90 protein-coding genes and 4 tRNA genes (1 of these 94 running past the window's edge) are annotated in these 49139 nt (G+C 61.2%); 47 read left to right on the forward strand and 47 right to left on the reverse strand.

Going from position 1 to position 49139, the window contains the following annotated elements:
- Positions 1 to 61 precede the first annotated feature (61 nt).
- The 5 genes from QX126_RS16370 to QX126_RS16390 form a co-directional block, all read right to left on the reverse strand.
- The gene (locus QX126_RS16370; RefSeq protein ID WP_315768505.1) at positions 62 to 355 is read right to left on the reverse strand and encodes a hypothetical protein; all 294 of its coding nucleotides are present in this window, start codon (positions 353 to 355) and stop codon (positions 62 to 64) included.
- The gene (locus tag QX126_RS16375; protein ID WP_315768503.1) at positions 352 to 726 is read right to left on the reverse strand and encodes a hypothetical protein; all 375 of its coding nucleotides are present in this window, start codon (positions 724 to 726) and stop codon (positions 352 to 354) included. The genes QX126_RS16370 and QX126_RS16375 overlap by 4 nt, the downstream gene beginning before the upstream one ends.
- 74 nt (positions 727 to 800) lie before the next feature.
- Positions 801 to 1556: a hypothetical protein gene (locus QX126_RS16380; RefSeq protein WP_315782257.1), complete on the reverse strand. Its 756-nt coding sequence runs from the start codon at positions 1554 to 1556 to the stop codon at positions 801 to 803.
- Between the two features lie 87 nt (positions 1557 to 1643).
- The gene (locus QX126_RS16385) at positions 1644 to 2036 is read right to left on the reverse strand and encodes a hypothetical protein (protein WP_315782259.1); all 393 of its coding nucleotides are present in this window, start codon (positions 2034 to 2036) and stop codon (positions 1644 to 1646) included.
- Positions 2029 to 2364: a hypothetical protein gene (locus QX126_RS16390; protein ID WP_315740056.1), complete on the reverse strand. Its 336-nt coding sequence runs from the start codon at positions 2362 to 2364 to the stop codon at positions 2029 to 2031. The genes QX126_RS16385 and QX126_RS16390 overlap by 8 nt, the downstream gene beginning before the upstream one ends.
- Positions 2365 to 2367: 3 nt before the next feature.
- On the opposite strand from QX126_RS16390, the gene QX126_RS16395 reads away from it, so the two are divergent.
- Positions 2368 to 3027, forward strand: coding sequence for a hypothetical protein (locus QX126_RS16395; RefSeq protein ID WP_315782261.1), 660 nt, complete (start codon positions 2368 to 2370; stop codon positions 3025 to 3027).
- Here the strand turns inward: QX126_RS16395 and QX126_RS16400 are convergent.
- The 31 genes from QX126_RS16400 to QX126_RS16550 all read right to left on the reverse strand — a co-directional run bounded on the left by QX126_RS16400 (position 3011) and on the right by QX126_RS16550 (position 16501).
- Positions 3011 to 3442, reverse strand: coding sequence for a hypothetical protein (locus QX126_RS16400; protein WP_315782263.1), 432 nt, complete (start codon positions 3440 to 3442; stop codon positions 3011 to 3013). The genes QX126_RS16395 and QX126_RS16400 overlap by 17 nt on opposite strands.
- Entirely contained in the window at positions 3442 to 3657 is a 216-nt protein-coding gene (locus tag QX126_RS16405) for a hypothetical protein (RefSeq protein ID WP_315782265.1), read from the reverse strand. The genes QX126_RS16400 and QX126_RS16405 overlap by 1 nt, the downstream gene beginning before the upstream one ends.
- Complete coding sequence (locus QX126_RS16410; RefSeq protein ID WP_315782267.1) at positions 3642 to 4997, reverse strand: RtcB family protein; 1356 nt, start codon at positions 4995 to 4997, stop codon at positions 3642 to 3644. Before QX126_RS16410 ends, QX126_RS16405 begins: the two co-directional genes overlap by 16 nt.
- A 12-nt stretch (positions 4998 to 5009) precedes the next feature.
- The gene (locus QX126_RS16415) at positions 5010 to 5552 is read right to left on the reverse strand and encodes an HD domain-containing protein (RefSeq protein WP_315782268.1); all 543 of its coding nucleotides are present in this window, start codon (positions 5550 to 5552) and stop codon (positions 5010 to 5012) included.
- On the reverse strand, positions 5552 to 5749 hold the full coding sequence (locus QX126_RS16420; protein WP_315740063.1) for a hypothetical protein: 198 nt from the start codon (positions 5747 to 5749) through the stop codon (positions 5552 to 5554). Before QX126_RS16420 ends, QX126_RS16415 begins: the two co-directional genes overlap by 1 nt.
- Before the next feature lie 106 nt (positions 5750 to 5855).
- Complete coding sequence (locus tag QX126_RS16425) at positions 5856 to 6170, reverse strand: hypothetical protein (protein WP_315782271.1); 315 nt, start codon at positions 6168 to 6170, stop codon at positions 5856 to 5858.
- A gap of 244 nt (positions 6171 to 6414) precedes the next feature.
- Positions 6415 to 6489, reverse strand: a tRNA-Glu gene (locus tag QX126_RS16430).
- Positions 6490 to 6718: 229 nt separating this feature from the next.
- A complete protein-coding gene (locus QX126_RS16435) occupies positions 6719 to 7327 on the reverse strand; it encodes a hypothetical protein (protein WP_315782273.1) in 609 nt (202 codons plus the stop codon).
- Between the two features lie 212 nt (positions 7328 to 7539).
- Positions 7540 to 7791 (reverse strand): hypothetical protein, encoded by a 252-nt coding sequence (locus QX126_RS16440; protein WP_315782274.1) that lies wholly within the window; start codon positions 7789 to 7791, stop codon positions 7540 to 7542.
- Positions 7778 to 8107: a hypothetical protein gene (locus tag QX126_RS16445; RefSeq protein ID WP_315782276.1), complete on the reverse strand. Its 330-nt coding sequence runs from the start codon at positions 8105 to 8107 to the stop codon at positions 7778 to 7780. The genes QX126_RS16440 and QX126_RS16445 overlap by 14 nt, the downstream gene beginning before the upstream one ends.
- A complete protein-coding gene (locus tag QX126_RS16450) occupies positions 8104 to 8388 on the reverse strand; it encodes a hypothetical protein (protein ID WP_315782278.1) in 285 nt (94 codons plus the stop codon). Before QX126_RS16450 ends, QX126_RS16445 begins: the two co-directional genes overlap by 4 nt.
- Positions 8388 to 8990, reverse strand: coding sequence for a DUF7007 domain-containing protein (locus QX126_RS16455; RefSeq protein ID WP_315782281.1), 603 nt, complete (start codon positions 8988 to 8990; stop codon positions 8388 to 8390). Before QX126_RS16455 ends, QX126_RS16450 begins: the two co-directional genes overlap by 1 nt.
- Positions 8987 to 9202 carry a hypothetical protein gene (locus QX126_RS16460; RefSeq protein ID WP_315782283.1) on the reverse strand — a complete coding sequence of 72 codons (216 nt, stop codon included), beginning with the start codon at positions 9200 to 9202 and terminating at the stop codon, positions 8987 to 8989. The genes QX126_RS16455 and QX126_RS16460 overlap by 4 nt, the downstream gene beginning before the upstream one ends.
- Positions 9195 to 9458: a hypothetical protein gene (locus tag QX126_RS16465; protein ID WP_315782285.1), complete on the reverse strand. Its 264-nt coding sequence runs from the start codon at positions 9456 to 9458 to the stop codon at positions 9195 to 9197. Before QX126_RS16465 ends, QX126_RS16460 begins: the two co-directional genes overlap by 8 nt.
- On the reverse strand, positions 9455 to 9634 hold the full coding sequence (locus QX126_RS16470; RefSeq protein WP_315782286.1) for a hypothetical protein: 180 nt from the start codon (positions 9632 to 9634) through the stop codon (positions 9455 to 9457). Before QX126_RS16470 ends, QX126_RS16465 begins: the two co-directional genes overlap by 4 nt.
- Positions 9635 to 9638: 4 nt before the next feature.
- On the reverse strand, positions 9639 to 9965 hold the full coding sequence (locus QX126_RS16475; RefSeq protein WP_315782287.1) for a hypothetical protein: 327 nt from the start codon (positions 9963 to 9965) through the stop codon (positions 9639 to 9641).
- A 1-nt stretch (position 9966) separates the two neighbouring features.
- Complete coding sequence (locus tag QX126_RS16480) at positions 9967 to 10116, reverse strand: hypothetical protein (protein ID WP_315782288.1); 150 nt, start codon at positions 10114 to 10116, stop codon at positions 9967 to 9969.
- Complete coding sequence (locus QX126_RS16485) at positions 10116 to 10313, reverse strand: hypothetical protein (protein ID WP_315782289.1); 198 nt, start codon at positions 10311 to 10313, stop codon at positions 10116 to 10118. Before QX126_RS16485 ends, QX126_RS16480 begins: the two co-directional genes overlap by 1 nt.
- A gap of 641 nt (positions 10314 to 10954) precedes the next feature.
- A complete protein-coding gene (locus tag QX126_RS16490; RefSeq protein ID WP_315782290.1) occupies positions 10955 to 11140 on the reverse strand; it encodes a hypothetical protein in 186 nt (61 codons plus the stop codon).
- 28 nt (positions 11141 to 11168) lie between these two features.
- Positions 11169 to 11675 (reverse strand): hypothetical protein, encoded by a 507-nt coding sequence (locus QX126_RS16495; protein WP_315782291.1) that lies wholly within the window; start codon positions 11673 to 11675, stop codon positions 11169 to 11171.
- 177 nt (positions 11676 to 11852) lie between these two features.
- The gene (locus QX126_RS16500) at positions 11853 to 12047 is read right to left on the reverse strand and encodes a hypothetical protein (protein ID WP_315782292.1); all 195 of its coding nucleotides are present in this window, start codon (positions 12045 to 12047) and stop codon (positions 11853 to 11855) included.
- Positions 12048 to 12066: 19 nt separating this feature from the next.
- On the reverse strand, positions 12067 to 12279 hold the full coding sequence (locus QX126_RS16505) for a hypothetical protein (RefSeq protein WP_315782293.1): 213 nt from the start codon (positions 12277 to 12279) through the stop codon (positions 12067 to 12069).
- Positions 12276 to 12611 (reverse strand): hypothetical protein, encoded by a 336-nt coding sequence (locus QX126_RS16510; protein ID WP_315782294.1) that lies wholly within the window; start codon positions 12609 to 12611, stop codon positions 12276 to 12278. The genes QX126_RS16505 and QX126_RS16510 overlap by 4 nt, the downstream gene beginning before the upstream one ends.
- Positions 12608 to 12784 carry a hypothetical protein gene (locus QX126_RS16515; protein WP_315782296.1) on the reverse strand — a complete coding sequence of 59 codons (177 nt, stop codon included), beginning with the start codon at positions 12782 to 12784 and terminating at the stop codon, positions 12608 to 12610. The genes QX126_RS16510 and QX126_RS16515 overlap by 4 nt, the downstream gene beginning before the upstream one ends.
- Before the next feature lie 102 nt (positions 12785 to 12886).
- Complete coding sequence (locus tag QX126_RS33565) at positions 12887 to 13126, reverse strand: ribosomal protein L7/L12 (RefSeq protein WP_409999104.1); 240 nt, start codon at positions 13124 to 13126, stop codon at positions 12887 to 12889.
- A 362-nt stretch (positions 13127 to 13488) separates the two neighbouring features.
- Positions 13489 to 13659 (reverse strand): hypothetical protein, encoded by a 171-nt coding sequence (locus QX126_RS16525; RefSeq protein ID WP_315782298.1) that lies wholly within the window; start codon positions 13657 to 13659, stop codon positions 13489 to 13491.
- 517 nt (positions 13660 to 14176) lie between these two features.
- Positions 14177 to 14461, reverse strand: a complete 285-nt coding sequence (locus QX126_RS16530) for a hypothetical protein (protein WP_315782300.1) — start codon at positions 14459 to 14461, stop codon at positions 14177 to 14179.
- A 114-nt stretch (positions 14462 to 14575) separates the two neighbouring features.
- Positions 14576 to 14839: a hypothetical protein gene (locus QX126_RS16535; protein ID WP_315768452.1), complete on the reverse strand. Its 264-nt coding sequence runs from the start codon at positions 14837 to 14839 to the stop codon at positions 14576 to 14578.
- A 15-nt stretch (positions 14840 to 14854) separates the two neighbouring features.
- Positions 14855 to 15052 (reverse strand): hypothetical protein, encoded by a 198-nt coding sequence (locus QX126_RS16540; protein ID WP_315782302.1) that lies wholly within the window; start codon positions 15050 to 15052, stop codon positions 14855 to 14857.
- Entirely contained in the window at positions 15049 to 15525 is a 477-nt protein-coding gene (locus tag QX126_RS16545; RefSeq protein ID WP_315782304.1) for a hypothetical protein, read from the reverse strand. The genes QX126_RS16540 and QX126_RS16545 overlap by 4 nt, the downstream gene beginning before the upstream one ends.
- Positions 15526 to 15721: 196 nt before the next feature.
- Positions 15722 to 16501 carry a hypothetical protein gene (locus QX126_RS16550; RefSeq protein WP_315782306.1) on the reverse strand — a complete coding sequence of 260 codons (780 nt, stop codon included), beginning with the start codon at positions 16499 to 16501 and terminating at the stop codon, positions 15722 to 15724.
- A 795-nt stretch (positions 16502 to 17296) separates the two neighbouring features.
- On the opposite strand from QX126_RS16550, the gene QX126_RS16555 reads away from it, so the two are divergent.
- Positions 17297 to 17920 carry a hypothetical protein gene (locus QX126_RS16555; protein ID WP_315782307.1) on the forward strand — a complete coding sequence of 208 codons (624 nt, stop codon included), beginning with the start codon at positions 17297 to 17299 and terminating at the stop codon, positions 17918 to 17920.
- 388 nt (positions 17921 to 18308) lie between these two features.
- On the forward strand, positions 18309 to 18620 hold the full coding sequence (locus tag QX126_RS16560) for a hypothetical protein (protein WP_315782309.1): 312 nt from the start codon (positions 18309 to 18311) through the stop codon (positions 18618 to 18620).
- 114 nt (positions 18621 to 18734) lie between these two features.
- Here the strand turns inward: QX126_RS16560 and QX126_RS16565 are convergent, their stop codons facing one another.
- Positions 18735 to 18887, reverse strand: a complete 153-nt coding sequence (locus QX126_RS16565; protein ID WP_315782311.1) for a hypothetical protein — start codon at positions 18885 to 18887, stop codon at positions 18735 to 18737.
- A 706-nt stretch (positions 18888 to 19593) separates the two neighbouring features.
- Here QX126_RS16565 and QX126_RS16570 point away from each other — a divergent pair.
- Complete coding sequence (locus QX126_RS16570; RefSeq protein ID WP_315782313.1) at positions 19594 to 19728, forward strand: hypothetical protein; 135 nt, start codon at positions 19594 to 19596, stop codon at positions 19726 to 19728.
- Positions 19729 to 19936: 208 nt separating this feature from the next.
- Entirely contained in the window at positions 19937 to 20149 is a 213-nt protein-coding gene (locus tag QX126_RS16575) for a hypothetical protein (RefSeq protein ID WP_315782315.1), read from the forward strand.
- A gap of 65 nt (positions 20150 to 20214) precedes the next feature.
- On the opposite strand, the gene QX126_RS16580 is transcribed toward QX126_RS16575, so the two are convergent.
- Entirely contained in the window at positions 20215 to 20355 is a 141-nt protein-coding gene (locus QX126_RS16580) for a hypothetical protein (RefSeq protein ID WP_315782316.1), read from the reverse strand.
- A gap of 283 nt (positions 20356 to 20638) precedes the next feature.
- Between QX126_RS16580 and QX126_RS16585 the strand changes: the two genes are divergently transcribed.
- A complete protein-coding gene (locus tag QX126_RS16585; RefSeq protein ID WP_315782318.1) occupies positions 20639 to 20902 on the forward strand; it encodes a hypothetical protein in 264 nt (87 codons plus the stop codon).
- A 210-nt stretch (positions 20903 to 21112) separates the two neighbouring features.
- Here QX126_RS16585 and QX126_RS16590 read toward each other — a convergent pair whose 3' ends face one another.
- The 9 genes from QX126_RS16590 to QX126_RS16630 form a co-directional block, all read right to left on the reverse strand.
- Positions 21113 to 21283, reverse strand: a complete 171-nt coding sequence (locus QX126_RS16590; protein WP_315782320.1) for a hypothetical protein — start codon at positions 21281 to 21283, stop codon at positions 21113 to 21115.
- 26 nt (positions 21284 to 21309) lie between these two features.
- The gene (locus QX126_RS16595; RefSeq protein ID WP_315782322.1) at positions 21310 to 21435 is read right to left on the reverse strand and encodes a hypothetical protein; all 126 of its coding nucleotides are present in this window, start codon (positions 21433 to 21435) and stop codon (positions 21310 to 21312) included.
- Between the two features lie 6 nt (positions 21436 to 21441).
- The gene (locus tag QX126_RS16600; RefSeq protein WP_315782324.1) at positions 21442 to 21831 is read right to left on the reverse strand and encodes a hypothetical protein; all 390 of its coding nucleotides are present in this window, start codon (positions 21829 to 21831) and stop codon (positions 21442 to 21444) included.
- 19 nt (positions 21832 to 21850) lie between these two features.
- Complete coding sequence (locus QX126_RS16605) at positions 21851 to 22012, reverse strand: hypothetical protein (protein ID WP_315782325.1); 162 nt, start codon at positions 22010 to 22012, stop codon at positions 21851 to 21853.
- Between the two features lie 115 nt (positions 22013 to 22127).
- On the reverse strand, positions 22128 to 22361 hold the full coding sequence (locus QX126_RS16610) for a hypothetical protein (RefSeq protein ID WP_315782327.1): 234 nt from the start codon (positions 22359 to 22361) through the stop codon (positions 22128 to 22130).
- A gap of 50 nt (positions 22362 to 22411) precedes the next feature.
- On the reverse strand, positions 22412 to 22555 hold the full coding sequence (locus QX126_RS16615; RefSeq protein ID WP_315782329.1) for a hypothetical protein: 144 nt from the start codon (positions 22553 to 22555) through the stop codon (positions 22412 to 22414).
- Between the two features lie 459 nt (positions 22556 to 23014).
- Positions 23015 to 23227 carry a hypothetical protein gene (locus QX126_RS16620; protein ID WP_315782331.1) on the reverse strand — a complete coding sequence of 71 codons (213 nt, stop codon included), beginning with the start codon at positions 23225 to 23227 and terminating at the stop codon, positions 23015 to 23017.
- 752 nt (positions 23228 to 23979) lie between these two features.
- Positions 23980 to 24249 carry a hypothetical protein gene (locus tag QX126_RS16625; protein ID WP_315782333.1) on the reverse strand — a complete coding sequence of 90 codons (270 nt, stop codon included), beginning with the start codon at positions 24247 to 24249 and terminating at the stop codon, positions 23980 to 23982.
- A complete protein-coding gene (locus tag QX126_RS16630) occupies positions 24246 to 24686 on the reverse strand; it encodes a hypothetical protein (RefSeq protein WP_315782335.1) in 441 nt (146 codons plus the stop codon). Before QX126_RS16630 ends, QX126_RS16625 begins: the two co-directional genes overlap by 4 nt.
- 587 nt (positions 24687 to 25273) lie before the next feature.
- On the opposite strand from QX126_RS16630, the gene QX126_RS16635 reads away from it, so the two are divergent.
- The 41 genes from QX126_RS16635 to QX126_RS16835 all read left to right on the forward strand — a co-directional run.
- On the forward strand, positions 25274 to 25447 hold the full coding sequence (locus QX126_RS16635; protein WP_315768421.1) for a hypothetical protein: 174 nt from the start codon (positions 25274 to 25276) through the stop codon (positions 25445 to 25447).
- A gap of 72 nt (positions 25448 to 25519) precedes the next feature.
- Entirely contained in the window at positions 25520 to 25816 is a 297-nt protein-coding gene (locus QX126_RS16640) for a hypothetical protein (protein WP_315782337.1), read from the forward strand.
- A gap of 91 nt (positions 25817 to 25907) precedes the next feature.
- Entirely contained in the window at positions 25908 to 26222 is a 315-nt protein-coding gene (locus QX126_RS16645) for a hypothetical protein (protein WP_315782338.1), read from the forward strand.
- Entirely contained in the window at positions 26219 to 26650 is a 432-nt protein-coding gene (locus QX126_RS16650) for a hypothetical protein (RefSeq protein WP_315782340.1), read from the forward strand. Before QX126_RS16645 ends, QX126_RS16650 begins: the two co-directional genes overlap by 4 nt.
- Entirely contained in the window at positions 26637 to 26891 is a 255-nt protein-coding gene (locus QX126_RS16655; protein WP_315782341.1) for a hypothetical protein, read from the forward strand. The genes QX126_RS16650 and QX126_RS16655 overlap by 14 nt, the downstream gene beginning before the upstream one ends.
- Positions 26882 to 26945: transfer RNA gene (locus QX126_RS16660), tRNA-OTHER, on the forward strand. The genes QX126_RS16655 and QX126_RS16660 overlap by 10 nt, the downstream gene beginning before the upstream one ends.
- 30 nt (positions 26946 to 26975) lie before the next feature.
- A complete protein-coding gene (locus tag QX126_RS16665; RefSeq protein ID WP_315782343.1) occupies positions 26976 to 27170 on the forward strand; it encodes a hypothetical protein in 195 nt (64 codons plus the stop codon).
- Between the two features lie 6 nt (positions 27171 to 27176).
- Positions 27177 to 27251: transfer RNA gene (locus tag QX126_RS16670), tRNA-Gly, on the forward strand.
- A 16-nt stretch (positions 27252 to 27267) separates the two neighbouring features.
- Positions 27268 to 27513, forward strand: coding sequence for a hypothetical protein (locus QX126_RS16675; protein WP_315782344.1), 246 nt, complete (start codon positions 27268 to 27270; stop codon positions 27511 to 27513).
- A 209-nt stretch (positions 27514 to 27722) separates the two neighbouring features.
- Positions 27723 to 28202, forward strand: a complete 480-nt coding sequence (locus QX126_RS16680) for a hypothetical protein (RefSeq protein WP_315782346.1) — start codon at positions 27723 to 27725, stop codon at positions 28200 to 28202.
- Positions 28199 to 28552 carry a hypothetical protein gene (locus QX126_RS16685; protein WP_315782348.1) on the forward strand — a complete coding sequence of 118 codons (354 nt, stop codon included), beginning with the start codon at positions 28199 to 28201 and terminating at the stop codon, positions 28550 to 28552. Before QX126_RS16680 ends, QX126_RS16685 begins: the two co-directional genes overlap by 4 nt.
- A 2-nt stretch (positions 28553 to 28554) precedes the next feature.
- The gene (locus tag QX126_RS16690; RefSeq protein WP_315782350.1) at positions 28555 to 28818 is read left to right on the forward strand and encodes a hypothetical protein; all 264 of its coding nucleotides are present in this window, start codon (positions 28555 to 28557) and stop codon (positions 28816 to 28818) included.
- A 328-nt stretch (positions 28819 to 29146) separates the two neighbouring features.
- The gene (locus tag QX126_RS16695) at positions 29147 to 29350 is read left to right on the forward strand and encodes a hypothetical protein (protein ID WP_315740106.1); all 204 of its coding nucleotides are present in this window, start codon (positions 29147 to 29149) and stop codon (positions 29348 to 29350) included.
- Between the two features lie 290 nt (positions 29351 to 29640).
- On the forward strand, positions 29641 to 29835 hold the full coding sequence (locus QX126_RS16700) for a hypothetical protein (RefSeq protein ID WP_315782351.1): 195 nt from the start codon (positions 29641 to 29643) through the stop codon (positions 29833 to 29835).
- Between the two features lie 7 nt (positions 29836 to 29842).
- A complete protein-coding gene (locus QX126_RS16705) occupies positions 29843 to 30262 on the forward strand; it encodes a hypothetical protein (protein WP_315782354.1) in 420 nt (139 codons plus the stop codon).
- Positions 30259 to 30588, forward strand: a complete 330-nt coding sequence (locus QX126_RS16710) for a thioredoxin family protein (RefSeq protein WP_315782355.1) — start codon at positions 30259 to 30261, stop codon at positions 30586 to 30588. The genes QX126_RS16705 and QX126_RS16710 overlap by 4 nt, the downstream gene beginning before the upstream one ends.
- A 67-nt stretch (positions 30589 to 30655) precedes the next feature.
- Positions 30656 to 30805 carry a hypothetical protein gene (locus tag QX126_RS16715; protein ID WP_315782357.1) on the forward strand — a complete coding sequence of 50 codons (150 nt, stop codon included), beginning with the start codon at positions 30656 to 30658 and terminating at the stop codon, positions 30803 to 30805.
- A gap of 15 nt (positions 30806 to 30820) precedes the next feature.
- Positions 30821 to 31360: a hypothetical protein gene (locus QX126_RS16720; RefSeq protein WP_315782358.1), complete on the forward strand. Its 540-nt coding sequence runs from the start codon at positions 30821 to 30823 to the stop codon at positions 31358 to 31360.
- Between the two features lie 398 nt (positions 31361 to 31758).
- A complete protein-coding gene (locus QX126_RS16725; protein WP_315782360.1) occupies positions 31759 to 32454 on the forward strand; it encodes a hypothetical protein in 696 nt (231 codons plus the stop codon).
- Between the two features lie 73 nt (positions 32455 to 32527).
- Complete coding sequence (locus QX126_RS16730) at positions 32528 to 33034, forward strand: hypothetical protein (RefSeq protein WP_315782362.1); 507 nt, start codon at positions 32528 to 32530, stop codon at positions 33032 to 33034.
- Between the two features lie 69 nt (positions 33035 to 33103).
- On the forward strand, positions 33104 to 33325 hold the full coding sequence (locus tag QX126_RS16735) for a hypothetical protein (RefSeq protein WP_315782364.1): 222 nt from the start codon (positions 33104 to 33106) through the stop codon (positions 33323 to 33325).
- Positions 33326 to 33343: 18 nt separating this feature from the next.
- Positions 33344 to 34804, forward strand: a complete 1461-nt coding sequence (terL, locus tag QX126_RS16740; RefSeq protein ID WP_315782366.1) for a phage terminase large subunit — start codon at positions 33344 to 33346, stop codon at positions 34802 to 34804.
- A gap of 20 nt (positions 34805 to 34824) precedes the next feature.
- The gene (locus QX126_RS16745; RefSeq protein WP_315782368.1) at positions 34825 to 36441 is read left to right on the forward strand and encodes a DUF4055 domain-containing protein; all 1617 of its coding nucleotides are present in this window, start codon (positions 34825 to 34827) and stop codon (positions 36439 to 36441) included.
- Between the two features lie 38 nt (positions 36442 to 36479).
- Positions 36480 to 36803: a hypothetical protein gene (locus QX126_RS16750; RefSeq protein WP_315782370.1), complete on the forward strand. Its 324-nt coding sequence runs from the start codon at positions 36480 to 36482 to the stop codon at positions 36801 to 36803.
- A 308-nt stretch (positions 36804 to 37111) separates the two neighbouring features.
- Positions 37112 to 37519 carry a hypothetical protein gene (locus QX126_RS16755; protein WP_315782372.1) on the forward strand — a complete coding sequence of 136 codons (408 nt, stop codon included), beginning with the start codon at positions 37112 to 37114 and terminating at the stop codon, positions 37517 to 37519.
- Positions 37520 to 37614: 95 nt separating this feature from the next.
- Entirely contained in the window at positions 37615 to 37896 is a 282-nt protein-coding gene (locus tag QX126_RS16760; protein WP_315740119.1) for a hypothetical protein, read from the forward strand.
- 262 nt (positions 37897 to 38158) lie between these two features.
- Positions 38159 to 38234 (forward strand) — tRNA-Asn (locus QX126_RS16765).
- A 167-nt stretch (positions 38235 to 38401) separates the two neighbouring features.
- Entirely contained in the window at positions 38402 to 39289 is an 888-nt protein-coding gene (locus QX126_RS16770; RefSeq protein ID WP_315782374.1) for a hypothetical protein, read from the forward strand.
- A 105-nt stretch (positions 39290 to 39394) separates the two neighbouring features.
- A complete protein-coding gene (locus QX126_RS16775; RefSeq protein WP_315782375.1) occupies positions 39395 to 40375 on the forward strand; it encodes a major capsid protein in 981 nt (326 codons plus the stop codon).
- Positions 40376 to 40459: 84 nt separating this feature from the next.
- A complete protein-coding gene (locus QX126_RS16780) occupies positions 40460 to 40756 on the forward strand; it encodes a hypothetical protein (RefSeq protein WP_315740122.1) in 297 nt (98 codons plus the stop codon).
- Between the two features lie 17 nt (positions 40757 to 40773).
- The gene (locus QX126_RS16785) at positions 40774 to 41214 is read left to right on the forward strand and encodes a DUF1320 domain-containing protein (protein WP_315740123.1); all 441 of its coding nucleotides are present in this window, start codon (positions 40774 to 40776) and stop codon (positions 41212 to 41214) included.
- Positions 41214 to 41702: a phage virion morphogenesis protein gene (locus QX126_RS16790; protein WP_315782377.1), complete on the forward strand. Its 489-nt coding sequence runs from the start codon at positions 41214 to 41216 to the stop codon at positions 41700 to 41702. Before QX126_RS16785 ends, QX126_RS16790 begins: the two co-directional genes overlap by 1 nt.
- Positions 41703 to 41704: 2 nt before the next feature.
- Positions 41705 to 42289, forward strand: coding sequence for a hypothetical protein (locus QX126_RS16795; protein WP_315782379.1), 585 nt, complete (start codon positions 41705 to 41707; stop codon positions 42287 to 42289).
- A complete protein-coding gene (locus QX126_RS16800; protein ID WP_315782381.1) occupies positions 42289 to 43755 on the forward strand; it encodes a hypothetical protein in 1467 nt (488 codons plus the stop codon). The genes QX126_RS16795 and QX126_RS16800 overlap by 1 nt, the downstream gene beginning before the upstream one ends.
- 15 nt (positions 43756 to 43770) lie before the next feature.
- Complete coding sequence (locus tag QX126_RS16805; protein WP_315782383.1) at positions 43771 to 44028, forward strand: hypothetical protein; 258 nt, start codon at positions 43771 to 43773, stop codon at positions 44026 to 44028.
- On the forward strand, positions 44009 to 44368 hold the full coding sequence (locus QX126_RS16810) for a GPW/gp25 family protein (protein ID WP_315782385.1): 360 nt from the start codon (positions 44009 to 44011) through the stop codon (positions 44366 to 44368). The genes QX126_RS16805 and QX126_RS16810 overlap by 20 nt, the downstream gene beginning before the upstream one ends.
- 10 nt (positions 44369 to 44378) lie before the next feature.
- Entirely contained in the window at positions 44379 to 45254 is an 876-nt protein-coding gene (locus QX126_RS16815; RefSeq protein WP_315782387.1) for a baseplate J/gp47 family protein, read from the forward strand.
- Between the two features lie 3 nt (positions 45255 to 45257).
- Positions 45258 to 46469 carry a phage tail protein I gene (locus QX126_RS16820; protein ID WP_315782389.1) on the forward strand — a complete coding sequence of 404 codons (1212 nt, stop codon included), beginning with the start codon at positions 45258 to 45260 and terminating at the stop codon, positions 46467 to 46469.
- Positions 46470 to 46545: 76 nt separating this feature from the next.
- Positions 46546 to 48819, forward strand: coding sequence for a hypothetical protein (locus QX126_RS16825; RefSeq protein ID WP_315768366.1), 2274 nt, complete (start codon positions 46546 to 46548; stop codon positions 48817 to 48819).
- 12 nt (positions 48820 to 48831) lie between these two features.
- Complete coding sequence (locus QX126_RS16830; protein WP_315782391.1) at positions 48832 to 49062, forward strand: hypothetical protein; 231 nt, start codon at positions 48832 to 48834, stop codon at positions 49060 to 49062.
- Between the two features lie 5 nt (positions 49063 to 49067).
- On the forward strand, positions 49068 to 49139 hold the 5' end (the start) of the coding sequence (locus QX126_RS16835) for a tail fiber domain-containing protein (protein ID WP_315782392.1). The gene runs 1695 nt beyond the window's last position; only the first 72 of its 1767 coding nucleotides appear in the window; its start codon is at positions 49068 to 49070; its stop codon lies off the right edge, out of view.

Below are 49139 nucleotides of genomic sequence, written 5' to 3' on the forward strand. Positions count from 1 at the left end.
GGTGTGCTCTTCGAGCAGGAAGCGGAACGCAGCTCCAATGGCGCGCTGCGCCGGATCGCCCTTATCGCAGGGGTGCCGCCATCGGCGACCACGCAGAAACATCGCGATGCTCCTTCAATCGACAGACGAGCTGGGTTTCATCCTTCCCGTATTTGCCGGTCGCGATTTGCTGATGCAGCTCCAGCGGCTTTGGGCATCCGATCTGCCAGTTGCCGCATTGCTCGCACGTGCCACCGCGTCCGCACGGGTATTGAGCTGTGACCTGGGTGCATGTCAGGCGCGGCTTGGGGATGTCGTTGTCGCCGTCGTCGCAGCCGGCGAGCAGCAGAGCTGCCATGAGGATGGCACGCTTCATGCCGCCACCTTGTTTTCGTGCCGGTAGAACTGCGGCTTCGGCGCCTCGTACCAGAACATGACGCGAGGCGGTTCCTCGAAGGCGACCACGACGGTCGGATCGGAGTCCGTGTAGCGCCGGGCTGCCTTGCGCAGCGTTCGGCCGCTCTCACGTGCGGTGTCGACGATCAGCAGCTTGAAGCCTGCCGGACAGCGGGCTCCGTACGGAATATACGGGATGTGCAGGATATGCGAGGCATAGACGGCGGCGACAGCGCCGGATCGCCCGGGGCCGGTGACGGCATTCACCTGGGAAAGATCGGTGCTCGACAGCACCTCGCGAAGGCGAGCGGCGAAGGTCGGCTCATCGATGACGCGGACTGGCTCTTTCATGCTACGGCCTTGTTGTTGATGGTCGAAGAAAATGGGTGGGGTGCCCGCCCTCCGTAGAGAGCGGGCAGGTCGCATCACCAGTTGCGGCTGATGTTCTTGTTCAGCGCCCAGTAGGGGTTCTCGCCATCCGCCTGGATGTAGAGCTGCTTGTGTGCCGGGTAGTGGCGGGTCTTGAGGATGGTGCAGGTGCGCGAACCGCGGTTCTTGCGATACGCACGCACCTTGTCGCCGGTCTTCAGCGTCATGCCGGCGACGTACTTCGGACCGGCATCGACTGCCTCGCCCTCGTCCTCCTCGTCGTCATCGGACGTGGCGGCGACCTGGACCGGCGGGATCTCCTGCTTGAGGGCAGGGATCGTGACCGGCAGGACTGCGAAGACATCGCTTTCGTTGCGTGCCACGTCGAACGCCGCCTGCTCGGTGTCATACAGCTCGGCGCCGAGCGAGAATTCGCGACGGTCCTTGAAGATGATCACGAACTTGAGCTGCTCGACCGCGGGGCCGACGTTCTCGACGCTCAGGTCGCCGTTGAGGCTGTTGCCATCGGTGTCGAACTGAGTGACAACCTCCTCGCTGCCGTCGTTCGAGACGACGACCACCGGATAGTTGTTGCCGGCCAGGACGGCCAGGACGCGGGCGTTGCTGTGTCGATCGTCGTCGTCGTTGGAGTCGAACACCTCGAACGGCTTGTTGAAGTCGACGACACCGACCGGATAATTTGTCTCCGGAGCAGTTGCCGGCGACGTCGTGGTGACGACGGCGGTTTCGTTCACGAGCGCAGAAGCGGACTCGGAAACGTCGAAGGTGGCCTCGCCCATGGTGGGGTCCATTCAGTCTCTCCTTGGTGGTGGTTGGTGCGTGCCGTGCATTCCCACCCCCGTCAGAGGGCGGCGCGCTTTGCTCAACGGGGGTGTTGGTTAGGAGCAGCTGTAGTGGCTGCACTGATACAGTCGGCCGTGGTTGTCCCTCAGGATTCCGTTTTCAGGATGCTCGGAGAAGGCCTCGACATCGTAGTCGCGGATCTCGACCGACATGCCGAGAATCATCTGCGCCACATGTGCGTTTCCGCCGAGCACGATTACGACCACGTCAGGGCCGACGTTGACGATGTCCCACATGGACTGCTCTTCACCGCCGCGGTAACACTTCGGATACCGGCCGTCCTCCTCACGGAAGGCGAGCCGCTCGACGCCATCGCAATCAACAGCAAACAACAGTGGTCCGCAGCCCGGGCCATTCCAGAAGCCACGGCCGATGAACCGGGCAGGGCGCCCCTCCCGGGTCTGCATGGGCTTACTGAAGTCAAGCATCTTCGACCTCGAAGGACTGATCGATACCGCAGGCCTGCGGCCAATTCGGCTCGCCCGTGGACAGGAAATTGTCGATCGCCGCCAGGGCCGCGCCGGGCGTGATGTAGTCGTAGGTCATGCCGTTGAGGTCATCGAGCGGCGGATAGAACAGGAACTGAAGGCGATAGCTGCGATCGTCCTTGACGTATCGGGCTCCGCTCTTGCTCTCGGTGGCGCCATCTCGCTTCATGACAGCCCACATCCAGCCGCCGATGCAGGCGGTCGTCCCGCACTCGCGTTTGTCGAACAGGCACTCCATGTTGAAGCCGTTCTGCTGGCCGAAATTCATCTCGTGGTCGTGGTGGAAAGCGCCGTTGGCGAACAGCTCACGGACTTCGAGCAACGCCTTGTGTTCCGCTGGCATGATCTGAAGGGCGTCAGCGGAAAGCACTGGTCTTCTATCGGTCATCTATCCCTCCTGAGTGGGTGCGATCTGGGTAATTTGCATTTGCGCGCGACGCAAGCAAAATTTGCATTCAAGCGCATCTGCCCCCATACTGGTGGGATGGGGAAATCTGAAATCGTAAACGGCCTGCCCTGGTTCTCGACGAAGCAGGAGCGCGAGATCTTCACGAAGCTGGGCTTCTGCTCCGTTTATGCAGTGGGGCCTGATGGCGGCCGGCCGCTGCGGATCGGCGTCTCAGGGAACCTGCAGAGCAGCCTGAAGACCATGCAGCTCGGCTGCTGGAAAGAGCTGCAGGTCCACCACATCATCTGGGTCGACGGCGAGCTGCTCGCGAACCGGATCGCAGGTGACGTCTGTGCCGTGTTCGACAAGGGCAATCGCCGCCTCGCCGGCAGCTGGTTCGATGTCACGGCGGAGTTCGCCGTGCAGGCCATGCGTCTCTCCACGGACAAGTCCCGGATCAGGTTCCTGTCGCATGGCGAGATGCTGGAGCAAGTTCGGTCGGTGCGGAAGCGGAAGATCGAGGAAGCTATCGCTCGGGCTTGACCGGCGCGCAAGCCTCGAACGGCCAGCCGTTGTCTTTCTGACCGCAGGCTTCGCCGGTCCAGGGCTGTCCGCACGCCACGCAAACCTGCTCGGTTTCGCCCTTACAGTCCTCGATCGCAACTTCCCTTGCACGCCGGAGCAGGAACTCCAGCGCGCCCTCGCCGTCGTCTGTCCAGCCCAGAGACCTTGCGGTCTCCAGGACGTGCGCTCCGGTACGCTGTTCTCGGTGCCTCTGCTCTTGCCGAGCAGCGTGACGCGCCTTCACGGCATCGATCTGCGCTTGTGCCTGTATCAATGAGGCGTTGCGCCGATCATCCATGGCCGCCTTGAACCATCGCCCCTTGCCGCTGTAGCTGACCCAGCACGCAGGATCGAGCGTGTAGGCCAGCTGCTTGACGTCGTGATCGAATGGCATCACAGAACCTGCTTCAGGTCGTCCGTGATGGACAGGATGCGGTTGTAGTCGTCGCCGTTCGGTGGCTTGGAGTCATCACCGCGCGGTGGCGTGCCATTTAGGCGCTGGTCGTACTGGTCGACCTCAAGGGTGACGTTCTTGGCGACCTGCTCAATCCGCATCAGCTGCCTGATGCGGAAGAGCGCGCGGATGGTGTTGATCACTGTTTTCGCCATGGTGCATCTACCTCCCAATCGCCGGCCATGATCGAGCCGTACGGAATGATCTCGTCGGCGACCCGGCCGATGCCGTACTTGCTGATCTGAGCCCGGACAGACGCTGCGTTCTTGTAGGCCTCCGGCAGTTCGGACAGGTCCGGCTTGCCGCAGTAGAAGCGAGCGTCGATGCCCTTCGGCATCTCGGGCTGGTTCTCACGCAGGAAGGCCTTTCGGCCCAGGTTGCGACCGGCGCCGTGTGGGGCGAAGCCGAGCGCATCCTTATTGTTGGCGTGCTCCAGGATCAGGATGGGCTCGGCCATGTTGAGCGGCACCAGCGTGCGCCCATCATCGTCGGCCGAGAAGCCTGACCAGTTCGGCGTTGCGCCTTTGCCGTGGTAAAAGAGCCCATCCGTCTTCTGAAAGACGAAGTTATGCTCGTTCCAGAAGCGATCGACGACAGGGTTGCCCAGCTCCTGCTTGACCATGTCGTGGATGGCGAAGTGATTATTCTTCGTCCACTCGCGGATCAGCTGAAGGGCCGCCCAATAGGACTCTCCATCCTTGCTCGATGCCTTGATCCAGGAATTGTGCGGAGGCACCTTCGGAGCGTGGATCGCAGTGTGCCTCTTCGCGACCGCCATACCTCGCTTATAGAGCTGGGCACCGAAGCCGCGGGAGCCGTGGTGTGTCACCAGCGCCGGTTGTCCAGTCGACTTGAGGTGGCCGACGTAGGCGAAGTGGTTGCCGTCGCCCTGAGTTGCGAAGTGGCGGACTGCAAAATCCTCGAGCCCGGCCAGGAAGGGGTTGCTGGACATCTTGTCGATGCCGGTCAGCACGTTATGGCTGGCCATGTTAATGGCGGTCTTCTGACGCCCTCCGGGGCCGAAGTGGGTCAGACCCATGACCGCGTCGAGGATGCGCTTCGGATCGTCATTGCGCTTGAACACGGTGATCGCTACCGAGCAGCAGATGTCGGACGAGTGGAACCCCGGGTGAATCGCATCCTCGCATGCGACCACGCCGCCGACCGGGATAGTGCCGGGCTGCGCGCCGGACGGGCAGGCATCAGGCATAACAGCGCCGGCCTTGATTGTCGGCACCCGCATCAAGGCGTCCATATGCTGGGAGACGGCCTCGATGTTTGCCCGCTCCAGATCGTTCTCGGCATCGATCATCATCGAGAACGGCAGTGAGTTGGTTCGCATCAAGGTCTCGATCGGTTGCATTATCTGCAGTCGCTCGAAGATCAGATCATCTGAGATGCCGTTGTCGCGCATCGCATTGGCTTCGTGCAGCGCCTCCTTGAACCAGCGCCCCGGCTTGAAGCCCCATGCGATCAGGGTGTTTCCGTTGATCATGTCTGAACCCACCTATGCTGCGATCTGCAGCTCGAACTTTGCCTTCTCGACCTCATCGAACGCCGCGCGCCACAGCGGGTAGCAGAAGTTCCTGGCGTTCACGAGGACCGGCACCAGAGCTGACTTCTCCGGGATGTAGACCTCGCGAGCGAACCGGTGATCGTGTTCGGCGATGTCGCGGGTGTTGCTGATGGTGTCGGCGCACTTGATCATTTGGCCGAAGGCCGAGGCTCCGGCCAGGTATTGTCGATCGAGCCGCTTGCGCATCGGGCGCTTGCCATGCTCGGGACGGCTCACGTCCGTCACTTCCAGCACCAGTTCGGCGATCGTGGTGTCGAACTCCGCAACCAGCTGCTCGTATGTGGTCGTGGTGTCTTCGAGCGTGTCATGTAGCCAGCCGGCGGCGACGACCTGTGGGTTCTGCGAATGGCGCAAAAGGATCCCGGCCACCTCTTCCAGATGGTGCCAGTACGGCACGCCGGTATACTTGCGGAGCTGCGCGCCGTGGGCGTGCTTGGCGAAGTCTCTGGCTTTGTGGATCCAGTGCAGGTCCATCAGGCGACTCTCTCATTGTCGTTGTTGGCGGGGTGAATGGCGGCCAGGTCCAGCGCCGGAACGCTGACGCTCAGGTCCATCGGCTCGGTCCAGCTGAGGTTCTGGAAGTCGCGATGCACATGGTTCTTCCGGAAGCGACAGATGGTGAATGTGCCGAAGGGCAGGCGGTACTCCGGACCGGTTACGAAGGCGAACATAAGCTTCTCCTGCTCTGAATTTGCATCGCAATTCGTGCAAACGCAACACAAAACAAACGCAACCCGGGAGGAGATTGCTCCCCTCCCGAAATTCACGTTCAGCTGATCAGCGCGCCGATGCGCTGAAGATGTACCAGGTCGACGGATCGCTCTCGACGACGGTGCTCTTGGCGTAGGCCTTCTTCGAGAAGTTGTGCGACGGTCGGGTGTCGATCGAACCGGCGCCGATGCTCGGCCAGGTCTTGACGTCGCTCTCGACGATCGTGGACGGCGCCGTGTATTCGAGATGCAGGTTGCCGGTGCCGACCTGGCCGGTCGTCGAGTTGTAGACCGTATAGTCGCCGGCAGCGGCCGGGGACGACATCACGGACAGTGCAGCGAGCATGGTGGCAGCGGCAAGCAAGGCGAACTTCTTGATCATGTAGCAGACTCCTTGTGATGAAACCGGAGGTTGTCCGGCAGAGCAACGCATGTCGCTCCGTGCTGCGCTCCGTGATGAAGCGCAGGGCGGAAGGTCAGCGATGTCGGGGTGGATCGCAGGGATTGCATCGGGCGAGGGGCGACGTCCCCACGCACGCTTGTTGGCTACCGAGCCCAATTGGACTCGCCTGATCTTCGACGATCAGATTCGACCCTCGGCCGATGCAATCGCTTGCTAAGCGTCCTGGCGCTCCCGGAAGGAATCGAACCTTCCTTTCCGCCTTGAGAGGGCGGTGTCCTTGCCGATAGACGACAGGAGCCTGCTCAGGTCAGAAGCGGGAGACGAACGTCAGAGCACGAACGAGGGACGATCAACGAGGAACAAACCACAAGCAACGAGCGCTCATGAACCGGACGATTGACGAAGCTCCACACGATGGGGAGCGGGTTCAGCCGGGTAACGAGGAGCGTTGCGACCTCGGGGTGAGGGCGTTTGCCATGATGATTTTTCGATCGGTGTGCCTTCAGTAAGTCTCCCGCCCACTTGCGTCAGATGAGGCCTGTCTGCCGGACCAGGTTGGCATCACCTTCTGCGAGTTCCAGATGCACCGCGGCGTTCAGCCCGGCGCGGTTGTCTTCGATCGCTTCGAGCGACCGCTTGGCTTCGATGTAGCCCGCGGCGGCCTTGTCCCGCAGCTCGGGCAACACCACCGACACATTCACAGCGCGGTTCGCTCCATAGCCGCGCTCGGGGCTCTGCATGGCGCTGAGGCTGTAGGCCAGCTCGGCCTTCAGCTGCTCCTCTGCCGGAGTCACGCCAGCGGATGCCAGCTTCTTCAGGATCGCCATGACGCGGTTGTGGTGCGCCGCCTGGGCGAGGGCAGCCTCGACGCCCTGCTCGACGTTGGCCTTGGCGATTGCCTGTCGCAGGTTGGCCAGCACCAGGGAGAGAGCCATGTATTCGTCGATGCGCTGCGTCAGCGCCCGGACCCCGGGTCCGATGACCATTGCCGCCGGCTCATCGACGTTCTGCTGGATCAGCAGCGACACGCTGACGCTGGTCGGCAGCTCGATCTTGGAGAGCATCGCCTCCAGCTCCTTGCGGAGCTTCAGCGCTCTCTTCAGTGAGATTTTCATTTTGTTCTCCGTTTGCAGCAAGTTTGCATTCAAGCAAAGCAAAAGTCAAGCGTTATGGCGCAACGCCGTTTGTCTCGCACTGCGCAAGAACCCAGTCCCAATAGCCGAGTCTCGTGTCACAGTTCTCTACCTCAACCCGCCATGTTGCAGGAATGTAGGTGTGGTGCTCGCCCCAGACCCCGCCGTACCTGTCAGCGAGCTTTCGCGCTTCTTCGCTCATGAAGCTTCTTCGCTCATGAAACATCTCCGGCTTCTGCGATGGCACGCGCCGTTGCCTCGTTTTCAATCCTGGCATAGTGGTCATTGATCCGCATCAGCGCCAGGTCGAGCTGGTCCCGCAGGGTGCGGACCTCGTTCGTGCTGAGCACGCCGCAGAACTTGGTTGCGCCCATCGGTCCATAGATCGAAACGATGATACGGTCGTTCTGCTCGGTGTCGTAGCGCCAGCCGGAGCTGGTGCCGGAAACATGCTCACGCACCCCCATCTTCTTCCTCTTCTTCTTCCTCGTTCTCGGTGTAGAACTCGGCCGGAGCCTGATCGGGAAGGCTTCGCAGCAGCCTGATCAGCGTGCCGGCCTCTTCGGCTTCGCCTTCGCGCTCGTTATCGGCATCGCTATCCCGCTTCTGCTCCAGGGCTGCGATGATGTGAACGAGGTTGTCGCGCAGCAGCTTCTCGATGCCCTGCAGTCGGTCCACTTCGTTGATGGCCGCCGTCGCCTGCAGTTCGCAGTCATCGGTGTCCAGCGAAACGTTAAGCGCCCGGTTGAGGTCGTCCATGTAGTCAGGCGGGGTGTAGCTCACAGCTCGCTCCGTTCGCTGATGGTTGCACCAAAGGAATGGACGTCGCTCCAGCCGACAGCAGCCGATGACGCACCAGCCGGCATAATCGGAACTTCGAACACGCGGATCTTCTCCGACAGACCGAGCACGGTGTGTCCGTCCATGTCATTGAACTCACGCCACAGCTTGACAGCTTCGCTCGCGTCCGCGGCCCAGACGAACAGGTCGCGGATGATAGGGCCATTTTCGTCCCATTGGCATTGGTCGTTGGTCGGCGCGACTAGATAGAGCATGCGTTCCATCACAGACCCTCCGGCTTGCTGATCTCGGTGTCGCGAGCCAGATCGATGACGAAGCCCCAACCCGTCCGCTTCGAATAGAGTCCAGCATCGACCAGGAACCACTTCTCGGCCTTGTCCGACGAACGGCGAGCGATGACGCCGACCTTTCCTACCGGAACCCATGACGCCCACTCGCCCCAGGCTGCAGCGACGACGAAGTTGCCCTCGTTGTCGAGCGCGAACTGCCTCTCGTCCTTGATGCGAGATTGACCAGGCAGCAGCGGAACGCCGGTGAAATGCTCGTATGCGTCCGGATGCCAATGGCGGAACGTCTCCATGGCGATCTCGAACTCGGTTCGGTCCGGCTTGCCTTCGGTCTTGATGACGCGCTGCAAGCCGATCGGATGCACGACAGCGGCCAGCGCCCATTCGCAATCCTCCTCGTACCAGCCGCCCTCGCGCCGCATGTATTTCGGCACCGCGGCGTTGCGCTCGCGGGACAGCTTGATGCCGCCGTGGCCGGCGGTAGAGATCTGCCAGATGCCAGGCGCCAACTCCTTCTTGTGCTGGATGGCGCCCCACGGCGACGTCTTCGGGCAGGGGCAGCGGTCATACGCGCTCATGACAACCTCTCGTCGGCGGATTCCTGGCCATGGGCCAGCTCCCGCTTGCTGGTGCGGCGGAATGCGCGGTGCATCTTCGCATTGTCACGAGAACGCGCTTTCTTCGATCGCCGGCTGTTGTAGGTTTCTGACGGATAGAGGTCGTGACCTGGGCAGCAGCCGTAGTCACGACGATGCCGGCCATACGGACGGCGATGGCGCTGCTTAGCCACGGTGCGCCTCGTTCCACCGCTCGCTCGCGGCATACTGGTCGTAGAAGGGCTTGAGGGAGGGAGCGATGCTCATCTCCACCATCTCGACTGCGCCGCAGCACCAGCTGTCATTCGGATAGCAGCGGATGCAGGACAGCTTGCCGGTGTCCTGCTCGTTCTTGAGGACGCCATCGAGAAGATGGATATCCTCGGCGATGCCGCAGAAGCTGCAGTGGCAGCGATCGGCGGGATCATGCTTGAACTTGCGTGCCATCATGCGGCCTCTCGCTTACTGGCCAGCTCCAGCTGGTCCTCGGATCGGCCCCAGCGCTTGTTCTCGGCGCAGCGGACGATGTAGCCAGCCTCGCAATAGCCGGTGATCTGGCCGACGAACGACTCCTTCGATCCGACCGCGACCGATCGGACCCAATCGTTGATCTGGAACTTGGACATGGCTTCACCAAACGATTTTGCCTACGAGCCGGATTGCGAGCGAGCGGGACTCCTGGATCCACTCCTCGCTCCATGGCACGCGGCCTGTGATCACGACGTCCTCGACGCGGCGGATGATCCCGCACACGCCGGACGCGCTGACGTATTCGGCCTCGTCGCGCAGGCAAAACACGAGTTTGCAGTTGTCAGGCCCAACGTCCTGGGCCATGCCGTGCTGGCGCTTCGCCCGCTTGAGCCATGAGCTGACGCGGAAGCCGCGTCTGAACGGAGGATCGCCATCCTCGAACGTTTCCCCGATATCGGGGACGCGGCGGATCAGTGCTGTGCCCATGTCAGTGCTCCAGAGTCTCGAGATAGGCCATGCCGGCCGGCGTGATGTGCAGCTCGCCCCAGATCACGACAGCAAATCCCGCGAACAGCGCGCTCCACTGCGGACCGAGGAAGGCCAGCGCCTTATAGGTTGCGGCTTGTATCGAGAGCATCAGCTTGCTCTGCTCGGCAGCACGTCCAACCAGCCGGCGAACCGGCCGTAGTGATCGGGACGCAGCTTGATCAACGCATGAAGATCCTCGCGGGTCATCGGGTTGGTCGGATGCGCGACCATCTCCATGAATGCGATGTCAGCATCAGCGAGCCGGCGCCTGGCTCTTTCGTAGTGCTGCAGCTGTGTCTGCGTCATTTGCATTTGCCTTCAAACAAAGCCCGAGACGCACCTCGGGCGGGAATGGGGTGCCGGGCCTACATGGCTGCACCTCGAATTGCACCAGCGGAATTGGTTGGCCCGCCGCTGGTCGGGCTATGGGTCCGGTCGCTCCCGGCTTCACCGGTCATAAAACGTAGTCGCACTCAGGTTTCAGAAAGGTTCGATTACTTCTTCATGGCCTACCTCCGTTGCTCTTGTGTGAGCGCGGCGATCATCCGGATTTGGCAGCTGCCAGCATATACAGCCGGGCTCACTTGCTATGGGTGAGGATGCCCGCGCTCGCACAAGAGCAAGGTTGGCCGGCTATACCGCCGGCCTCGGTGTCGCGATTTTGGCTCGCGTAGCGCTTTCATGAGAGCGGGGCTTTGTTGTCCGCTCAAACGAACTCCGTTCATTGGGTGCCGTCACAGCCAGGCGCACGGTTGCACGCGCCTTAAGCTCAGGCTCTGAGTAAGAACCGTTGCGGATTTCCCCTGCCTTTGCGAACAGACCGCTTCTACTGCTCGCGGGGCCTCGTGCTGAGCCGGGAGTCGAACCTCCGACTCACTCATTCCTGACAAAGATCGCATCTAGGATCAGTGCGATGATCACAGAAACGGGGTTGGGAAGTCCCATCATCACACCGGCTCTCCGACGAACTGGCGGATGCCGGCCTTGAGCTGTGCATCATCAGCGCCCTCTGCGATCAGCTTCTCCGCAAGGGCGTAGATGCGCGGGATCGCCGTCATCGAGAGGATCATGCCGGTGATGGCGCGCTGGATGCGGTCGGCATCGATCTTCTGCTGCGCTTTGGTTCGTTTCATGCTGACTCCTCTCGGAATGTTGCGGCGCTCATTGGTCTAGCGCCCGCAGCAGCTGCTCGTCAGCGGCCGTGAACTCCGGCTTCGGGACCTTGGCTCGTACCTGATCGATCGCAACCTTGGTAAGGCCGTTATCGTCGGCCACGACGTCCAGATCACGAATCAGCTCGGCATAGTTCCAGGCGTGATCGGCGGTCCAGTGAAACTCGTTGTCGTGAATCTGCTGCAATTGCTTGAGCAGTTCGACGTGCTGGCCGAACCAGGACGGAATCTGGCCTCCGTAGTGCTTCACCAGTGCATGAACATCGGAGCCGTCCGAGGAACTCTCCGGATCATCCATATCCGGATCGTAGTTCTCATCCGGCAAGAAGTAGCCTGCCACGCAGACCCGGCCGTCATCTCTGCGGTAGACGCATTCGTAGCCAGCGCAATTGCGTGTGCTGGGGATCGCGGACGGCCCTTCGGACGTGGCAAAGAAGACGCAGGCCTGATCGAAGACTTCCTGAGCGCTAGGCACGTGATCGAAGATATGCGGCATGGCTGGCCTCAGTGGCTCGTGTTGCGATGGATGATCCGGCGAGCCTCGCGCTTATCAGCGCATGAGAGGCGTTCGCCAGCGTGATAGCGGCGGACCAGCTCGGACTCATAGGCGGCGGAGCGGGTTTCGATCGTCGGACCGGGCGACAGGACTCGCTCGATCTCACGGAGGAGCTGGTTAGTCGTCGGCATCGTCATCCTCCTCGTCGATCTCTTGCTCGGAGTTGGCGATTTCCATTCCAGCGCTGGCAACCTCTTCAAGATCTCCGGCAATGACGTCGTCGCCGAGCGCAATGGGCGGGGCTGCGAGCTTGTCGCGTGCCAGGGCAAAGAGGCCCGCGTCATCGATGTTGCCCTCGACCTCGAGGATCACGAGAACAGCATGCTTCATGTCAGCTCCTCGCAGCCTTGTAGCGCTCCAAGATCTCATCGAACTCGGCGCCGTTCGGGATGTCGTCGACTGCGGGATTGGGATGCGCGGGATCGCCGCACCACTCGCAGTAGTAGCCGTCCTCATCGAGCACCGCGGTCCTGGCGCACACGGGACAGCTTGGTGGGGTGAAACCGCACAGATCCTTCCAGAGCTTATCGCTGGCCTCGGTCATGTCAGCTCCTTGCCGGCGATGCCGCCGGTCAACACGTGGGCTTCGCAGTTGGGGTAGACCTTGGCGTACGTCCGGAGCCACTCCAGCTTGAGCGTGGAGATGGCGGCTTCGGCCTCGGCCACGGTGTCGAACTGGCGGGCGTTACTGCGCCAGCTGCTCCACAGCTCGGTCTCGCTCCATGGAGCGACCCGGCTTGTCAGGTAACGGACGTCGCGCTTGCCTGTGTGATCGGCAGCGATGCCGTTCCACGTCGCGACGACGAATGTCGCGGAATTGTTGACGCGATCGATCGTCTCTTGGCTCGGTGGCTTGAAGCCTTCGGGAAATCTCATGCGAACACCACGAACAGGAACGCGGCGAGCTTGGTGAAGCCGGCACAGGTGGCGATGATGCCGATCAGCGGGCCGATGGTGATCGCGCCGACGAACGCCACGGCGAGCAGAAGGCCGAACAGCGGCTGCATGCGGGCCTGCTGGCGGCCCGGCGGCGGATTGCGTCGGACCATGTCAGCCTCGCCAGATGTAGAGGAAGGCGCCCAGGGCGGAGAGGATCATCCCGCCGGTGATGATGTATTCGCCGATGTGTCCGTGCATGGTCAGGCTCCCGGTCAGCCTTCGGTGGAAAGGATGTACTGGATATCTTTGATCGCGCTCATGAGCGGATCTGTCGGCGCAGCCTCGGCGGCTTCGACGAGGCTTTTGGCGTGGACCAGGCCGAGGCCGGTGATCTCACGCAGCGCCTTGATGGCAGCGATCTTGTTGCTGCCGATCTGCCGCGACCGGCCTTTCTCGGCGTCGACGACGTAGCGGACCAATCTGGCGATGAAGTCTGTGTCGAGCGTGATCATGTCGAACGTCGTTGGCGTGTGCATTTGCACGAAGGCGAAAGCAAACGCAAGGGCGCATGTGTGCCCTCGGCATGGAACTTTGGATGGTGAGATGGCCAGGGCACGGATCGAACGTGCATGGTAGCCATCCGGCGTTTGCGACCCCAAAGCCCGTTACCGGGACGTGCCTTCACGCCTGGCCATCACACCATCCAAGGGGCAAGCCCTTGACTTTCCTTTGCATTTCGGATAGAAAATGCAAACGAAGTTGACTGGATTGGCACCAGATCAGGGGGCGGGAACAGCGAAAGTTCCGGTCCAGGAAATTGGTCGATTAATTCCCGAAAAACCCCGTCAGAAATTCCCGCGAGGGAATTTCGGCCTCATTTTCCGAAGGCCGCCTGAAGGTACTCGAACGCCATACGGACCAAGCCGGCCGAGGCTTTGCCAGACCGCAGAAGGTAGGCTACCTCGTTCAGGGCGTAGCACTGTTCCAGGGTCTTCGAGGGGGCAAAGCGAAGCTCCTGATAGAGCTTCTGAAGCATGTCGAGCATGATTGGCTCCGTGCGTTAGAGTTGACGAAACTTCCAAGAAACAGCCGAAAATCCAGGGGCCGCCCGATCGCGGGCCGCCGGACAAGCACACCCTCAAGAGAGAGCAGAGACAGGGGATGCAGAGGGGACAGGGGAGGGAGCAGAGGCAGGGAGACCAGGAGGGTGGAGGCTAACCACCCAATCGGACCCACCAGTCTCGACGGTCACCTAAAGCCGGCAAATCGATGCAAATCGACGCCAGAGCGCACGGTTCGTCGATCTCAATCTTCCCTCGCCATAAAAGACAAATTTGCATTTTCACGCCTCAACGCACCCTGGAAACACCAGATCTAGTGTGCTGAGGGGTCAAAATGGTCCCAAAACCGGGTCTGAGACCCCCTTTTCGAGGCCTCAGGCACCAGATGTTGTGTTCACCACCAAATTCCTCCGGTGATCCAGCCGGCGCTTGCGGCTGCGAGGATGAGGATGGCGCTCAAGAGCGGGTCGACGCGGTACGAGAACAGACCCATGGCGAGCCTCACGCTGCAAACGGCTCGGAGAGGGGCTCCTCGTAGGCGCCGTCAGCGGTGACCTCGACGATGTGGAAGCCGTGATCGGGGTGGATGCCCTTGCCGTTCTCGAAGGGCTTGCCGGGGGCGTAGCGGGTTCGCATGTAGTCGAGCCACTGCTCGGCCTCGAAGCGCTCCACGTCGTTATTGAGCATGATGCGACCGGAGCGATCGCGGATATTGAACAGGCCGGGGACGGGTACGTCGTCTTGGGAGACCAGCTTGAGCCAGTCGAGGGCAGGGATGATGGTCATGGCAGTCACCATGTGTTCGAGTTGGCGGGGCGTGGGAGGCGCAAAGAAAAACGCGCTGCGGAGGGTGCAGCGCGTTGCTCAGATCAGGTGAGATGGAGGGAGGGGCGGCAGACCTTACGGTCGCAGGATGCGCTCGAGGATCGCCAGGGCGGCGATGCCGGCTGCGACCATTCCACCGAGGCGGACGGTCAGGCGCAGCACCGCGTTGTCGATTGCTGCGGTCAGCTCGGTCTTGGTGGCAGCCAGGTCAGTCTTGGTCACAAGCTCGGCCATGATGAAGTCCCTTGCGGCTTCCGCCTGGGCATCGGCCTGGGATCGGGGGACACCCCCATCCTGCAGCCGCTTCGAATAGCCGAGCGTATCAAAGGCGTAGGCCATAGTCATTCCTCATGGTCACCATTTCAGGGGGCGGTTCTGCTCGATCAGGTCGTCGATGAGACGGACCGCTTGGTCCCCTCGCTCGTCCTTCTCGAGTGCGGTGTGGAACATCGCCGCGTAGGTCCGCTTCTGTTTGCGGGATAAGCGACAGCGAATGTGGCGCCCGAGCCGGGACAGCCGGCCTTGCGCCTCCTCGAAGCGCGGATGCATCATCGGAAGCCAGCCCCGGTGATGGTGATCCGTTTTGAGAACGGGTTGATGGTGATGGTCGCGGTGTCGCGGCCACGGCCATCGGTGACGTGGAAGGTGCGGTGCCGGCGCATGTCGTCCGGCAGCATGCAATCGCGTTCGGTGCGATCGGCGATCTTACGCTTGCGAGGCGCTTCACGGCGGATGCGCGAGGCGGGGGCAGGCGAGTAGATCGACTTCGGCTCGTACTGGCCGGTCTTACCAAGGCGATCTGGGATCTCGTTGTGCTCCCACTCGTCGTAGAAGCGATCGAAGGTGGCCTTCTCCTCAGCCGCCTTCAGCTCGGCCTTGGTCGGCAGGCGCGGGGCAGGGGGTGGGCCGAAGTTTGCGGCCAGCCAGTCGCGATCGCGGTCCAGCGCTCTCTCGTACTGAGCCTCGCGCTCGGCACGGTCGATGATTTGGCGCGCAGTGGGGCGTTCGATGAAGCGCTTGCCCATCGCAGGTCTCCAGAGATTTGAGGGTGGGGGTCTCAGCTGCGGCTGAGGGAAAATTTCCAAACCCGGCCAGCTCGCGCTGTGTGTCAGCGCCGGCCCCTGCCGGAAAAAGTCAAAAAAAAGACCGCACCGAAACCCCGCCCGGTGAGCCGGGCAGGGCTTGGTCTACTCCGCGGGATTTGGTTTCGCCGTGCTGCCCTTAGGCGGCTTGGGCCGGGATGAGAGTCGGGGCTTCCGCCGGGGCTTCGCCGAACACCGACTCGATGGTTTCGTCCGTTGCGGCGCGCTTCGCGACAATCTCATTGAGCCGCCGAATGAGAACGGAGAGTTCCCCGTCCGTCATGCCGTCCGCCCGCTTGACGATCGACTCGATTGCGTCAACCTGCTTTTGCGGCTTGTCGACGGACAGCGCGGCCGTCATCTTGGCGAAGGAACCGCCATAGGTCCGCTTGACGAAATCCGTGAAATTCTGCACCAGCGCTTCGCCCGATGCGCCGGCCTTCTGCTTTGCCAGCATGTCCCGAATGACGTCCGCGTGATTGGTGCAGACGTCCGTCATCAGGCGGAAAGACCACGTGCGAAGCTTGGACAGCCCTTCGTTGAGCTTGGCGCCTTCCGGCTTGGCGAATTGCGTTTTCACGCTCTTTCCGCCGTCGATATATTCGGACACGGCAGCCTCACGCGCCTTCTTGTCGCGAAGCGCCATGAAGCCGGACACCAAATGATCCGTGTCGCGCCACACCGGGTTTCCCTTGCTGGCGAAATACTTCAGGAAGGCGCGGAACACCTTCTTGTTTTCCTTGTCGTCGATTCCCTTATCGGACTCGGCGAGCTCCACTTGCTTGTTTGCCATGACAAGGGCCAGCGAAACGGTGCCCGTGAACGCGGCGGCATCGTCCGCCTTGACAGCCCTGACGGCCGCATCAAGAACGATTTGGCCAAGCGAGCGCGCGGGGGTAGCATTCTGAGTCGTGGTCATCGTCGGTTCCCTTTCCTTTGCTCTAGATGCAGTTTCCGGGAGGTGCCGGAAGATTTCGGCGTGGAGACAAAGGTTTCCCGTGCTCTGGAAAGCTCTCTTTCCTGAGTTCCAGACGAGTCGAGCGACTCGTATCGCGTGAGAAACCTAGACCGTGTTCCGAAACTCCCGTTTGCTCGTTTGCATCTGACATCTAGACAATAGTTGATAATGCAAATCCTTCAAGAAAAAGATTTCTTTGCAAAATCAATGGCTTATATTTCTGACATTCCGAAGACTTCGAGTTTAGCTATTAGTTCAAGGCGAAAAGCGCAATGAAAATAAATGGATATCGAAAAATCATACAACTAATAGCTTTTGCATTACGCTCATATGCAAATGTGCATGCCTCGTATGCAAATGGCAGGTTCCCTCCCGCGAGGTGCGTGTACGGGAAATCCGAATTTTTTATGCGAGCAGGGGGCTGGCATGGCCGTCACCCCCACACTTCGAACCGCCAAAAGGGCCTTTTTCGCTGGCCGAGGACCCTCCCCCTCCAAATGGGCTCGTCGGCTTGCAGAAACGGGGGCAGGAGAGCGCAAACAGGGCTGGCCGCTAACTCTGTACCATGGCTGGCGCCACTCACAGGCGGCCCGCGCTGCGCCTCGGCGGCCCAATAATGCAAATGGGGGTGGCCTCGAAAAAGACCCCACCCCTTTCGGGAGGTTCATCCTTCGGTAGACGCAAGGAACTGATGCGCCTACGCTCGTCGTTGTCATGATCCCGATAGTTCTAGAACCGCAGAGAGGTTGTATAAACATGGGTTCTGCAGCGGAATACGCCCGCGAGATATTCCTACTCTTAATTGGGATTGTTACAGGCGCGGTGGCGACGCGATTTATGGCCACTCTCTTCCAGTCCAAAGATTACAAAGCCAGGTTTGACCAGCTTGATCGGTCGCGCAACGAAGCCGTTCTGAGCGTTCTTAAAGACCACGAGCTTACTGATGAGCAAAAGGCTCTGGCAGAAGTAAGAATCAATCGCGATTTCGCCCGTCAGCTCGAACTCCTGGATTTGGAGTTTACCGGAACAAATCGGTCGCTGCTCTACATCGCCGCGATCGGCGGCTTGTTCGGGATGATAGTAGCATTCGTTCGATATTTTGACGTCTTCAAGACCTTGATCCAGCGCTTGATATCGTCCCCAGCAGCTGCTGCGGCAGTTGCATCAGAGTCTGCCAGCAGATCAGATCTTGCTCCCTTCATCCCGTACTTAGTGATGGTGATCATCGTTGTCTTGAGCGTATCGTTCCTCGCAGCGCTTTGGGTGGTGTTGACCACCGAAGAAAACAAAGCAAATGCGGCTAGGATCAAGGCGGCCGCTGACATAGTAAAAACATTCGGCGGGTTTTTCACCGGCCTCGCGACGACGTTGTTTCACTGAGAAGGTGTATTCCACAAGGCGCCGACAAAGACCCGCCCATTCCTGGAGGTTTACCGCCGCGATCTGCGTCGCAACGACGCTTATTTTCCGTCCGGCTGATCCTCAAGACGATCGTTGTCGACATTCCACGAAATTCCGGGGAGCGCTTCGCGCTAAAGGATCATCATCGGTCTGGTCGCCACGGCAACTGCAGCGACCAGGACGAGAAGTGACGCAACGACGGTGGCAGCCACGGATGGAGCATGCGTCACAACGGTGGCGTCGGCGTCGTTTTGAAAATGGCCGGCGAGCGCTTCGCGGTGATATTGCAAGAGCCGGCCCTGCGGTCAGACATGGAATGACCTTGGATGTTCGAGTTATGATCCAGGGGCACAGGGAGGCTGGCGCCATGCGAAAGCGGGTGGGATGGGTGCTTGTTGTCGTCGGAGGTCTGATAGTCGCCTCAGGGGTTCTTTTCGTCTTCGGCAGCATCCTCGTTTGGCTCAAGGAGGGCACGGCGAGTCCCCTGGGCATCAACCAGTTCTGGGGCGGTGGGGACCTACAAACGGAATGGGTCGGCCTGAACAAACTCGCTGACAAGTTTCGCGACATTCCGATGGGGGGCGTCATCGCGTTCGGCGGCCTTGCGGTGGTTTGGCTTGGGATCGGGTGTCTCGAATGGGCCGAGAAGTCTGAGGCCAAACGCTATTCTCGCTACTAAGTACCTCGGGCGGCCCATACGCCGTCCTAATCGGGTGTCACCCCTTTCGATCGGCTCAGCGGCGCGGCGCCCTAAGAGCGCATTTGCGGCGAGCGCTCCGCGCTGAGTTCACGGTCACCGCTGGTTGGGGAAGAGGTGGATGGCCTGTCCATCGGCTGCCCGGACTACGGCTCTTGCCATCGCCGCTGGGGCGAACTCGAGATTCGCCATCGCCTCGGCCACGCCTTGGCGGTCCAGCTCGAGCACGATCGCCTCGGTCACCTTCATGGCCCTGGCAGAGTTGGCGGTGAGGTGGGTCAGCCGGCACCATACTCTGCATTGGCGGGTATGACGAGCGCTCCGCGCTACAGAGCCTGAGACGGGGCTGGATCCTATAGTTGCCCGCGCCGCTCTGACGCGATCATGGCAGGGCGAGCGCATCGCGCTACGCTGCCGGAAATATTGACGCTTCGTTAACCGCCAACTCGAAGCAAAGGCGCTATATTCACCTCCGAGGTGTGGCGATGATTTGCAAGGATGTTCTTGTTTTGGTCTTTTCGGGATAGCAAAGTGAATTTTCTTGCATCGAATTCGTCGAAGAAGATCAATGGGTTATGGTGTTATGACGCCGTTTTACACTACGATCCCTTGCGAATTTTTCATTAAAGACTGATCATCCAGTTCATTGGTGCGTTGGACGAACGGAACACGAAGAAGGGACCAACTGGCCCGAGTGATGCATCATGGTTGATATTGGAGGTTTTTCTAAAGCGCCTCATGGCGCAGAGGAAAGGGCTATAAATTTCATGTGCTTATAGGGTCATGCCGTAATTCTACGGTACCGGGATCACCCGAATAGCATACCCATTCCTGCGAAGGCAGGATGAGGATCCGAGCTGGGGATCGCCCAGCCGGTGGCCGAAGGCGGGAAGCCTCCCATGCCGAAGGTCTGATGAGGATGGAGGGGAGGGGCATACGTCCGATGTGTCAGGACATGCTTCAGACTATAATCGGCCCCCTGGGGGTAGCCGGTACCGGAGTATTCGGGACCAGCTACACCCTGGTGGTGACCGTGATCGTCATCATCCTGGTGATCAAGGCGGGCACCTTGAAGCCGAAATGGATGTGACGACACGCTGACAACGTCCCGGCGCCGAGTGAGCTTTGGAACTGCTCGGCGCCGGCAGCGCATTTGAGCGCGATTTCGGCGGTAGATCAACCGATCATTTTACGGCTCGTTCCCGGAGAGGGCAGCGAGCGCTCCGCGCTGGTATCTCGAAATCGATTCCCGACGAGCGGTTCGCGCTACCGAAAGAGCGGGCAATAGGAGCCCTACAATGGCGGACTACACTCCGACCGAGGACGATCTTCGTATCTTGCAAACCGTTGAAGAGAAGGGCGGAATCACGGTGGATGCCTTCAAACTTGCGCCCTATCGGCTGCTTGAGGAGCGAGGCCTATTGGAGGGGCGAGCAGTGTCGATGGACGCTGTGCTCTACGAGATCACCGACGAGGGGCGAGAGGCGCTAGAGCAGTCGGCTCGTGACTGATGGGCGGGTCCGGCGAGCTGCTTGACCGCGCCGGCTACCGCATCGCGAAGAGTGACGCGGCGGTCTCATGGATAAGCGCGGTCGATGGCCACCGGCTTGCCGGTGCACTGACTGTCCGTGAGGCCGCAAGCAACCTTGATCCGGGCAACCGCCACGTCGAAGTCGTCGAAGGCGCTGCCCTCGAACCATTCGCCCCTGTTGAACAACTCGGCCTCATAGGTCGGAGTACCGAGCGGCGCGCGTCCAATGCCTCCGGGTAGTGGGTGACGTCGGTGACGCGACCGACCAGCTCGAGTCCGCTGCCATCGTCCTGGCTAACGACCGCCAGCTTGCCGAGCGGCGGCAAGCCATCATCACCTCTGTCATGACACCTCCTTGGAATTTGTGGCGAGCGCTCTGGGCTGGACTCTGTGGAGAGCGAGATCCGCGGGGTGCGCTCTCGCTCTGAAGGGAATATGCTGGGTTGAACATTTTTAAGGAGAACTACCGATGGCTTTGACCTTGAGAAACTGGATACTCTCAAAGACGTCCGGAGACGTCCGGGCAAAGGAATTTCAGATCACTACCAGCGATAAAACAACACTCAGCTTGTTCAGCCCTTTCGAGACCGGTGATGACTACATCGCTGGGTATGACACTGGTGGAAAACACAACAGGCTTGAGGTTGCCGTTCCATTCGCAAACATCAATCGGATGATGATTGTCACGACGAGGACCGCAAAGGAGGACGATGCGGAGAAGAACAGCTCATGATCTGCCGGAAGTGCTCATCGCGGAGGTAGCTCGTAAGCGGGGGGGCGGCCTGGAACCGGGGCATCGTGAAAGACGACCTCCTCAACCTTGTGCGCCGCGGCTGCTCCGCAGTAGCAGCGCTCACCCTCGCAACAACCGCTGATGAATTTTCCCATCCGCGTCCGTCAGCATTTCCTGGCAGAAAATGCAAGTGTCCTGCAAACGGCGCAGCTAGTCGTCGTCGGGCGGCAGCTTGGACAGAAGATGCGGCCAGTTGCGCTCGACGATGCAGCGGATCTCGGGATCGACCATCTCGATCGTATCGAACTCCTCGATCTGCTGGCGGATCTCCTCCAGCTCCTCGGGATCAAGCACGCGGCCATGCAGGAACTCAATCGGCATGTAGAGATGATACGCCCTTGCCGCGCTCAGCACCACACCATGTCGAGAGCCTCGGCATAGTTCAGAATGCAGTTCGACCAGTAGCCGGGGCAGGGATTGTCGCCGTGCTCGGCACGCTGCCGCTCGAACCACCTGAGTATTCGGTGGTCCACTGCCAATCATCCATAATTGGCTCCTGCTGCCCTGGCGGCCTCGATCCGGTCGTTCTCCTCCCCGCTGCAGAGGGCGCAGTCCAACAGGAACGATATCTGGTGGATCGGGCATATCCGCTGAACGTCATAGCCGGCGAGGGCTTTGCCCTGATCTCGCACGATAATGATCGGCCGCGGCTTGGAGGCCTCGATCTTGGCGAGCTGGCGGATGATGTAGTCGATCTCGGCGCGGATCGGCGCCACGCGATTATGAAGTACGGCCCATGCCTGGCTGGCGGCCTCGGTGTTGCCGAGGGCGAGGGCGCGGTCGACCTTCTGGCGGGCGTTCAGCTCCTCTTCGGCGAGCTGGCAGCCGAGCTGGTCGAGCCACGTCTGGACATCGGCGGGAATGGTCATGGCCGGCGAGTGCTCCGCGCTAATAATCCCAGGTTATGGCGTCGGCACGCCCGGTGAACACCATCCAGGCGGCCTGGAAGCGCTCGATGAAGCTGCGGCGGCGGCCCGCGAAGCGCTGACCGGTCTCGCTGAGGATGCGCAGCGTGTCTGGATGGGCGTAGACGATCAAGGTTGGTCGCATGGCCGGCGAGCGCTCCACGCTGAGACTCAAGACCGCGGCGTTGTGTAGCCGGCGGTCCAGCCGAGGCAGAACACGCCGACCAGGCCGAACGTGACGATCACGATCTGATCCCAGCTCATCGCTGCCCCACCGTCATGTCGGCTCTGTAGGCTTGCAGTAGCCGGATCAGCTCGTCGAGCTGCTCGGCATCGTAGGCGATCCAGGCGAGCGGTTGGCCCTGGATGATGGTGGTCAGCGTCACCTCGCGGCGCGTTGCGTCACGCATGCGGACGCCGATCATGTTGGACGCCTTCGAGGCCTTGGCCTTGGCGAGGGCGTCAGCGATCAGCTCGGTGATTGTGCAGGTCACGACAGCCTCTGCTCGCATGCGGTGATCACCTGGTCGCAGATGAAGATCGCCTAGGCTTCATCGACTGTCGCCGCCCCGAGCCTCGCCATGATGAGGTTCTGGATCATCCACTTTTCCGACAGCGCCTGCGCATGGAGCATCGGGCAGAGTGCGGCGCCCTGGAACTTATCGACCAGGCGGGCAGTCAGGCTCACTTCGATGATTTCGACGTTCCGAAATTGCATGCCGACCGGTTAGCATAAATGCAAACGAAATGCAAACGTGGCCGAACAGCAATATGTTACCTATGATCAAAAAAGAACATTGCGGGTACGAAATTCTTCTGGTACATTTCTGACATTCCGAACTGGAGATATTAATGTCTAGCCTAGTCCAACGCATTCGCACCCACCTGATCGACGAGCGCATTCACAACCGCGTTGAGGCCAACGCCGAGATCGACCTTATGACCAACGTCGAATTGGTCGAGGTGATCAGCTTCGTGCTCGATGACCTGCTTGCGGGACGGCCGACGTGGTCTCCGCTTCAGGAGCGCCGTTGCCGGCAGGAGTTTCGCGCAAGACACAGGGGAAACAGGCATCGCGGCCCGAGACATCTGAGGCCCCAATCCGCGACCGGTTCTCCGCTGCCCAATCGACCATGAGCGGTGTGAGTTACCGGATGATGCGGTAGCTCTTCACCCGCTTCTTCAGGGGCTCGCGCGTAGGCGTGTCTTTGCCGAGCGCCTGCTTCATCGCGATCCAGGCGTGCAGCATGAAATCGCGACCCTCAGCAGCTCCGATCAGGATCTCGATCGCCGTCTGCCAGGCGCGATGCTTCTGCTCTGCCTTAGGAAGGGAAACGATGTAGTCCGCGGCTTCCCGCAAGGTCCTTGCGGTTCTCCCATTGGGGAGCGGGATGGGGTCGTCGAAACGACTCGACCATGGCATGTCCGCGCAAAATCCGAGGGATCAAACGTCAACAGAAAATTATTCTGGTGGTATTCCGATGCAGCAAAATCAACCATTCATTAACCCGGGCGGACCAAGTTAACACTGAGGGCTTGAACGGAAAAGGCCCCGGGGATCCGGGGCCTTCGTACCGAGGTGAGACTTACCTGCGGAAGATCAGCAGGATAAGCTTGAGAATGTCGACGGCTATCTCGACGAGCCGCCAGAGATCATCGTGAGGAGTGGGCATGGGACTATGCCTCCTGATGATGAGAAGGGAATGGGGAGGGGGTGCGTCAACACAACCTCCCCGTTTCACCAGGCGGCCAATGACCTACCTGGCTTGCCTTCAAGCCTGCACCTTATCCCTTAATGAATTGTTTTTTCGCTGATCAGGTTAGAACTTCGTTCGCCATAACCGGTGCATCCGCTGAAGTCATCTCATTGATCATATGAGCTTTTTTGACCTTTCCCCAAGGTCCTCCAAAGCCTCCTCAACTTCATCGATATCTTGAAGATCGAGGTGTTGGTCTTCCCTAATCGCTTCGGCAACGAATCCGTCCGGCATCAGCGGGACTCTTTGCACATTGCAAAGGCGGCACGGCTCGCCAGGCGCTCCGCAGCCACACGCATGCTCTCCGCTGCCCCACGGCAAATCGGGGTGGGCCTCACAGACCCAACGAGCATTGCTACAGCGCAGGCAGATTTGCATCCGAATGATCCAGGACCCTCACATAGGTCCCGCTCTCGTGAATTTCCAGGATACCACGAACGAGCAGGAGGTCGAGGCCGGCCTTGTACTCGGCAGGCTTGCCGCCATCGACGAACAAGAATGGCCCGTTGATCTTCTCAATGTGGATCCTGCCGTCCTGGACCGGCGTGATCGTGCGGATGATCTCCATGAGCCGGCGGGCGGCAGCCTCGGCGTTCGCGTAGGGGCGGTCCTCTGTGAGCTTCATGCTCCCATTCCTTTGTGAGCTGTGATCGCATGCTGACTGAACGTCCTGAGCGCGATCTCCTCGCCGCAGAAGCAGCGCGAAATCCCGTCCGGGTTCTGTGTCGGCAGCCGGCACTTCTCGTCCCACATGCGATCCCTCCAGGCCGTGAAGTCGCGGTGCTCGCGCCAAGCATTGAGCTGCTGGTCGGTGATGGTCGGCCGCAGACGGTTCCAGTCGCGCTCGAAGCCGGCTCTGGCTTCCTCGAATGAGGATGCCGTACCGGATGTATCCTGGCCTGGCTCGCGCCCTGGGTAGAATCCGCACCTCCATCCCCATTGTGGCAGGTGGGTCGGAGCGCCAGAGACCAGGCCGATGTGACCCACCCTGACGTCCCCAAAGTAGATCAGCCAGCCGCCTTCACGATTGGCGTCTCGATCCAGCCGGCGGGTGAGTTCCATGAGTAGTCCCGTGTGCTTTTCGTGGTTGGCCATCGACCAAGGCCCGGTCCTGACCCGGGCATGGGGCGAGGGCGCTATCGCGCCCAGATCTGAACCGAAACAGGGCGCCGCGGGGATGGGGGAGGGTGTCAAACTGGCCGACACCCCCTGTCAAACTGGCTGACACCCCCTGTCAAATTGGCCGACACCAATAACCGTATACTAGAACCCTCACTATAACCCCCACTCCAACCATGTCATCTCCGCCTGCCGGCGGGCGCCGGCCACGTCATCTGCAGCCGGTCAGGGATCAGGTTCCGTGATTTGCATTCGTTTTTGCTTTTTTTGCATTCACCCCTTGACGAATGTCGTGTATTGGGGTACAGAAGCGCTAGATTAGCATTCCTGCAAATTCAAGAAACCTCACAGTTCGCCCCGATCCCGGGAACGCCGGCCTCCACCGCTGGCGAGCCCCGGGGGACGGCGCGGAAAGGATCACCTGTGGCTCCCCTCGTTTCCCTCGTCCTGACGCCGGCCGTGTGTGCAGCCGTGCTCGGAGTGTTCTGGCTCGCCCAGTGGATGGGCATGCCTCCGGGAGCGCGGTCGTGATGTTCGCTGACATCGAGTTCGTCGTCGTCCTCTGCCAGCTGGTCCTCAAACTCGTCACCCTCGGCTTCTGCGCCATGATCCTCATCACGATTCTCGCTCTCGGCACTCACCTCGTCGAGAAGATCAACGGGCGCTCCAAGCCAGAGCAGCCCAAACGGCATCGGCCGTTCTGAACCAGTTTCCCAGAGACCGGTGCTTGCCTACGGCACACCGGCTCACCCATTCAAAGCGAGAAGGCAGGCCTCATGGGCGTGAGCGCTGAACTGACCGCGAAGGCGCAACTCGCTTTCGAAGACGAGCTGAAGCTGTGGACGCGCCACGGCACCTGGCGACCGGGCATGACCCAGCTGCGCAGGGACGAGACCCGCGCCATAGCGGCGCCGATCGGGCCAGCAGATTTCCCCGTCGATGCGCTCATCGAGCAAGACGTCGTCTCGGACGATCTGGTCCATGACTACCTTTTCTTCCGCGCGATGGAGAAGGCGCTCGAAGCCGTGCAGAGCGACATCGTCAACGCGGTAGTTGCAGCGGAGACCGCATGATCCCGCAGGAGATCACCCAGATCCTGGTCGGTATCGCGATCGCGATCGCCTTCATGGTCATCGTCGCAGACGTCGATGCAGGGAAGACCTGATGCCGAAGGGTGACTACAAGATCCCGTTCGATAAGGACGGCAACCAGCAGCATTGCGCGGACAGCTGGACCTCTGGGCTTGAATGGCGCGACAACGTGCCGTTTGTGGCGACGCTGACCTATGCCGGCTACAGCCGCGGCCGGTCCGCAGCAAATTTCGACTTCAGGGACCACAACGGCAAGCTCGTGGTGGTCTTCCTGAAGGACTTCGAAGCCATGGTCACGCACCTCGTCAACGGGTCTGTGACCGGCTCCTTCAAGTTCATCAAGCGCGGCCAGAACTACGGCTGCCAGCTCATCGAGGCCGGCGCATGACCACGATCGCCTACAAGAACGGCGTGATGGTAGCCGACACGAGGATCATCAAGGGATCGACCATCACCGGTCAGATCACAAAGATCGTCCGACGAGACGACGGAGCGCTATGCGGCGGCTCCGGCAACCTCAATTGGGTCCAGGCATTCCATCGCTGGTTTCTGGACGGAGAAGAGGGCGAGCCACCTGAGCTTGGTGACTACGACTGCGGGCTGATTGCCCGCAAGGATAGCGCCGAGGTCGAAATGTTTGAGACCGGAGGATCGTTTCGCTTCGAACCTAACTGGGTCGCGATAGGCTCCGGCAAGGAATACGCCTACGGCGCCATGTGCGCTGGGGCGGATGCAGATGAAGCTGTCGAGATCGCCTGCATCTATGATCCAGGATCAGCCGGCCCACGAACGGTGCTTCGACATGACGAAGCCTGATCCGATTTCGACATCGCCTCTCGCCATGCAGGCCTACCAGATCATCAAGCATCTGGACCAGGTCGTCGGCACGGTCCAGGCGCAGGCCTGGATGGCCAGCGGAAACGAGATGCTTGGCGGCCTGACGCCGGTCGGCGCCATCAAGGAACGCCGGATCGACGACGTCCTCAAAGCCAAGCGCGCCGTCGCCATGGAAAAGGGGATCTTCGAGGAGCCCTTCCTGCCGCCTTCGCTGAAGTAGTTCAGTGGGAGAACGCCCGCAGGGGATGCGCTGGTTCGAGCCCAGTCTTCGGCAACCTGAATGTCAACTCAAAGGGAACTGGAAATGACGGGTCACTATCCGGCAGCGTATTTCGCGCTGCTCTACATCGGGTGCTGGGTCACCTCCATCGCGGCTTTGGTGACCCACGTCATCAGCTGCGTCAAGGCGGCCTCCATCGCGCTCTTGATCATCGGGATCATCCTGCCACCGGTTGGCGTGATCCACGGTTGGGGCATCTGGCTCGGCTTCTGGACGTAGTCATCTGCGGGGGTAGCTCAGCGGGAGAGCACCTGGCTTCCAACCAGGGTGTCGTGGGTTCGATCCCCACCCTTCGCTCCAACCAAGGACCTGTTCCATGAGGAACGCTATCGTCGCGGCGAGCATCGATATCGCCGAGCAATACATCTCTGCCTTCGATCTCGATACCCGGCACTGGCGCGTGTTTCGGCACGGCGACATGAAGCTTGGCTACCAGTTCGACCGCATCGTGATCATCCGCCCGCACTGGCAGGTCACGTCCAGGCAGGTAGTCGATTTCGAGGATCAGGCTCGCGATTGGATGGGCCGGCTCGCTCGCAACGGGCACCTCACGATCATCTGACTATGTCGACCGACAAGCCGGCCGGCATCGCGCTCGCGGTGCTGCTGACACTTTCCGCTGCCATGAACCTGGCTGCCGTCCTAAAGGCAAGCCAGGCCGCGCCAGCTACGTGATCTGGCAGACCTCGATCGAGCGCGGCTTTACCTTCAACCCCGCCGAGATGCGCTCCAGCATCTGACCGCTCGCTGAGACGAGCCGGAGTTTCCGACATGAAAGCCCTGGTCCGCCCGGCTCTGGCCGGGCTCTTTGCGCATGTCTTCACCCATGCCGACGCCACCGTCGTGATCAAGAACGATCCCGGCGGGAAGATTGTCGACCTCATCGACAACTACTCGCGCCTGCGGGCCTCAGGAGAGGCCGTGGTGATCGATGGCGACTGCGCCACCGCATGCACCATGATGCTCGGAATGCTTCCCAGCGCCCAGTTCTGCGCCACCCAGGCGGCAGCATTCGGCTTCCATACCGCGACCTCGCCATGGCGCGATGAGAATGGCGTCATGAGGGAAGGGCACGCCGTCGAGATGTCGTCTCTGATGTGGCGGACGTATCCGCCGCGGGTCCGCAAGATGATCAAGGACATGGGCTGGAATGGTGACCGGCCAGAGATCCCGCACCCCGACGTCATCTGGGTCAAGGGAACCAAAGTTCGCCTGATCGCGCGTGACTGCACGAAGGACGACCTGAAATGACACGCGGCGCTTTGCCGAATCGCCGCCAGCTTCCGTCAACGATCAAGATCGGGATCTTCGTCTACCAGTTGGAGCACTGGGATCCCGCTGTCGCGGACGAGCAAGACCTGATGGGTCTGTGCGACCGCTTCAACTTCATCATCCACGTTCGAGACGACCTTCCGGACTCATCGTTCGCTGAAGTCCTCGAACACGAGATCAATCATGCCTGCTGGCACGCCGCCTCGCTGAAGAGCCGCGCCCAGGAGGAGACCGTCGTGAACCGGCTGACGCCGGTCATGATCATGGCTCGCCGCGACAACCCCGCGATCTACGCCTGGATCGATCGGGCCATCGCCCAGAAAGACTGACCATGCGCAACGCAATGGTTGCCGACACCAAGAAGCACGCCGAGGTGATGATCTCCTGGCTGCAACTTGACCCCAAGGACTGGGAGCCCGTCACCTACGGGCAGAAGATCGCCAAGCTGTATTCGAACTCGCTGCTGGTCTACCCGGCCCGCGGCGTCTCAGACGAGCACTGCGACTGGGTTCTGGAGCAACTGATCCCGAGCACCAGCATGGCGATCGACGCGCTGCCGCAGCGCTGGCGACTCCCGCAGGAGCGTATCGCCTGATGGCTACGAAGAAAAAGAAGAAGAAAAAGATCTCCAGGGCCAGGATCATCACCGATCTGCGCCTGGAGCGCAAAGCGCGGGCGCGTCGCAAGGCCGCCGGCTGACGAACACGAATACCCGGAGCTGTTGTGTAACAGGGAGCTGCGTCAAATAGCGCAGACCGTCTGACCCTGCCCGGCCGCACGGCTGCGGGGTTTCCCTCCTTTACCCGCCCCGTGCTGCTCCGAGAACAAACCAGCCGGCGCCCACCGGCTGCAAAACCTCGGAGCCCCATAAACGCCAACCAAGAAGAAGAACAATGGACAAGGTACGAGAGTTTCGGGCTCGAGTGCGGATTCGTTGGCATGCCTTCATCGCCGCTCTCACCTGCGCCACGCCGGTTCTGCTGCAGCAGCTCCAGGTCATCGACCTGAAGCCGCTCCTGACCCAGTATATGAGCGCAGAGCTTGCGGCCGTTGTGATCGGCCTGCTGCCGTTCTACATCGCGCTGCTGCAGCCCATGATCCACTTCGAGGATCGCAAGGACAAGTGAGCACCGCCGGCACGGCTCGGGTCGCCCCCGCTGCGTGCCGGCAGACCCTGAGCGCTCAGGGACATCGGGCGGAAATCCCGACATACAAGCCCCATCGAGCGACGATGCCAATCAAGCATCCAGCGCGGGAACCGCGCCGTGGCGTTGCTGACCCACAAGCCCCTAAAGACGATAGGAGTCGGGTCGCTCATGGGCATGAATTTGAGGCCCTTCATGGGACGACGAACACGATGCGACGACAAAGGCCCTCGTCCCGCAGACCGTCACGCCCCCGCCAGGCTCGGCTTGCCGTGCTTGTGTTTGGCATCCTCGACAAGGTCGAGGCACTGATCGAGCAGCAGGGCGGCTCCACCAAGATCACCTGGGACTATGCCACGGTGTTCGATCGACACGACCCGCTGATCCTGTCGCTATCGGCGGCACTAGATCCGCCGGTCACGGCCGAGCAGATCGACGCAATGTTCGAGCTGGCCGCAACCCTCTGAGTAAACGATGAGCCTGCTTTTCAGTCTGCTCGGGATGATCCCGGGCCTGGCCAATGGTTTCCTGACCTGGCTCAACAAGAAAACCGACAGCGATCTTGAGAAATACAAGACCGCGGTCGGATCTGACACGACGCTGAACGTCGAAGACATCAGGGCGAAGGTCGAGATCGCCAAGATGATGAACCAGCAGCGGTCCGAGGATCGTGAGCACTGGTTCACCGCCTGGATGGTTCCAGCGGCATTCGGCGTCTTCCTCTCGCATGCAGCTGCAGTCGTCTTCGACTCCATGCCTCTGCTCGGTCACGAGATCGGCACCTGGCATGTAGCCGAACTTCCTGGTCAGTACGCCAGCATGCAGAACAACGTCATCCTGACCGTCTGCGGTATCGGCGGCGTGTCAGCCTTCAAGAAGATCTTCAGCCGATGAAATCCCTCACGGACAGCACCACACTCCAAACGGTCCACGGGGCCAAGCATCCCATCGTCATCAAGTTCGAGGCGCGATGGTGTCAGCCCTGCAAGGCCATGAAGCCGATGCTGGATGACATCGAGAAGCAGCTTGACGGCAAGGTGGCTTTCTACGTCGCAGACGTCGAGCAGTGCATGAATGCCGCTCAGCTCTACCGCGTCAACCAGGTCCCAGCCCTCGTCGCGATCGACAAGGGTGTCGTGATCGCAAACCGGGTCGGCGCCGGCTCCAAGGCTGAGATTTTGCAATGGATCAGAACGGCGATCCCTGGGGCCAAGGAATAGGCTCCACGGTCGATTTCGACACGATGTCGATCGTCTAGGACGCGGGTTCGCCGTCCCGATCGTCGCCATGTTCAATCGCTTCGACGACGAGACCGACGATCACAACGAAGCCGAATACATCCTGGTCGAATGGCCGGGAGAGGGACTCGTGACCGCGATCGCGATCGAGGGCATCGTCAGCGAGGGTGCCGCGGTGATCGACGTCCAGCCCCACTGAACAAGAAGAACAAAAATGACCGACCTGCCCAAGCGTCGCCGCGGCCGGCCGACGAAAGAGGAGGCGGCTGCCCGCGAGGCAGCAGCCAAAGCCGCCGCCGAGAAGGATGCCAAGGAGACCGAGTTTCTCGATGAGCTTCTCGCTCGACCGATCGGTCGTCGCAAGACGAAACTTCTACCCGATGAGGACACGCTTCGTGCTCTGGCTGAGATCGCCCGCCTTTTCGGCACACAAGACGAGGCTGCCGCAATCCTCGGCGTAAGCCCTCGCACCCTGACCAACTTCTTCAACGTCTATCCTGAGGCGCGTGAGGTTTGGGATGACGGGCTGCAGCACGCCAAGGTCTCCCTGAGGCGCAAGCAGATGGCGCTGGCCGACAAGAACGCGCCGGCATCCATCTTCCTCGGCAAGAACTACCTCGGCCAGAAGGACGAGAACCACACCAACCTCAACGTCCGCAAGGAGGCCTCCGAGATGTCGGAGGATGAGCTGCTCGAACTCGCGAGCCGCGCAAAGAAGCCGAAGGCGGAGGAGAAACCAGAGAGCGTTCACTGATGGGAAGCCGGCGTCCACTCGAAGAAGATGTGCGCCGGCAACGCATCGCCGCGCTCATGCGGCAGCCGCCGATCGTTGTGGCCACTCCGCACGACAAGCCTGAGCCCATAGGGGCTGAGCCGGCGCCAATCAAAAGGCAGGAGCGATATGAGCAAGAGCCAGCCACCGAGCAGGCCGAAGCCGAAGCCAGAGCCGGAGCCACTGATGCCGATCTTCCCAGTCGTGATCTGACACCAATACCCGAGCCTGTGGCGCCTGTCGCCACGGCACTACCAGAGCCGGAGCCAGATCCCATCGTGGACGCTCCGGCCATCATTTCAGAACTGGACCCCATCAGGGCTGAGCCGGTCCACCCAAGGGAAGTTGCGCGACTTCCAGATCCCCCAAAGGAGAGAATCTTGCCTTTCGTTGCTGAGAAGCCCGCCGTCGTCGTCGTGGGCGCAGACAAGGGCGGTGTCGGCAAGACCACGCTGTCCCGCGCCATGCTGGACTATTTCAATGCCCAGGGCCTGCCCGTCCGCGCATTCGATACCGAGAGCCCGAAGGGGAGCCTGAAGCGCTTCTTCTCGTCCCTCACTGAGATCGTCAACCTGCGTGACTCGGATGATCAGGCCAAGGTGTTCGACAACATCGATACGTCCTCGATCACCCTGATCGACATCCGTGCCGGCCTGCTCACCGACACTCTCTCCCTGCTGGAGGACGTCGGCTACAACGAGATGGTCCGCACTGGCGCGATCAACAGCGCCGTGATGCACGTGATCGGCTCGACCATGGACTCGTTCGGCGAGATCGACCAGGTGGCAAAGCTGCTGGCCGGTTCGAAGCACTGCATCGTGCTCAACCGATACAACGGCGCCGACTTCTTCAAGGGCATCGACGAGGTGACACGCCAGGCGCTCGCGCTCGGCAGCTCGCTGATCGACATCCCGATGCTCGACCCGCGTGCGATGGAGCTGGTGGATGCGGCCGGCGTGCCGTTCGGCGAGTTCGAGAAGGATCCGAAGAACTCCTTCATGTACCGCGGCAAGGTCCGCAAGTGGGAGAAGGAGGTCTTCGCCCAGCTCGATGCGGCAGGCCTCAACATCGTCTGATCAGCAAGGACATCCCCGCGCTTCGGTTGCGGGGCTCTGCCTCCAATAACAACAAGAACACCTGAGGTGCTGAGTGTCCTTTTTCGATGAGTTTTCCGTCAAGCAGATGCTGCAGCAGCTCTTCCAATCCCATCAGGTTCACGACCGGATGGGAAGTGATCGCCTTACCGCGATCGAACGCCACCTCAACTATGTGAAGGATCTGCTCATGGCACTTACCCCCGAAGTCCAGGCCCTCGTCGACGCCAACGCGCAGCTGAAGCCTGCCGTCGAGGCGCTCAAGAGCAAGCTGGACACGGTGTCGGCCCAGGCCGCTGACCTGCAGGCTCGCCTGGACGCTGTCCCGGCCGCTGGCATCTCGGCCGAGGACCTGGACGCCATCAAGGGCGTCGCCGCCGACATCGCGACCACGGTTGCCGATGCCCAGGCTGCGGTTGCTCCGGCGCCGGCCGCCGATGCCGCTGTCGACGCGCCTGCCGCCGATGAAGCGGTCGAGGACGCTGCTCCGGCTGCTGACGCCACCGCTGCGGTTGCCGCCGTGCTGTCCGTCGACGCCCCCGCGGCGAACCGCAACATCTAAGACGAACGTCGTCGCTCTGGCCGGTGCTCAATGCATCGGCCGGAGTTCCAACTCGAGAAAATCAAGAAGATGTCCGCACTCACCACCCTGTCCCAGAAGGTGAACCTGGAGGACGCTCGTCTCATCACCGTGTCGGACCTGGTCCAGGACACCGATGGAAATTGGCTCCGCACCGTTCGCTTCTATGGCGACCCGATCGCCAACGGTTCTCCCACCGTGATGTTCGAAGTCCAGTCGCGCTCCGCCAATAAGGACGAGCTGACGATCCAGGCGCCTGGATTCAAGTTCTAAAAGGCCATCATCGTGAATTTGGTCACCGATGTCTCCCCCGAGGAGGCAGCGGCCGAGATCCTGCGTCGTAGGAGGGGCCGCGAGCACCTCATCGATTTCACCACCTACACGCTCCCGAAATACTACGCTGATACGTTCCACTACAAGGTCGCAGAGGCCCTTGAGCGTGTCGAACGCGGCGAGTGCAAGCGACTGATGATCTTCGCGCCGCCGCGGCACGGAAAGTCAGAGCTGTCGACCAGGCGTTTCCCCGCCTGGTTCATGGCCAGGAATCCGTCGAAGAACATCATCTCGGCATCCTACAACGGCGACTTCGCCACCGGCTTCGGCCGAAACGTCCGAGATATCATCAAGGGCAAGGAGTTCGAGCGCCTCTTCCCGCACATCAAGATCAGGCCAGACATTCGAGCTGCCGATGAATGGCAGCTCACGGACGAGTCCGGCGGCGGCCAGTATTACGCGGTCGGCGTCGGCACCGGCACCACCGGTAAGGGCGCCCATCTCTTCCTGATCGACGACCCGATCAAGGACCGTAAAGAGGTCAAGTCGGCAACGTTCCGAGACGACCAGTGGGATTGGTACCGCGACGTCGTCTACACCCGGCTCGAAGAAGACGCGCCGATCATTCTGACCCTGACCCGGTGGCACTACGACGACATCGCCGGCCGCATCATCGAGGCCATGGAAGATGGTAAGGGCCTCCCCTGGGAGATTCTGTATCTTCCAGCACTGCCGTGGGTGAAGAAGACCCCCGATGGTCAGCTGATCCTCAACGAAGACGGCACTGTCCCGGGCGACGCGCTCGGACGTAAGCCGAACGAGCCTCTGGCTCCGCATCGTTTCTCCTACGCGGCTCTGCAGGATCGTCTCGACGTTCTCGGCGAGCGCTCGTTCTCTGCCCTGTACCAGCAGCAGCCGATGTCTGACGACGGCGGCATGTTCCGCGCTGACTGGTTCGCTCCGGTCGCCGTTGCTGAGCTTCCTGCGCGCCGGGCAAAGGTGCGCGCCTGGGATTTGGCGGCATCTTCTGACGGCGACTACACGGTTGGCGTCCTGATGTCGAAGGACTCCAACGGGGTCTTCTACATCGAGCATGTCATCCGCTTCCGTGGATCGCCGCTCGAAGTCGAGAAGAAGATCCATGAGACCGCCAAGAACGACGGTCGCTCGGTCCAGATCTTTCTCCCGCAAGACCCAGGCCAGGCCGGTAAGAGCCAGGTGCAGGGCTTCATTCGCCGGCTCGCCGGCTACATTGTTAAGACTGCCCGCCCCACAGGATCGAAGGAAGTCCGTGCTGCCGCATTCGCTGCGCAGGCGGAAGCCGGCAACGTCAAGATGGCCCCAGGCTCCTGGAACGCCGTCTTCACGGACGAGCTGGAGACCTTCCCACTCGGCACCTACGACGACCAGGTCGATGCTGCTGCCGACGCATTCAACTCACTCCTCGGTCCGAAGAGAGCGGCGGTCCTTGACTGGTAACGTCAGGACATCTCACCACCATGGCAACCGCCACCCAACAGATCAAGTATACGCCGTCTCCGAAGGACGGTAACCCTGGACTGCTGTCGTCCGCCGCGACGACCATGCAGCAGCGCACGAGGATGCTCCGCGCCGTCTATGGCGGCACCGAAACCATGCGCGCCCAGGGTGCGACATTCCTACCTCAGTACGAGAAGGAATCCGACAGCCGCTATGCGGCGCGCTTGGCATCCACGTTCGCTCTCAACAAGCTGCGCGAGGCGGTGGATGCTGCATCGGCCAAGCCCTTCCGCACCTTGCTGAAGGTGATCCACAGCGATCCGAACCTCGATCTGTGGGTCCAGGACATCGATCTGATCGGCACACACCTGCACGTCTTTGCCCACCAGTTCTTCAACAATGCCATGCTGGACGGCATGTGCCACATTCTGGTGGACCATCCCGACACCTACAACATGAAGAGCCTGGCGGACCAGAAGGCGTCTGGCGCTCGGCCCTTCATGAAGATGTACAAGGTCGACGATGTGGCGGCAGCCTACGATGCGTATGTCGGCGGCGACACCAAGACCGTCCACGTCCGTATCCGCGGTCAGCGCGCCGATCGAGACGGCTTCAAGGAGGTGCTCTACAACCAGATGCGGGTCATCGAGATCGACCCGACGTCGAACGGGAAGGGCATCGTGCAGCTCTGGGAGCAGCTCGCAACCTCCGGCGGCTCCAACTGGACGTTTGTGGAGGAGACCCCGCTTACCAACATGACCGAAGTGCCGTTCGTCACCCTGTATGCCGGTGAGAAGGAGGCCGATTACCAGGTCCGTCCAATCTTCATCGATCTCGCCTACAAGCAGATCGAGCACTGGATCTCCAGCTCGGACCAGCGGTCGATCCTGTCCGCGGCTCGCTTCCCGATGTTGGCGTGCTCAGGCGTTCAGATCGACCCGGAAGATGAGGCACAGTTCGCCATCGGACCCTACAAGGTGCTCTACGCGCCCGAGGCCAATGGCCGCTGGTATTACGTCGAGCCCCGCGGCACCGCGATCGACTCCGGTATGAAGGACCTGGAGAAGCTCGAAATGCAGATGGACATGATGGCGCTGAACCCGGTCACGGGCACGCACCGTCAGTACGTCCCGCAGAACGAGCGTGACATCCAGGAGACCAGGGTCCACTCGGTTGTCCACGACATGGCGATCAACTGTCAGGATGCGTTAGAGCGCGCAATCCGCATGATGGGCAACTGGACCGGCGCCGACTACTCCAACGTCAACGTGGTCCTGAACACCGAGTTCTCGAACACAGCCGACCGCCTGGCTGAGGTCGCCCAGCTCGTCACTCTGTGGTCTCAGCGCGGCCTGTCGCGCGAAGTGCTGCTGCAGGAGATCAGGGATCGCAACCTGCTCGGCGACGAGTTCGACCTAAAGGCGGAACTTGCTTTGTGGCAGGCTGTTGACGAGAACATGCAGGCGGCCGGCGAGAACATGCTGCCGGGTCGGTGGACCCAGGCAGATCCTGCGAAGGCAGGCAACGGCACCGCGGCGCCAGCCAGAGGCAATGCCTCCACACCACCCGCGGGTAACCAAACTCAGCCGAAGCCGAACTTCCCGAATGGTTCGACGCGCCCGACGCCGCAGTTCTAATTGACTTGCATTCGTGCAAGTTGTAGGCGGTTCAGCTCATGACCGAGAAGCTGTCATTCAAATGCGAAGGCTACGTGTGCGAGCCCTGCACCAACAGGCAGGGCACGCCCGTGCGCGAGCTGGTGCGGATGATCCCTCGCTCGGTCGTGGCCTTCGGCAAGCTGATCGGTGACGAATACTGGTGCTGCCCGATCTGCTTCGAGCCGAAGTTCACGGTCAAGGGGAGGAAGCCGGTCAATGGAACCAGTCAAGCTGAAGTGGTGGGAGAAGCTTCTGGGGTTGCCCGAGGAAGGCGTTCAGCCGCGGCGCGCGGCACCGGCCCCCGTCTCGTCGCCACCTCCGGCCCCAGCTCCGACGCCTGAGCAGCTCGCGCTGGAGCGGCTGGTTCGGGAGCAGGAGAAGACCAACTTCTGGCTCATGATGCAGCCGGTCCTGATGCACCCGTTTAAGGCGCTGATGGGGATTTCCATCCTCTACATCATCATCCACGTTTGGATCTATGGTTGATTTGCTTTTTTTGCACTTAATGGTGCCTCTGTGCTACCGAATGCAAATGGACAGATCCGAACGAATGCGCGCCCTCCCCAAGGGAGGGTACAGGCCTCCGAGCGTCAGCGTGTGGCAAAAGTTCATCACGAAAGCTCGTGCTGGAGCAAAGAGCCGAGATCTCGTGTTCGAGATCGATGCCGGCCATATCCAGGCGCTGTTCGAACGTCAGAAGGGACGGTGCGCTCTCAGCGGCCTCCCAATCGAGGCCAGCAAGGTTTCGCCCACGGCGTCTCTCGATCGCATCGAGAGTCATCGGGGGTACGTCCGCGGCAATGTTCAGTGGGTCCACAAGGTCGTGAACATCATGAAGCAGAACAGCGACGAAGCGTACTTCGTTGCCATGTGCAAGCAGGTCGCAGCGCACCGAGGCGGAGGTGTGCAGCTTTCCGATGATCATCGTCGATTGCTGGCCGGTCAGCCGATCCTGTCGAAGGACAGGTTGTCCCCACCGCCGGGGCTGTCCGAGTTCGCGGCCAAGAAGGTCGCCAAGACCTCCGACGACTCGATCGGGTTTGGAATCTTGCTCTGATGCCGTTTGCATTATGATTTGCAGTTTTTTGATCGACTACTTGACAAAGGGCGTATATTGTGGTTCAAGTCAGGTGAAATGCAGATAGTGTGCAAATGAACCTGTTTCACCGCAAGATCTTGGTCCAAGCGTTCAAACTGCCCCTCTGGGGGCAGGCTGCCGAGGAGGTCGCGCCGCAATGGCTCGTCAGCCGTCTGCAGAGTGGTGAGCTGAAGGTCAACTCCCTCGGGGGTCTGACCATGTCGTCGGCGTGGGGCGTGCAATCCTGTGCCGCTGGCGACGTCGTCCTCCTGACCGAGGATGACACCATCCAGTTCGCCAAACCGGAGGAGTTCGACAAGCTCGAACCCGTCAAGGAGCTGCAGATCGCAGCGTAATCCGACGCTCTCTCCATAGAGCATCCAGAAGCCGCTCGGGACCTCCCTGGCGGCTTTTCTGCATCGGTCACTCACTCACACTTGCCCGCCCGGTTCGCGCCTGGCGGGCATTTTTTTGGCCCGGCGGGCCACCTCTTTCGGTTCCGCGCTCCCTTGAATGGTCGAGCGCGGCTTCAGCGGTCTCAGCTCGCATCCCGCACAAGACGAGCAGAGATATCCAAGAGCGTGCCGCACGCCCGCGCCGCCGCTGAACATTTTCCGTTGGCATGTAGCTCAGACGGTAGAGCGCCTCGCTGTTAACGAGGAGGTCGCAGGTTCGAGACCTGCCGTGCCAGCCATCCAATTCGCCCGCAATGACCAACCGAGCGCCGGGACGGCCTCGGAACGATCGCTGCTGGCATCTCCGATTCCCCGGATCCTCGGGGATATCACCGACCCTCAGGCGGGATGCTTGAGCGGTCTTTTATCACGAGGGGCGGGATGCCCCGCATTTCCAGGGATTGGAATGCTCAAAGCAGTAGTCACCGATATCAACACCGTCGATGAAGCCCATCGCGCCTTTTACGTCGAGAAGAACGGGAAGTTTTTCCTCAACGTCACGCCGGCCGAAGGCTACGAACTCGACGACGTCAAGGGCCTGAAGACGGCTCTCGGAGCGGAGCGCAACAACGTTGCAGTCCTCAAAGAGCAGCTGAAGCCCTACGAAGGCCTCGATGCCGGCGCGGCTCGTACCGCGATCGAGCGTGTCTCCGCCTTCGGAGAGATCACCCCTGACGCAGCCAGGACGGCTGTTGAAACCGCAGAACGACTGTCGAAGCTCGATCCCGCGAAAGAGGCGGATCGGATCGCAGGCGAGAAGTTCGAGACCCTGAAGGGTCAGCTCACCGCGCAGTGGACTCTGCGCGAGACCGAGCTGAGCACCCAGGTCAAGAACGCCAACGCTACGGTCGAGAGCCTCACGGGGCAACTGCAGACGATCATGGCCGACAGCCAGATCAAGTCTGAAGTCGCAAAAGCAAACCCACTGGACGACGCGCGGGATGCCGTCGAACTGCTGGTGTCCAAGTTCGTCAAGACGTCCATGAAGGACGGTCAGGTCTCCGTCCAGGTGCTCGACACCAACGGCAACCCCCGCATCAAGGACGTGAATGGCACCCCCTTCACTGTCGCCGATCTCGTCGCCGAGATCCGCGAGAGCCGCGCCTCGCTCTTCAAGCCGGAAGAGAAGCGCGGTCTGGGAACGCAACCCGGCACCCACGGCAATCCTCCGGCAGGTGGTGGTCAGACCAACCCCTGGATGAAGGACACCTGGAACATGACGCAGCAGATGCTGCTGTCGAACCAAAAACCCGAACTGGCCAAGCAGCTGAAAGCAGCGGCCGGCGTGAAGTAACCCTTCTCGCCCATCCGAACAATTGCATGCGCCCGGATTCTGTCCGGGCGTTTGCTTGAATGCAAGCAGCCGCAAACGCCGTCTCAACAAAAGCAAGAGTGAGAAATGACTGAGACTCGTCTCGCGGACATGATCGTCCCGACCGAATTCAACAACTACGTGCAGGTGCTCTCGACGCAGAAGTCGGCCCTGTTCCAGTCGGGCATCATCACCGACCTGACCAGCGTCATCGACGCGGAGATCAGCGGCAAGACCGTCAACATGCCGTTCTTCAACGATCTGGACGCCGCGGACGCCGAGCAGGTGCTCGACGACAACAGCGACCTGACCGTCAGCAAGACCTCGACCGGCCAGGACGTGGCCGTGAAGCTGCTGCGCGGCAAGGCGTTCGGTGCGTCCGACCTGTCGTCCGACCTGTCCGGCGCCGACCCGATCCAGCTGATCGCCAACCGGTTCGCCGAGTGGTGGAATCGCCGCATGCAGACCGCTCTGCTCGCGACCCTGGCGGGCGCGATGGGCTCGGCCGGCATGGCAGCCAACGTCAACGACATCTCCGGCCTGACCGGCGGTGCCGAGAACTTCGACGCCGACTCGTTCATCGACGCCGCGTTCTTGCTCGGTGACGAGCAGGGCGGCCTGAACGCCGTCGCCGTCCACTCGCTGACCCTGAAGGCGATGGTCAAGGCCGACCTCATCGAGTTCATGCCGGACTCCGAGGGCAAGCTGACGATCCCGACCTACATGGGGAAAACCGTCATCGTGGACGACAGCATGCCGGTGGCTGGCTCCGGCGCGAACCGCGTGTTCACCACCTACATCTTTGGCCCCGGCGCGATCGGCTACGGCGAGAAGTCACCGAAGACCCCGGTCGAGGTCGAGCGCCAGGCTCTGAAGGGCATGGGCCAGGAGTACATCGTGCAGCGCCGCCAGTGGGTCATGCATCCCCGCGGCATCAAGTGGCTCGGCGCCAACCAGGTCGGCGTCACTCCCGCGAACTCCGAGCTGGCCGACGTCGCCAACTGGCAGCGCGTCTACGATCCGAAGGTCATCCGGATCGTCGCGTTCAAGCACAAGCTGGGCTCCTAATCGTCTGACCTCAGACGGTAGGAACTGAAATCGACCCTCCTCGGTGAAAGCCGGGGAGGGCTTTTTCGCTATTTGGAGACATCCATGATTGGAACGACTGGCTTCCGAGCCCGTGAGGCGGCTGCGAACATTCGTCTGCGCAAGCAGCGGATCGTATCGCCCGAGGTGCGCGCCGCGCGCTTCGCCAACCTCCACGGCAATGCGTCGGCCGACGACGCTGCAGCTGATGCTGCTGCAAAGGCCGCTGCCGAAGCCGCCGCCAAGGAAGCTGCTGAGAAGGCTGCTGCTGAAGCTGCTGCCAAGGAAGCCGCTGAGAAGGAAGCTGCCGACAAGGCTGCTGCCGAAGCCGCTGCTGCGGCCACCAAGACCAAGAAGAAGTAACCTGACAGAGGCTCATAATGGGCTACGCGACCAAGGATGACATCGACGATCTCTATGGGACCGATCTCCTCGTTCGCATAGCCGATTATGACCGGGACGGCATACCAGACCCGCTGGTTGTCCAGCGTGGACTCGACGGCGCCGACGAGATCTGCGACGCCTATCTGTCGTCGCAATACACGGTCCCGGTTGTCCCGACGCCGGGCATCGTCAAGAACTGTGCCATCGACATCGCGGTCTACAAGATCGCACTCGGCCGGACTGGCCGGACCGATGAGATGCGCGTGCGTTACGAGGACGCGCTTTCAATCCTCGAGAAGATTTCCTCCGGCAAGGTCGGCCTCGGCCTGCCGCCGGTCACCACGACTGGCACCGATGCCAATGGCAACCCGGTGACCACGACCACGAACCCGAACGTCACACGAGGTGGCCGGTCGTTCGACTGCGGGAGGGCCTGATGGGCGCTTTTGCGGTCGATCTGAATGCCGAAGACCTCACCCGCCTCAATGTCCGCCTCACCAAGCTGCTGCAGGACGCCGAGCACCTCCATCCGGTGATGGAGCAGGCTGCCGAGTACATGCAGCGTGCCACCATCAACCGCATCCTTCGCACCAAGCGCTCGCCAGAGGGTGAGCTATGGGCTGCGCTGTCCGACGTGACCATCGCGCTGAAGGGGCATGACAGGCCGCTGTTCGAAAGCGGCGAGCTGTCCCGCAGCATCGAGGTCACCGACGTGAACGACCACGGCTTCGAGCTGACGGCGGATACCGAATACGCATCGCTCATGCAGGAGGGCTTCAACCATGCTGGCCGCAAGGCGCGGCGCGGCGGCAAGCGCTACAGCAAGGCCGACAAGGTGCCGGCGCGTCCGTTCATGGGCTTCTCGGAAGAGAACGTCAAACGCATCTCGAAAATGCTCCGCGACCATATCGCGCACGGAGGTTGATGATGGGAAAAGTCGTCGACTTCCGCCAGAAGATCATCGACGGGATCAAGACGCTGTACCCGACGATGGACGTCGAATGGTACGACGGCCTGTTCGATGAGAAAGACATCGCCGACTGGACGCTAAAGACGCCATGCGCTCGTGTCGCGGTGATGGCCTCGAAGAGCGATCCGACCTTCACGGGCGAGCTGAATGCTCTGCTCCGGGTTGTCGTGGTCTTGATCGACGAGAACAAATACGTATCGCTCGATGGCGACTCGCGGGCCTGGGACATGGTCGAGACCGTGGCCACCTGGGCTCATCAAAATCAGTTTGGACATCCCGATGCCGCTCCTGCTCAGAACGTCCAGTTCAAGCGCATTAGCCAGCCTGTCTTGAGGCGCGAAGGCGTCTCTGTCGGCGTGGTTGAGTGGCACAGCGATCTCATGATCGGCACCAACAAGGTGCTGCAGCGAGACTTCGTCTGGAACAACGGCCAGATGGTCACCAAGGTGCCGAGCACCAAGGCAAAGATCCTCGGTCATGTGGAGACTGCAGCGGGTCTGTCCGGCGACGAGACGGTCGATGTGACACCCGAGGTGCCGTAATGGTGCGTGCAATTCACGCGATGGAGCGCCGGCTCCAGGATTTGGAGCGCAAGTTCCAGAACAAGGAGCGGCTCGGAAAGATCGTCGCGGTCAAGTTCGAGAAGAATCGCTGGTACGTCAAGATGAACGACGGCGAGGATCAGACCCCGAGCGGGAATGAGACCTACTCGAAGCAGGACACCTTCAAGAGCGACTGGCAGCCCTGGCAAAGCCACTCGCATGCGACGATCAAGTATTCGGTTCCGCCGAAGATCGGGATGCACGGCATCCTGCGCTCGGTCGGCGGCATCCCCGAGCTGGGGACGGTCGAGCCGTTCCATTACGGCCCGGACACGCCATCGCCACACGGCAAGCAGGATGAGACGGTCGGGCTGATCCACGAGAAAGAGGATCAGCAGCACTGGATCCACCAGACCAAGGATTCGAACCACCTGATCATCAAGACCAAGAAGAAGCAGCAGGGCGCCCCCACGGGACTCGGCGATATCTCTGGTCTCGGCGATCTCGCAGGCATCAGCCAGATGGCCGGCCTAAGCGGCATGGACTTCTCCAGCATGCTCGGCGGCCTCAGCAATCTCGGCAACCTGGGCAACCTCGCCAGCCTCGACATCTCGAACATCGCGAACATGGCGGGCCTTTCGCAGCTGTCGGGCCTCAAGCTCGGCCAGCTCGCCAATGTTGGCCAGCTCGCCAACCTGTCCGGCCTCCCAGGGCTGTCCCAACTCGGCAATCTCGCCGGCATCGCCAACCAGGTCGCCTCCGGCAACCTCATGGGCGTCGTCGGTCAGATGATCGGCGGCGGCGCGGGCGGAGCGGCCGGCATCCCGGCGAGCCTTGCAGGCGGCAGTGGAGGAGGTGGCGGCGGTGGAGGTGGAAGCGGATCTGGCAGCTCGGACACGAGCAGCTCGGATGCCTCATCGTCCGATCAACAGCAGCAGTCACAGCAGACGCAGCCGCCCAAGCTTCCGGAAGTGCCGGAAGAGGGCGATGACGGCGTCACGCGGCAGCTGGCGGACAAGGAGAAGATCCTCAAGACGGTCGGCAAGAATAAGTCCTACTACAGGCAGGATGAGAAGCTGGTCAACGTCCGCTATGGCGAAAAGGGAGCCAAGGGCGACGTCCTGATGGACGAGAACCAGGTCAAGATCCAGTTCAAGGACAAGAAGGCCAGCATCAAGTGGACTGAGAACGACCTGAACGTCACCTACGGTGAGAACCAGGCCAACATCAAGCTGGACCAGGACGCGATTGTCCTGAAGCACGGCGATGGGACGACAGTCACATTCCACAAAGACCACGTCGAGGTGAAGGGCGCGAACAGCTGCTCGGCCGGCGTCGATGGCCGATGGGTCAACATCACCAAGGAGCGCGTCAACCTCGGGGTCTCCGGACCCAATGAGCAGGCTGACCAGCGCGTTATGACAGAGGCTGGACCATCTCAGGTGGTCTGGGCCAAGATCGCGTAGCGAGAAAGAAGAAAAATGAAGACCTACGAAGTTATCAAGGATTTCTGGCGCAAGGGCGTCATGGTGCCGGCCGGCTCCGTCGTCACCGCGGTCGAGGCTGAGGTCAAGTATCTCAAGCACGTCGTGCAGGAGAAGGTCGAAGAGGCCGAGGCCGTCGTGGCCAAGGTCGAGGAGACCGTCACCAAGGCGGTGACCGCGGCGAAGGCTGTCGAGACCAAGGTGCTCGGTGCCGTTGCTTCGGAGAAGCCGGCCGATGGCAATGCTTCCAAGTGAGCACCTGGTCGACATCGATCGTGAGACCGGCGAACTGATCCAGGGCTGGCCCCGGATCAAGCAGAGCATCTTCGTCATCCTCACCACCCGCCTCAAGGTTCGCCTGATGCGGGCGTGGTGGGGGTCGAAGTTTCAGGACATGCAGGACAAGCCCTCCAACGAGGAGACGATGATGTCCGGCATGATGGCCGCGATCGCCGCGATCAACACCTACGAGCCGGAGTTCAAGGTCACGCGAGTGGCTATTGACGAGGCCGACGCGACCGGTGCGATCACGATCACCATCGATGGAATCGACCTCGTAGAGCAGGTGCTGCGGAGAACTTCGGTCACCATCTAGCGAGGGTTGAATGCCCAATTACACTTCGCCCGCGCTGTATATCGACTTCGCGCGTCTTCCCCCACCCGACGTCATCGAGACCATTGATTACGAGGTTCTGCTCCAGCGCTACAAGGACGAGGTTCTCGAAAAGAACCCGAAGCTGAAGGCAGCGCTTGCCCTCGAGCAGTCTCCGACCAACGTCATCCTGGAGCCGCAGGCCTACGGCGAGGTCCTGGTGCGAGCGCGGGTCAACGCCGCTGCACGCGCCGTCATGCTGGCCTTCGCCAAGGGCGCGGACCTCGAAAACCTGGCTGCCTTCTTCGGCGTTGAGCGCCTGCCGGACGAGCTGGATGACAGCCTCCGGCGCCGCGCTCAGATGGCGCCAGAAGCCTATTCGACGGCCGGCTCCGAAGGAGCCTACATCTTCCAGGCCCTGAGCGCCGACGTCCGCATCCGCGACGCAACGGCGACCAAGGTCAACAAATTCGGCGGCGTCAAAGTCGCCGTCATGCAGAGCGGAACCGACCCGGTACCGACCAAGGACATCATCGCCAACGTCGTGAAGCGCTTGAACCAGAAAGGGATCAAGCCGCTGACCGACGTCATCTCGGTCTGTCCGGTCATGCCGCTGCGGACGCAGATCGTTGCCAACGTCACGCTGTATCCAGGACCCGATGCCGCGCTGCTCATGAGCGACATCGGAACGGCCCTGACGAAGGTCCGCACCAACGTCTCCATGATCGGACGCGATCTGACCAGGTCGGCAATCATTTCGGCGCTCAACCAGAATGGCGTCCAGAACGTCGACCTGATCTCGCCGGCTGCCGATGTCGTGGCCGGCAATGACCAGTGCGTCGTCATCGATTCCGCAAAGGTCACGCCGCTCCCGACTAGATTGGAGTAAGCCATGGGCCCGTTCCCGACGCGCAGGATGGATCACATCCTGTCCCCGAATGCGACGGAGTACGAGCGCACGCTGGCCTCCCAGGTCGAACGCCTGCTCCAAATCGACATCCCGATCCGGCAGCTCTGGAATCCGTGGACCTGCCCTGAGAACCTGCTGCCTTACCTGGCCTGGGCTCTCTCGGTAGACCTGTGGGACCCGGAATGGCCGCTGACGAAGCGCCGGAGCGTGGTCGCGAATGCGATCAAGCATCACCAGATCAAAGGCACGCTGAAAGCCATCGAGACCTACGTCGACCTCGTCGACAGCAAGGTCCTGAAGGCCACGACGCCGCCGGCAAAGGTGTTCTCAGGCCCCTCGCTCAACAAGGAGCAGCGGGAAGCCTGGCTCGCCAAGCTGCCGCAGGTTCGGATCTACCAGAATTACCTGCGCGGCGCCGCCCGGCGTCGAATCTTCTCAGGCGGAAGCCGCTACAGCAGCTTTCTGGAGAAGAAGTTCCCGACCCCGAATGAGGCGATCACGCGGCTTTCGAAGCGAGCGTCCTGGGTCGTCAATGGTGTCGAGACCGACACCAAGATCGACAACGAAGGTACCTACTTCAGGCTCTACATCAAGGCTGTCCGGCCGTATTCGACATTCTGCAACACGCCGCTTGGCCTGAAGAAGAAGTTTCCGATGCCGTCCACGGCAGCCAGCAGGATCGTCACGATCGCCCCGATCGTCAGCGCGCCATGGCGCAGAGCGGTCGGTCCGCAGATCGAGCCGGTGTCAACCACGCCGGAGCTGATCACGATCTCCGGCAAGGAAGGCAAAGCCGTCTATTCCGGCCGCCCCATCCACAAGCGGTTCTTCGTGCCCTCAATGGCGCCGTACCACACCTACGAGCGGTATGCGGTCAATGACGGGTCCGCTGCAGACGCCAAACGTCCTTCGATCCAGTTCATGGGCGTCGGGCGGTATGGCATCGAGCCGCGCTCGGCCGAGCTGAAGATCCAGATGCAGACGCGGTGGAGCAAATACAAGGCACGTCTCGCGCAGCCATTTGCTCCGAAAACGCGCTTCTTCACGCCGCATGACGGCACGCTGATGACCAAGAACCGACAGGCCATCATCGCGGCCAAGCGCATGACCGACAAGATCCTGCTCGATACCGACACCAAGCCTGGTTTCATCGCCGGCCTGCCGCGGTTCGCGGGCAGCCCGATCATCATCTGACAATAACCAGAATGCATTGGTCCCATCGTCCGCGGGGACGGTGGGCCTTTTCGCGTTCGCAGCAAGAGGCCCTTAGATGGACCAGCAAGTCATCTTTCGCGATTATCAGGAACAGACCGCGACCGATCACAACAACATCCAGGAATACGTTCAGACGGCGATGGACCACATTGTCGCCGATGCCGTTTCTGCGACACGGAAGTACTCCGGACTGATGATCACCAAGACCGGGCAGGTCGAGGTCACGGTCGGCGCAGGTCGCGTCTACGATACGGGCGCCGTCTATGCACTCCGCTCGGTCCTGACCCAGTCGCTCGCCACCTACGTGGCCGCAGCGGCCCGGCGCATCGTGACGATCTCGGCCTATGGCCAGGAGGTCGAGACCGACGTCGAGCAGCGCGACTATCTGACGGACGTCGATACGGGCACCGTGGAGCCGCGCTCGGTCGCCATGACCCGCTCCCGCAACGTCCAGATCGTTTTCACGGCCGGCGCCGAGGCTGCCGACCCTGTCCCGGCTGCTGTCCCGGCCACCCATGTGGTGATCGCGAATGTGATGCTGGACACCACGCAGATCGTTTCGATCGACATCCAGGACCAGAACAAGGTCGTCTCGACCGACGCACTGGATATCCGGACCGACCTGCTGGAGACCTTCCGGTCGATCATCGAGCCGCGCGTCACATCGCTGGCGTCGGACCTCGCCGACCTCGCGAACCGCATGACCGGCTTGAGCAGCGCCTCCGACCTGTCCCGCATCTACCTCGACCTGGCTCGGGTCAAGGAGAGCCTGCGCTATCCGGCTGACGCCTCCGGCTTTGATACCGACTTCTTCCTCGATCAAACGAAGTCGGACATGACCAACAGCAAGCTGCTGGGCTTCGACGCCAGGGTCGAGGAGGGCATCCGCTTCAACAACGCCAACGCGAACCAGTTCGAGATCTCGCTGTTCTCGGCGAACGATCCGAACGCGGCGATGGCCGGCGGCTACCTGATGCCGAAATACACCAACGTGCTGAAGATCCAGACCGGCAATTACACCGAGTCGCTTGGCATCGCGCAGTACGGCTACCAGGTGCATTCGATGAAGGTCGGGTACATGTCCCGCACCCGCGTCCGGTACGGCGGAAGCTACACGGTCTGCACCAACGGCAACGCCTGGAGCACGCCCGGAAACCCGGTCGACACCACCAATCTGTACGACTTCAACACCATCGAATACTCGACGGTCACGAACAACTACAACGTTCACGGCAACGGTGACGGCGCCTGGTCACAGCGGACCGACTACTACTGGCTCGACACCTGGGAAGAGCCGTTCATGTATGAGGTCACCACGAACCTCTCCGTGACTGGTGCTCAGGTTGCGCAGACCTTCCTGGTGTCGAACGACATCATCGCGACTCAGGTGGGCTTCTACATCACCCAGAAGGCCGCGAACGAGGACATCCACATCGCTCTCTGCGAGGTGACTGCAGGCCAGCCCGACCTCGAAAAGGTCGTGCTAAAGACGGTCTACGCGCAGCAGAACATCGTCACGGGTTGGAACCTGTGCCCGATCCAGCCGACCTTCCTCGCGAAGGGCAAGCGCTATGCTTTCGTGTTCATCTCGAACGCAAACCATCAGATCGGTATGACCAACGGTCAGTCTTATCTGGACGGCACGTTTTTCTACTCGACGGACGGCATCTACTACATGGGTGACCTGACCAAGGACATGATGATCCAGGTCTATGGCGCTCAGTTCGCTTCGTCCCAGGTCGCGATCGAGTTCGCTCCGATCAACCTCGACGGCGGCTTCCGCGACATCGACATCCTCGCTGAGCAGTGGGTGCCGGGCTCGTGCGAGCTGGTCTATGAGATGCGGCCGAACGGTACCGGCGAGTGGCAGTCGCTGACCCAGGATAACTCCGGCGTGCTCGCGGTCGCTCCGCCGCTGGCTCAGTTCCGGGCACGCTTCGTCGGCACCAGGGACATGATGCCGATCCTGCATCTCACGGGATCGCGCGTCCATGTCTCGCGGCCGAAGGCGGCCTTCAAGCACGTCTCGACGACGATGACGGTGCCGGCTCTGTCGAACGTCACGCACAACCTGACCTTCGTCAACCTGCTCGAAATGTTCGATCCGACGCCGCACACCTACGCGATGACGGTTCGGGTCGGCTCGACGGAATACTCGCCCGACACCACCGTCACGGTGCTGAAGGATGCGAAGGCGAAGCGATACGAGAAGACCTACACCTTCAGTCTGCCGGCCGGAACCACACAGTTCACGATCGAGCAGACCGGAACGACCAACTCGCCGCAGGTCACGTACCACGTTGCCGAGCGGTCGTTCTACAGCAAGTAAGGAACCAACCTCATGGCCGACACTGAAAACGCAGCCGCTCCGGCGGCTGCTGCACCCGTTGCTGTGCCGACGAATACTCCTCCGAAGCTCGCCGTCGATCCGGTGAAGAGCTATCGCCTGAAGCTCGCGCGGGCCATCGAGGTCGCTCCCAAGATCTGGGCGCGTCCCGGGCACGAGGTGATCGTCAAGGGCAACCTGATCGCTGGCCTCGGTGACGCCGTCATCGGCTACGAAGAGGTCTAAGCCAGATGGCGCGCAGGTACGATCAACTCTACCGGGTCAAGGCGAGGGATAATCTCGGTGACCCCGAGTATTGGAAC

Source organism: Bradyrhizobium sp. SZCCHNPS1003 (assembly GCF_032381555.1).
Lineage (GTDB): Bacteria > Pseudomonadota > Alphaproteobacteria > Rhizobiales > Xanthobacteraceae > Bradyrhizobium.

Bases quoted from the DNA above. Each gene is read 5' to 3' on its own strand.
- QX126_RS16390 (WP_315740056.1), bottom strand. From the start codon at position 2,364: ATGAATTTCGGCCAGCAGAACGGCTTCAACATGGAGTGCCTGTTCGAC.
- QX126_RS16635 (WP_315768421.1), top strand. From the start codon at position 25,274: ATGTTCGCTGACATCGAGTTCGTCGTCGTCCTCTGCCAGCTGGTCCTC.
- QX126_RS16575 (WP_315782315.1), top strand. From the start codon at position 19,937: ATGGCGGACTACACTCCGACCGAGGACGATCTTCGTATCTTGCAAACC.
- QX126_RS16535 (WP_315768452.1), bottom strand. From the start codon at position 14,839: ATGGCCTACGCCTTTGATACGCTCGGCTATTCGAAGCGGCTGCAGGAT.
- QX126_RS16385 (WP_315782259.1), bottom strand. From the start codon at position 2,036: ATGCTTGACTTCAGTAAGCCCATGCAGACCCGGGAGGGGCGCCCTGCC.
- QX126_RS16785 (WP_315740123.1), top strand. From the start codon at position 40,774: ATGGGCTACGCGACCAAGGATGACATCGACGATCTCTATGGGACCGAT.
- QX126_RS16745 (WP_315782368.1), top strand. From the start codon at position 34,825: ATGGCAACCGCCACCCAACAGATCAAGTATACGCCGTCTCCGAAGGAC.
- QX126_RS16485 (WP_315782289.1), bottom strand. From the start codon at position 10,313: ATGACGCAGACACAGCTGCAGCACTACGAAAGAGCCAGGCGCCGGCTC.
- QX126_RS16405 (WP_315782265.1), bottom strand. From the start codon at position 3,657: ATGGCGAAAACAGTGATCAACACCATCCGCGCGCTCTTCCGCATCAGG.
- QX126_RS16735 (WP_315782364.1), top strand. From the start codon at position 33,104: ATGTCCGCACTCACCACCCTGTCCCAGAAGGTGAACCTGGAGGACGCT.
- QX126_RS16565 (WP_315782311.1), bottom strand. From the start codon at position 18,887: ATGAAGGTGACCGAGGCGATCGTGCTCGAGCTGGACCGCCAAGGCGTG.
- QX126_RS16475 (WP_315782287.1), bottom strand. From the start codon at position 9,965: ATGGGCACAGCACTGATCCGCCGCGTCCCCGATATCGGGGAAACGTTC.
- QX126_RS16515 (WP_315782296.1), bottom strand. From the start codon at position 12,784: ATGGTCCGACGCAATCCGCCGCCGGGCCGCCAGCAGGCCCGCATGCAG.
- QX126_RS16550 (WP_315782306.1), bottom strand. From the start codon at position 16,501: ATGACCACGACTCAGAATGCTACCCCCGCGCGCTCGCTTGGCCAAATC.
- QX126_RS16675 (WP_315782344.1), top strand. From the start codon at position 27,268: ATGAGGAACGCTATCGTCGCGGCGAGCATCGATATCGCCGAGCAATAC.
- QX126_RS16605 (WP_315782325.1), bottom strand. From the start codon at position 22,012: ATGCGACCAACCTTGATCGTCTACGCCCATCCAGACACGCTGCGCATC.
- QX126_RS16825 (WP_315768366.1), top strand. From the start codon at position 46,546: ATGGACCAGCAAGTCATCTTTCGCGATTATCAGGAACAGACCGCGACC.
- QX126_RS16710 (WP_315782355.1), top strand. From the start codon at position 30,259: ATGAAATCCCTCACGGACAGCACCACACTCCAAACGGTCCACGGGGCC.
- QX126_RS33565 (WP_409999104.1), bottom strand. From the start codon at position 13,126: ATGATCACGCTCGACACAGACTTCATCGCCAGATTGGTCCGCTACGTC.
- QX126_RS16820 (WP_315782389.1), top strand. From the start codon at position 45,258: ATGGGCCCGTTCCCGACGCGCAGGATGGATCACATCCTGTCCCCGAAT.
- QX126_RS16440 (WP_315782274.1), bottom strand. From the start codon at position 7,791: ATGGGGGTGCGTGAGCATGTTTCCGGCACCAGCTCCGGCTGGCGCTAC.
- QX126_RS16480 (WP_315782288.1), bottom strand. From the start codon at position 10,116: ATGCTCTCGATACAAGCCGCAACCTATAAGGCGCTGGCCTTCCTCGGT.
- QX126_RS16800 (WP_315782381.1), top strand. From the start codon at position 42,289: ATGGTGCGTGCAATTCACGCGATGGAGCGCCGGCTCCAGGATTTGGAG.
- QX126_RS16415 (WP_315782268.1), bottom strand. From the start codon at position 5,552: ATGGACCTGCACTGGATCCACAAAGCCAGAGACTTCGCCAAGCACGCC.
- QX126_RS16465 (WP_315782285.1), bottom strand. From the start codon at position 9,458: ATGATGGCACGCAAGTTCAAGCATGATCCCGCCGATCGCTGCCACTGC.
- QX126_RS16410 (WP_315782267.1), bottom strand. From the start codon at position 4,997: ATGATCAACGGAAACACCCTGATCGCATGGGGCTTCAAGCCGGGGCGC.
- QX126_RS16585 (WP_315782318.1), top strand. From the start codon at position 20,639: ATGGCTTTGACCTTGAGAAACTGGATACTCTCAAAGACGTCCGGAGAC.
- QX126_RS16375 (WP_315768503.1), bottom strand. From the start codon at position 726: ATGAAAGAGCCAGTCCGCGTCATCGATGAGCCGACCTTCGCCGCTCGC.
- QX126_RS16630 (WP_315782335.1), bottom strand. From the start codon at position 24,686: ATGGAACTCACCCGCCGGCTGGATCGAGACGCCAATCGTGAAGGCGGC.
- QX126_RS16455 (WP_315782281.1), bottom strand. From the start codon at position 8,990: ATGAGCGCGTATGACCGCTGCCCCTGCCCGAAGACGTCGCCGTGGGGC.
- QX126_RS16505 (WP_315782293.1), bottom strand. From the start codon at position 12,279: ATGACCGAGGCCAGCGATAAGCTCTGGAAGGATCTGTGCGGTTTCACC.
- QX126_RS16665 (WP_315782343.1), top strand. From the start codon at position 26,976: ATGACGGGTCACTATCCGGCAGCGTATTTCGCGCTGCTCTACATCGGG.
- QX126_RS16490 (WP_315782290.1), bottom strand. From the start codon at position 11,140: ATGAAACGAACCAAAGCGCAGCAGAAGATCGATGCCGACCGCATCCAG.
- QX126_RS16510 (WP_315782294.1), bottom strand. From the start codon at position 12,611: ATGAGATTTCCCGAAGGCTTCAAGCCACCGAGCCAAGAGACGATCGAT.
- QX126_RS16830 (WP_315782391.1), top strand. From the start codon at position 48,832: ATGGCCGACACTGAAAACGCAGCCGCTCCGGCGGCTGCTGCACCCGTT.
- QX126_RS16705 (WP_315782354.1), top strand. From the start codon at position 29,843: ATGAGCCTGCTTTTCAGTCTGCTCGGGATGATCCCGGGCCTGGCCAAT.
- QX126_RS16720 (WP_315782358.1), top strand. From the start codon at position 30,821: ATGACCGACCTGCCCAAGCGTCGCCGCGGCCGGCCGACGAAAGAGGAG.
- QX126_RS16470 (WP_315782286.1), bottom strand. From the start codon at position 9,634: ATGTCCAAGTTCCAGATCAACGATTGGGTCCGATCGGTCGCGGTCGGA.
- QX126_RS16750 (WP_315782370.1), top strand. From the start codon at position 36,480: ATGACCGAGAAGCTGTCATTCAAATGCGAAGGCTACGTGTGCGAGCCC.
- QX126_RS16525 (WP_315782298.1), bottom strand. From the start codon at position 13,659: ATGCTCGACATGCTTCAGAAGCTCTATCAGGAGCTTCGCTTTGCCCCC.
- QX126_RS16420 (WP_315740063.1), bottom strand. From the start codon at position 5,749: ATGTTCGCCTTCGTAACCGGTCCGGAGTACCGCCTGCCCTTCGGCACA.
- QX126_RS16780 (WP_315740122.1), top strand. From the start codon at position 40,460: ATGATTGGAACGACTGGCTTCCGAGCCCGTGAGGCGGCTGCGAACATT.
- QX126_RS16790 (WP_315782377.1), top strand. From the start codon at position 41,214: ATGGGCGCTTTTGCGGTCGATCTGAATGCCGAAGACCTCACCCGCCTC.
- QX126_RS16380 (WP_315782257.1), bottom strand. From the start codon at position 1,556: ATGGACCCCACCATGGGCGAGGCCACCTTCGACGTTTCCGAGTCCGCT.
- QX126_RS16680 (WP_315782346.1), top strand. From the start codon at position 27,723: ATGAAAGCCCTGGTCCGCCCGGCTCTGGCCGGGCTCTTTGCGCATGTC.
- QX126_RS16370 (WP_315768505.1), bottom strand. From the start codon at position 355: ATGAAGCGTGCCATCCTCATGGCAGCTCTGCTGCTCGCCGGCTGCGAC.
- QX126_RS16760 (WP_315740119.1), top strand. From the start codon at position 37,615: ATGAACCTGTTTCACCGCAAGATCTTGGTCCAAGCGTTCAAACTGCCC.
- QX126_RS16540 (WP_315782302.1), bottom strand. From the start codon at position 15,052: ATGATGCATCCGCGCTTCGAGGAGGCGCAAGGCCGGCTGTCCCGGCTC.
- QX126_RS16645 (WP_315782338.1), top strand. From the start codon at position 25,908: ATGCCGAAGGGTGACTACAAGATCCCGTTCGATAAGGACGGCAACCAG.
- QX126_RS16655 (WP_315782341.1), top strand. From the start codon at position 26,637: ATGACGAAGCCTGATCCGATTTCGACATCGCCTCTCGCCATGCAGGCC.
- QX126_RS16815 (WP_315782387.1), top strand. From the start codon at position 44,379: ATGCCCAATTACACTTCGCCCGCGCTGTATATCGACTTCGCGCGTCTT.
- QX126_RS16600 (WP_315782324.1), bottom strand. From the start codon at position 21,831: ATGACCATTCCCGCCGATGTCCAGACGTGGCTCGACCAGCTCGGCTGC.
- QX126_RS16690 (WP_315782350.1), top strand. From the start codon at position 28,555: ATGCGCAACGCAATGGTTGCCGACACCAAGAAGCACGCCGAGGTGATG.
- QX126_RS16805 (WP_315782383.1), top strand. From the start codon at position 43,771: ATGAAGACCTACGAAGTTATCAAGGATTTCTGGCGCAAGGGCGTCATG.
- QX126_RS16650 (WP_315782340.1), top strand. From the start codon at position 26,219: ATGACCACGATCGCCTACAAGAACGGCGTGATGGTAGCCGACACGAGG.
- QX126_RS16770 (WP_315782374.1), top strand. From the start codon at position 38,402: ATGCTCAAAGCAGTAGTCACCGATATCAACACCGTCGATGAAGCCCAT.
- QX126_RS16715 (WP_315782357.1), top strand. From the start codon at position 30,656: ATGTTCAATCGCTTCGACGACGAGACCGACGATCACAACGAAGCCGAA.
- QX126_RS16795 (WP_315782379.1), top strand. From the start codon at position 41,705: ATGGGAAAAGTCGTCGACTTCCGCCAGAAGATCATCGACGGGATCAAG.
- QX126_RS16640 (WP_315782337.1), top strand. From the start codon at position 25,520: ATGGGCGTGAGCGCTGAACTGACCGCGAAGGCGCAACTCGCTTTCGAA.
- QX126_RS16400 (WP_315782263.1), bottom strand. From the start codon at position 3,442: ATGCCATTCGATCACGACGTCAAGCAGCTGGCCTACACGCTCGATCCT.
- QX126_RS16590 (WP_315782320.1), bottom strand. From the start codon at position 21,283: ATGCCGATTGAGTTCCTGCATGGCCGCGTGCTTGATCCCGAGGAGCTG.
- QX126_RS16810 (WP_315782385.1), top strand. From the start codon at position 44,009: ATGGCAATGCTTCCAAGTGAGCACCTGGTCGACATCGATCGTGAGACC.
- QX126_RS16450 (WP_315782278.1), bottom strand. From the start codon at position 8,388: ATGGAACGCATGCTCTATCTAGTCGCGCCGACCAACGACCAATGCCAA.
- QX126_RS16495 (WP_315782291.1), bottom strand. From the start codon at position 11,675: ATGCCGCATATCTTCGATCACGTGCCTAGCGCTCAGGAAGTCTTCGAT.
- QX126_RS16625 (WP_315782333.1), bottom strand. From the start codon at position 24,249: ATGAAGCTCACAGAGGACCGCCCCTACGCGAACGCCGAGGCTGCCGCC.
- QX126_RS16775 (WP_315782375.1), top strand. From the start codon at position 39,395: ATGACTGAGACTCGTCTCGCGGACATGATCGTCCCGACCGAATTCAAC.
- QX126_RS16685 (WP_315782348.1), top strand. From the start codon at position 28,199: ATGACACGCGGCGCTTTGCCGAATCGCCGCCAGCTTCCGTCAACGATC.
- QX126_RS16570 (WP_315782313.1), top strand. From the start codon at position 19,594: ATGCTTCAGACTATAATCGGCCCCCTGGGGGTAGCCGGTACCGGAGTA.
- QX126_RS16545 (WP_315782304.1), bottom strand. From the start codon at position 15,525: ATGGGCAAGCGCTTCATCGAACGCCCCACTGCGCGCCAAATCATCGAC.
- QX126_RS16555 (WP_315782307.1), top strand. From the start codon at position 17,297: ATGGGTTCTGCAGCGGAATACGCCCGCGAGATATTCCTACTCTTAATT.
- QX126_RS16425 (WP_315782271.1), bottom strand. From the start codon at position 6,170: ATGATCAAGAAGTTCGCCTTGCTTGCCGCTGCCACCATGCTCGCTGCA.
- QX126_RS16560 (WP_315782309.1), top strand. From the start codon at position 18,309: ATGCGAAAGCGGGTGGGATGGGTGCTTGTTGTCGTCGGAGGTCTGATA.
- QX126_RS16530 (WP_315782300.1), bottom strand. From the start codon at position 14,461: ATGACCATCATCCCTGCCCTCGACTGGCTCAAGCTGGTCTCCCAAGAC.